We start from the raw sequence: 43,267 nt of genomic DNA, 5'->3' as shown, positions 1-43,267 counted from the left end.
CGGCTGCGCCCGAGGAGCCGGCCGCGCCCGGGGCGGCGGCCGCGCCGCCCCCCGGGGCATCGCCCCGCAGTCGCCCTGCGGCAGGAGGACCACCGTCACCCCCGCCGCCGCCAGCTGGTCCGCGACCCGGCGGGCCACCTCGCCCGGCAGCCGCCCGAGCCCGCCGCACGGCCCGATCGTCACCCCCGGCCGCAGCCCGCCGGCCATGGCGGCCAGCCGGGCCAGCCGGGCCGGGTCGTCCCCGGCGGTGTGCAGGTCCACCGGCAGCCCGTGCTCGGCCGCGATGCCCAGCACCGCCTCCGTGTAGCCGATGGGGTCCGGGTCGAGGTCCGGACAGCCGCCGATCACCGAGGCGCCCATCTTGGCCGCGTCCCGCAGCACCGCGAGGCCGTCCGCCCCGGCGGCGCCCGTCAGCAGCCCGGGGACGGCCACCGCCGACAGCTCGGTGAGCCCCCGCAGCGCCCGGCGGGCCTGGAGCACCGCCTCCAGGGAGCGCAGCCCGTGCACATCGCCCACCCGCACATGGCCGCGGAGCGCGGTCGCGCCGTGCCCCAGCTGGAGCAGCGCGGCCTCGGTGGTGCGCCGCTGCACGTCCTCGGGGGCGTACGACACGGGGGCGCCGCGGCCGGCGGGCCCGTCGGCCGCCGCGGTCAGCGCGGTGTCGCAGTGCGCGTGCGGCTCGGCGGGGGCGGGCAGCAGCAGATAGCCGTCGAGGTCGAGGCGGGAGCCGAGCGCCCCCTCCGCGGTGAGGCTGCCGGCCGTGCCCACGGCCTCGATGCGGCCCCCGCTGAGCCGTACGTCCACGGCCCGGCCGTCGGCGAGCCGGGCGCCGCACAGCACCAGCGCGCCGGTGTCGGGGACCGGCCCGCCCTCGCTCCTCGGGGGCTGCGGCTGCTGCGGCTGGCTGTCGGGCATCGCGCTCCTGGCGTGCGAGTGCGGGTGGTCGGTTCCGCCACGGACGGATGACGGACCGCGCGGCCTGTGACGACCGACCCTAGGGCGCGCCGGCGCCGCCGCCCGGGAACCGCCCGGCGGGGGGCGAATAGTCGTACCGGTGTGGTCCCGCGAGGCCGCTGGGGCGCCGTCCGGATACGGATTTCACCTTCGGCGGCCAACCGTGTAATGTCTTCATCGCTCGCCCCAATAGCTCAGTCGGCAGAGCGTCTCCATGGTAAGGAGAAGGTCAACGGTTCGATTCCGTTTTGGGGCTCTGATGTGTGAGGCTCCCGCCCTCGGGCGGGGTCCGATCGCATCGCAGCGGTGTAGCTCAGTCGGTAGAGCAAGCGGCTCATAATCGCTGTGTCACCGGTTCAAGTCCGGTCACCGCTACTCGAAAGTAGCCGATTGTGGGGTCGGTCCTTCGATCGGCTACTCTTTCCTGCGTTAATCCGTCCACCCGTCCGTCAAGGAGCACTCACGTGGCTGCCACCGACGTCCGCCCGAAGATCACGCTGGCCTGCGTGGAGTGCAAGGAGCGGAACTACATCACCAAGAAGAACCGGCGCAACGACCCGGACCGTCTTGAGATGAAGAAGCACTGCCCGCGTTGCAACGCGCACACCGCGCACCGCGAGACGCGATAAGTACAGGCTCGTACCCGAGGCCGTCCCCTGCACTGGGGGCGGCCTCGTGTCGTTGGAGCAGGACGACTCACTTTTCCGATCACTTTTCCGAAAGGTGCCGAGCAGATGGCGCTCGACCAGTCCTTTGTGGGGCGGAGCTACCCGCCCACCGCGCCGTACGAGGTAGGCCGGGAGAAGATCCGTGAATTCGCCGAGGCCATCGGCGACGAGCACGCCGCTTACCGCGACCGGGACGCGGCCGAGGCGCTGGGCCACCCCGATGTGATCGCCCCGCCGACCTTCGCCTTCCTGATCACCTACCGGGCCGCCGGCGTGGTCGTCCGCGACCCGGAGCTGGGCCTGGACTACAGCCGGGTGGTCCATGGCGACCAGCGGTTCGTCTACACGCGCCCGGTGCGCGCCGGCGACCGGCTCTCCGTGACCTCCACCATCGAGTCGATCAAGTCGCTGGCCGGCAACGACGTGCTCTCCATCCGCGGCGATGTGCACGACGAGAACGGCGAGCACGTGGTGACGGCGTACACGAAGCTGGTGGCGCGCGCCGCCGAGGAGGGCTGAGACCGATGGCCGCGACGATTTCCTACGACGACGTCGAGGTCGGCACCGAGCTGCCGGCGCGGACCTTCCCCGTGACGCGCGCCACGCTCGTCGAGTACGCGGGCGCCTCCGGCGACTTCAACCCGATCCACTGGAACGAGAAGTTCGCCACCGAGGTCGGCCTGCCGGACGTGATCGCCCACGGCATGTTCACCATGGCCGAGGCGATCCGCGTGGTCACCGACTGGGCCGGCGACCCCGGGGCGATCGCCGAGTACGGGGTGCGCTTCACCAAGCCGGTCGTGGTCCCCAACGATGAGAAGGGGGCGACGATCGAGGTCAGCGGCAAGGTGGCCGCCAAGCTGGACGACCGCGTCGTCCGCGTCGACCTCACGGCCGTCAGCGACGGCCAGAAGGTGCTGGGCATGGCCCGCGCCCTGGTCCGCCTCGCCTGATCGGCCACCGACCACCGATCACCGGCTTCCCGGCCACGGGGGCCGCTCCGCGTCCGGCGCGGAGCGGCCCCCGTACCCTTGTGCGCGTGCAGGAACTTCACGATGCCCCGCTCGCCCCGCTGACCACCTTCCGGCTGGGCGGCCCCGCGCGCCGCCTTCTGACCGCGACCACCGACGCCGAGGTGATCGACGCGGTCCGGGAGGCCGACGCGGCCGGCACCCCGCTGCTGATCATCGGCGGCGGCAGCAACCTCGTCATCGGGGACCACGGCTTCGACGGCACCGCCCTGCGCATCGCCACCACCGGCTTCGAGCTGACCCCGGCGGCCGGCGGCCGCGGCGCCCGGCTGGAGCTGGCCGCCGGCGAGAACTGGTCCGACGCCGTGGCCCGCACCGTCGAGGCCGGCCTGGCCGGCATCGAGTGCCTCGCCGGCATCCCCGGCTCCGCCGGCGCCACCCCCATCCAGAACGTCGGCGCCTACGGCCAGGACGTCTCCGCCACGATCACCGAGGTCGTCGCCTACGACCGGCGGGCGGGGGAGACCGTGACGATCCCCGCCGCCGACTGCTCCTTCGCCTACCGGCACAGCCGCTTCAAGGACGACCCAACCCGCTACGTGGTGCTCCGCGTCCGCTTCGAGCTGGAGGACGCCGCCGGGCTCTCCGCGCCCGTGAAGTACGCGGAGGTCGCCCGTGCCCTCGGCGTCGAGCAGGGCGACCGGGTGCCCGTGGCCCGGGCCCGCGAGACCGTGCTCAAGCTGCGCGCCGGCAAGGGCATGGTCCTCGACCCCGAGGACCACGACACCTGGTCGGCCGGGTCCTTCTTCACCAACCCGATCCTCCCCGCGGCGGCGTACGAGGCGTTCCTCGCCCGCGTCGCCGAGCGGCTCGGGCCCGATGTGGCGCCGCCCGCCTACCCGGCGGGGGAGGGGCTCGTGAAGACCTCCGCCGCCTGGCTGATCGAGCGGGCCGGCTTCACCAAGGGGTACGGGGACGGGCCGGCCCGGATCTCCGGCAAGCACACCCTCGCCCTCACCAACCGCGGCGCGGCCACCACCGAGGACCTGCTGGCGCTGGCCCGCGAGGTGAGGGACGGCGTCCGGGCGGCCTTCGGGGTCACGCTGGTCAACGAGCCGGTGACGGTCGGCGTCAGCCTCTGAGGGCCCCACCGGGCCCCCGGAGGACGCTGCCGCGGCCCCGGGTCCCGCTACGCCGCCAGCCAGGCGTCGACGCCCGCCAGCAGCTTTCGCCGCACGTCCTCCGGCGCCGCCGACCCCCGTACGGACTGCCGCGCCAGCTCCGCGAGCTCCTCGTCCGTGAACCCGTGGTGCTCGCGCACCAGCGCGTACTGGTCCGCCAGCCGGGACCCGAACAGCAGCGGGTCGTCCGCGCCCAGCGCCATGGGCACCCCCGCGTCGTACAGCGTCCGCAGCGGCACGTCCGCCGGCTTGTCGTAGACGCCGAGCGCGACGTTGGACGCCGGGCACACCTCGCAGGTGATGCCCCGCTCGGCGAGCTTGCGCAGCAGCCGGGGGTCCTCCGCGGCCCGCACGCCGTGGCCCACGCGGCTCGCGTGCAGATCGTCCAGGCAGTCGCGGACGCTGCTCGGGCCCGCCAGCTCGCCGCCGTGCGGGGCGGCCAGCAGCCCGCCCTCCCGGGCGATCGCGAACGCCCGGTCGAAGTCGCGGGCCAGCCCGCGCCGCTCGTCGTTCGAGAGGCCGAAGCCCACCACGCCCCGGTCCGCGTAGCGCACCGCGAGCCGGGCCAGCGTCCGCGCGTCCAGCGGGTGCCGGGTGCGGTTGGCGGCCACCAGCACCCGTATGCCGATCCCGGTGTCCCGGGCCGCCGTCTCCACCGCGTCGAGGATGACCTCCATCGCGGGGATCAGCCCGCCCAGCCGGGGCGCGTACGAGGTGGGGTCGACCTGGATCTCCAGCCAGCCGGAGCCGTCGCGGGCGTCCTCCTCGGCCGCCTCGTGCACCAGCCGCCGGATGTCGTCGGCGGACCGCAGGCACGAGCGGGCGATGTCGTACAGCCGCTGGAAGCGGAACCAGCCGCGCTCGTCGGTCGCCCGCAGCTTGGGGGGCTCGCCGCCGCTGAGCGCCCCGCTCAGCGCCTCCGGGAGGTGCACGCCGTACTTGTCGGCGAGCTCCAGGAGCGTGCCGGGCCGCATCGACCCGGTGAAGTGCAGATGGAGATGGGCTTTGGGCAGGCTGCGAAGGTCCCGGGCGGGGGCGGCGGAGTGCAACATCCCCAGATCCTGCCGTACGGGCCCCCGGGACCGGTAGGGGATTCCCTGAACGGGGGGTTGCCCGAAAACGTGCCCGAGAGGATTTTTGAAAACGCGTGCGGGGCCCCGAAGGGCCCCGCACGTGAGGTGAGCGGCGAGCGCGGCGGCTAGCGCGCCTCGCCCAGCAGCTTCTGCAGCCGGGAGACGCCCTCGACCAGGTCCTCGTCGCCCAGCGCGTAGGACAGCCGCAGATAGCCCGGGGTGCCGAACGCCTCACCGGGGACGACGGCCACCTCGGCCTCCTCCAGGATCAGCTCGGCCAGCTCGACGCTGGTCGCCGGCCGCTTGCCGCGGATCTCCTTGCCGAGCAGGTCCTTGACCGACGGGTAGACGTAGAACGCGCCCTCCGGCTCGGGGCAGACGACGCCGTCGATCTCGTTGAGCATCCGCACGATCGTGCGGCGGCGGCGGTCGAAGGCGACCTTCATCTCCTCGACGGCCGTCAGATCGCCGGAGACGGCGGCCAGCGCGGCCATCTGCGCCACGTTGGAGACGTTCGAGGTGGCGTGCGACTGGAGGTTGGTCGCGGCCTTGACCACGTCCTTCGGGCCGATGACCCACCCCACGCGCCAGCCGGTCATGGCGTACGTCTTCGCCACGCCGTTGACCACGACGCACTTGTCGCGCAGCTCGGGGACGACCACGGGCAGCGAGGCGAACTCGGCGTCGCCGTAGACCAGGTGCTCGTAGATCTCGTCGGTCAGCACCCACAGGCCGTGCTCGGCGGCCCAGCGGCCGACGGCCTCGACCTGCTCGCGGGAGTACACCGCGCCCGTCGGGTTGGACGGCGACACGAACAGCAGCACCTTGGTGCGGGGCGTACGGGCGGCCTCCAGCTGCTCGACCGAGACGCGGTAGCCGGTCGTCTCGTCCGCGACGACCTCCACCGGGACACCGCCGGCGAGCCGGATCGACTCGGGGTAGGTGGTCCAGTACGGGGCCGGGACGATGACCTCGTCACCCGGGTCGAGGATGGCGGCGAACGCCTCGTAGATCGCCTGCTTGCCGCCGTTGGTCACCAGGACCTGGGACGCCTCGACCTCGTAGCCGGAGTCCCGCAGCGTCTTCGCGGCGATCGCGGCCTTGAGCTCGGGCAGCCCGCCGGCCGGGGTGTAGCGGTGGAACCTCGGCTCACGGCACGCCGCGACGGCGGCGTCCACGATGTAGCCGGGCGTCGGGAAGTCGGGCTCGCCCGCACCGAAGCCGATCACCGGGCGCCCGGCGGCCTTGAGGGCCTTCGCCTTGGCGTCGACGGCGAGCGTCGCGGACTCGGAGATCGAGCCGACACGGGCCGAGACCCGGCGGTCGGTCGGGGACGACTGGGGTGGGGTAGCAGCGGTCATACAGGCATCGTCCCAGACGGCCCGGCGCCCGGGCACGTGGCCCGCTCGAGCACCCGCGGCGGGGCCGGGGGGCGGCACCCGCGGCGGGGCCGGTCCGTTCCTGTTCGACGCCCGGCCTCCGACCACGTACACTCATGCGTCGTTGGTCCTCACCGGCCGCTTCCCGTTCCGGGCACTTAGTGCATCCGGCCGGATGCTGTACGTTGGGGTCACCGCAAAGGGTCGTAGCTCAATTGGTAGAGCACTGGTCTCCAAAACCAGCGGTTGGGGGTTCAAGTCCCTCCGGCCCTGCTACACGCATCTTCGCCAGGATGTGTGCGCACATGTACGTACTGCAACGCACCGCCGTGCGGCTCCACCCGGGCGCGGCACGGCCACGACCCGGATTCAGGTGAGGACGAGTGACGGAAGCCCTGGGCTCCACCGCGACGCCTGAAAGTGGTCGTCCTGAGGACGAGGTCGCGACGAAGAAGGGTCGCCGGGGCGGCAGACGCGGCAAGAAGGGCCCTCTGGGCCGGCTCGCGCTCTTCTACCGTCAGATCGTCGCGGAGCTCCGCAAGGTCGTCTGGCCGTCTCGCAGCCAGCTCTCGACGTACACCACCGTGGTGATTGTCTTCGTCGTCGTCATGATCGGTCTGGTGACCGTGATTGACTTGGGATTCTCCGAAGCCATCAAGTACGTCTTCGGCTGACGCCGCGGAGGGTAGACCCTTAAGTGGGGGAGCCCCCGTGGGAGGCGTCCTCATCACACGTTCCACCCCTTGAAGCCAGGAAGAAGCAGCCACCGTGTCTGACCCGAACCTGAACGACGCCATCGAGCCCGAAGAGGGCGAAGAGGCTGCGGCGACGGCCGACGCGGCCGAGGTTGCTGCGGAGCGCGAAGAGGACCTCGACGACGACGCGCTCGACATCCTCGAGGGTGCCGACGAGGTCGACCAGGCGGAGGCCGCCGACGAGAGCGCCGGCGAGCCCGCCGAGGTCGCCGCCGTCCACGTCGAGGACGAGGCCACCGCCGAGGCCGAGGTGGCCGAGGACACGGCCGCCGAGGGGATCGCCGAGCCCGCCAAGGACCCGATCGAGGCCCTCCGCGAGGAGCTGCGCTCCCTGCCCGGCGAGTGGTACGTGATCCACACCTACGCGGGCTACGAGAACCGCGTGAAGACCAACCTCGAGCAGCGCGCCGTCTCGCTCAACGTCGAGGACTACATCTTCCAGGCCGAGGTGCCGCAGGAGGAGGTCGTCCAGATCAAGAACGGCGACCGCCGCACCGTCCGCCAGAACAAGCTCCCCGGCTACGTCCTGGTGCGCATGGACCTCACCAACGAGTCCTGGGGCGTCGTCCGCAACACCCCCGGCGTCACCGGCTTCGTCGGCAACGCCTACGACCCGTACCCGCTGACCCTGGACGAGATCGTCAAGATGCTCGCCCCGGAGGCGGAGGAGAAGGCCGCGAAGGCCGCCGCCGAGGAGGCCGGCCTGCCGGCGCCCAGCCGCAAGGTCGAGGTCCAGGTGCTGGACTTCGAGGTCGGCGACTCGGTCACCGTCACCGACGGCCCGTTCGCCACGCTCCAGGCGACCATCAACGAGATCAACGCCGACTCCAAGAAGGTCAAGGGCCTGGTGGAGATCTTCGGCCGCGAGACCCCGGTCGAGCTCAGCTTCGACCAGATCCAGAAGAACTAGTCCCTCACCGGACCGGTCCTTCCTCGGACCACCAGCCACCGACCAGGTCAGACAGGCTTTGAGAAGCCCGTCTGACCTGCTCGGTTTTTAGCCGCACGGCCATACCCGTTATCGTTGTGCGGTATGCCTCCATCCGGATGAACCGGGTGGAAGCGAATCACCTCTCACTAGGACCCGGAGAGAGCATGCCTCCCAAGAAGAAGAAGGTCACGGGGCTGATCAAGCTCCAGATCCAGGCCGGCGCCGCGAACCCGGCCCCGCCGGTCGGCCCCGCGCTGGGTCAGCACGGCGTCAACATCATGGAGTTCTGCAAGGCCTACAACGCCGCGACCGAGTCGCAGCGTGGCATGGTCGTGCCGGTGGAGATCACGGTCTACGAGGACCGCTCCTTCACCTTCGTCACCAAGACTCCGCCGGCCGCCAAGCTGATCCTCAAGGCCGCGGGTGTGGAGAAGGGCTCCGGCGAGCCGCACAAGACCAAGGTCGCCAAGATCACCCGCGACCAGGTCCGCGACATCGCCAGCACCAAGATGCCCGACCTGAACGCCAACGACCTGGACGCCGCCGAGAAGATCATCGCCGGCACCGCCCGTTCCATGGGCATCACGGTCGAGGGCTGATCAGCCACCTCCCCCTGTGGTAGGGCCAGGCGCTGGCCCGCACCACAACTCCATACGCACCCTCAGGAGCAGTAGTGAAGCGCAGCAAGACTCTTCGCAACGCGGACGCGAAGGTCGACCGGGAGCGTCTGTACGCCCCGCTCGAGGCCATCCGTCTCGCCAAGGAGACCTCCTCCACCAAGTTCGACGCCACCGTCGAGGTCGCCATGCGTCTGGGCGTCGACCCGCGCAAGGCGGACCAGATGGTCCGTGGCACCGTGAACCTTCCGCACGGCACCGGTAAGACCGCCCGGGTCCTGGTCTTCGCGACCGGCGACCGTGCCGAGGCCGCGCGTGCCGCGGGCGCCGACATCGTCGGTGCCGACGAGCTCATCGACGAGGTGTCGAAGGGCCGCCTGGACTTCGACGCCGTCGTCGCCACCCCGGACCTCATGGGCAAGGTCGGCCGCCTGGGCCGCGTGCTCGGTCCCCGTGGTCTGATGCCGAACCCCAAGACCGGCACCGTGACCCCGGACGTGGCCAAGGCCGTCACGGACATCAAGGGCGGCAAGATCGAGTTCCGCGTCGACAAGCACTCGAACCTGCACTTCATCATCGGCAAGGTGTCGTTCGATGAGAAGGCGCTGGTCGAGAACTACGCCGCGGCGCTCGAGGAGATCAACCGTCTGAAGCCGTCCGCCGCCAAGGGCCGCTACATCAAGAAGGCCACCGTGACCACCACGATGGGCCCCGGCATCCCCCTGGACGCCAACCGCACCCGTAACCTCCTCGTCGAGGAGGACCCCGCCGCCGTCTGATCCTCCGGGACAGTCGCAGCGGGTCACGCGTGACGAGTCGGGCCCCGCGCTCCTTCGGGAGGGCGGGGCCCGACTCGCGTTCCGGGGGTCGTACGAGGGCCGGCGGCGGTCTCGTACAGGGGCCGGCGGCGGTCTCGTAAGGGGCCCGCGGTGGGCTCGTACGAGGGCCGGCGGGAGGGCGCGCGGGCCGCGCCACGGTCGGCGAGAGGCCCGATTTGCCGGACCGCGCGGCCGTCGCGTAAGGTGTGCGAGAAGCCAAAGACCGCTGGTCGTTGCCTGCCCCTGGATGGGGTCGGTGGCCGAAGGAATCCGCTAGCTGCGGATCGACCCGCGCAGGTGACTGTGGAAGAACTCCCGGGCGTTGTCACGTCCGGTCGAGTCCGCCCCGTGCGCCTGCGCCGGGGCGTTTCGTTTTGTTCAGTCTCCTTCTTCGTGCCGATGCGGTCAGAATCACCCGGAAGGAGGCCGAGGCTCATGGCGAGGCCCGACAAGGCTGACGCGGTTGCCGAGCTGACGGACAAGTTCCGCAGCTCGAACGCCGCCGTGCTGACCGAGTACCGCGGTCTCACCGTGGCTCAGCTCAAGCAGCTGCGCCGTTCGCTCGGTGAGAACGCCCAGTACGCCGTGGTGAAGAACACGCTGACCAAGATTGCGGCCAACGAGGCCGGGATCACTTCGCTCGACGACCAGTTCAACGGTCCGACGGCGGTCGCCTTCGTCACCGGTGACCCGGTGGAGTCGGCGAAGGGTCTTCGTGACTTCGCCAAGGAGAACCCGAACCTCATCATCAAGGGCGGTGTCCTTGATGGCAAGGCGCTGACCGCCGATGAGATCAAGAAGCTCGCGGACCTCGAGTCCCGCGAGGTTCTGCTCGCCAAGCTGGCGGGTGCCATGAAGGCGAAGCCGTCCCAGGCGGCCGCGCTCTTCCAGGCCCTGCCGTCGAAGCTCGTCCGCACCGTGGACGCGCTTCGCGACAAGGTCGAGCAGGGCGGTGCCGGTACGCCGGCTCCCGCCGAGGCCGACGCCGAGTAACTCACTCGCGCGGTCGCAGCGGGCCGTGTCTACGAAGTGCTGTCGCAAGGCAGACGCCCGCCCAAAACATGCTGTACATCCGGCACCAGCCGATTTAGTGGAAGGACCGCCATCATGGCGAAGCTCAGCCAGGAAGACCTGCTCGCGCAGTTCGAGGGCATGACCCTCATCGAGCTCTCCGAGTTCGTGAAGGCGTTCGAGGAGAAGTTCGACGTCACCGCCGCCGCCCCGGTCGCCGTTGCCGCCGCCGGTGCCCCGGGCGCCCCGGCCGCCGAGGCCGCCGAGGAGAAGGACGAGTTCGACGTCATCCTCACCGGTGCCGGCGACAAGAAGATCCAGGTCATCAAGGTCGTGCGTGAGCTGACCTCCCTGGGCCTGAAGGAGGCCAAGGACCTCGTCGACGGCACCCCGAAGCCGGTCCTCGAGAAGGTCAACAAGGAGCAGGCCGACAAGGCCGCCGAGTCCCTCAAGGCCGCCGGTGCGGCTGTCGAGGTCAAGTGACCTCAGGGAGTCGACCGACTCTTTCAGGTGACCCGAGGACCCCGGCGTGAGCCGGGTGCCTCGGTGCGCCGACCGAAGGGCGATCACCCGCACGGGTGGTCGCCCTTCGGCGTACGCTGACGGCTGCCTTGCCCCCCGGTCCGGGCCAGGTATGGTGATCTTCGTTGCCCGGCCCGCGGGACACCGGAAGCCGGTCCCGAGGGCGGGGGGCCTTGACGAACGGCACGCAGCGCGCAATTCTCAGGACGCGTCGTCACACCGATCCGGTATCCGAGGCATGGATCGAAGACGAAGAGGGAAGCATCGATATGCGCTTCCAGCGCGTGGCATGGGGCAGGCGTTGAAGAACAAAGGAGGGGGCGACCCCTCACCGGAGGGAGAGATCGCTCTGTCGGTCTCCGGGAATCCGCTCTGGACATCAGTGGGCCAAGTGGCTACACTGACCCTTTGCGCTGCCTGTTAGCTGCTCCCTGCCCGTCACCAGGGGCATGCCCACCCTCGAGCATCACCGAAAGAGTGTCCTGACCAGGGATTTCTCAGTGTGCTCGGGATTGGGACCGGTACGCGCGTAGTGAGTCCGAGCCCTCGGAAGGACCCCCTCTTGGCCGCCTCGCGCAACGCCTCGACTGCCAATACGAACAACGGCGCCAGCACCGCCCCGCTGCGCATCTCCTTTGCGAAGATCAAGGAGCCCCTCGAGGTTCCGAACCTCCTTGCGCTGCAAACCGAGAGCTTCGACTGGCTGCTCGGCAATGCCGCCTGGAAGGCTCGCGTCGAGTCGGCCCTGGAGCGGGGGCAGGACGTCCCCACCAAGTCCGGGCTGGAGGAGATCTTCGAAGAGATCTCCCCGATCGAGGACTTCTCCGGGTCGATGTCGCTGACCTTCCGCGACCACCGCTTCGAGCCGCCGAAGAACTCGATCGACGAGTGCAAGGAGCGGGACTTCACCTACGCGGCGCCGCTCTTCGTCACCGCCGAGTTCACCAACAACGAGACCGGTGAGATCAAGTCCCAGACGGTCTTCATGGGCGACTTCCCGCTCATGACGCCCAAGGGCACTTTCGTGATCAACGGCACCGAGCGTGTCGTGGTGTCCCAGCTGGTCCGCTCGCCGGGTGTCTACTTCGACTCCTCCATCGACAAGACGTCCGACAAGGACATCTTCACCGCCAAGATCATCCCGTCCCGGGGTGCCTGGCTGGAGATGGAGGTCGACAAGCGCGACATGGTCGGTGTCCGCATCGACCGCAAGCGCAAGCAGTCCGTCACCGTTCTGCTGAAGGCTCTGGGCTGGACCACGGACCAGATCCTCGAGGAGTTCGGCGAGTACGAGTCCATGCGCGCCACCCTGGAGAAGGACCACACCCAGGGCCAGGACGACGCGCTGCTCGACATCTACCGCAAGCTGCGTCCGGGCGAGCCGCCGACCCGTGAGGCCGCGCAGACGCTGCTCGAGAACCTCTACTTCAACCCGAAGCGCTACGACCTCGCGCAGGTCGGCCGCTACAAGGTGAACAAGAAGCTCGGTGGCGCCCAGCCGCTGGACGCCGGTGTGCTGACCGTCGAGGACATCATCGCGACGATCAAGTACCTGGTGCAGCTGCACGCCGGCGAGACCGAGACGGTCGCCGAGAACGGCCAGACGATCGTCGTCGAGACCGACGACATCGACCACTTCGGCAACCGCCGTCTGCGCAACGTGGGCGAGCTCATCCAGAACCAGGTCCGCACCGGCCTGGCCCGTATGGAGCGCGTCGTCCGCGAGCGGATGACCACCCAGGACGTCGAGGCGATCACGCCGCAGACCCTGATCAACATCCGGCCGGTCGTCGCCTCCATCAAGGAGTTCTTCGGCACCAGCCAGCTGTCCCAGTTCATGGACCAGACCAACCCGCTGTCGGGTCTGACCCACAAGCGCCGTCTGTCGGCGCTGGGCCCGGGTGGTCTGAGCCGTGAGCGGGCCGGCCTGGACGTCCGTGACGTGCACCCCTCGCACTACGGCCGCATGTGCCCGATCGAGACGCCGGAAGGCCCGAACATCGGCCTGATCGGCTCGCTCGCCTCGTACGGCCGGGTCAACGTCTTCGGCTTCATCGAGACGCCGTACCGCAAGGTCGACGAGAACGGCCGGGTCACGGAGGAGGTGCACTACCTCACCGCCGACGAGGAGGACCGCTACCTCATCGCGCAGGCCAACGCGCCGCTGACCGAGGAGCAGACCTTCGCCGAGTCCCGCGTGCTGGTGCGCCGCCGCGGTGGCGAGGTCGACCTCGTCGCCCCCGGCGAGGTGGACTACATGGACGTCTCGCCGCGCCAGATGGTGTCGGCCGCGACCGCCATGATCCCCTTCCTCGAGCACGACGACGCCAACCGCGCGCTCATGGGATCGAACATGATGCGCCAGGCCGTTCCGCTGATCAAGGCGGAGTCGCCGCTGGTCGGCACCGGCATGGAGTACCGCTGCGCGGTCGACGCCGGCGACGTCATCAAGGCCGAGAAGGCGGGTGTGGTCCAGGAGGTCTCCGCGGACTACATCACCGTCGCCAACGACGACGGCACCTACACCACCTACCGGGTGGCCAAGTTCAACCGCTCCAACCAGGGCACCTCCTTCAACCAGAAGGTCGTCGTGGACGAGGGCGCGCGCGTCGTCGTCGGCCAGGTGCTCGCCGACGGTCCCTCCACGGACCAGGGCGAGATGGCGCTCGGCAAGAACCTGCTGGTCGCGTTCATGCCGTGGGAGGGCCACAACTACGAGGACGCGATCATCCTGTCGCAGCGCCTCGTGCAGGACGACGTCCTCTCCTCGATCCACATCGAGGAGCACGAGGTCGACGCCCGTGACACCAAGCTGGGCCCCGAGGAGATCACCCGGGACATCCCGAACGTCTCCGAGGAGGTCCTCGCCGACCTCGACGAGCGCGGCATCATCCGGATCGGTGCCGAGGTCGTCGCCGGCGACATCCTGGTCGGCAAGGTCACGCCCAAGGGTGAGACCGAGCTGACCCCCGAGGAGCGCCTGCTCCGCGCGATCTTCGGTGAGAAGGCCCGTGAGGTCCGTGACACCTCGCTGAAGGTCCCGCACGGCGAGACCGGCAAGGTCATCGGCGTGCGCGTGTTCGACCGCGAGGAGGGCGACGAGCTTCCCCCGGGCGTGAACCAGCTGGTCCGCGTCTACGTCGCCCAGAAGCGCAAGATCACCGACGGTGACAAGCTCGCCGGCCGGCACGGCAACAAGGGCGTCATCTCGAAGATCCTGCCGGTCGAGGACATGCCGTTCCTGGAGGACGGCACCCCGGTCGACATCATCCTCAACCCGCTCGGTGTCCCGTCCCGAATGAACCCGGGACAGGTCCTCGAGATCCACCTCGGCTGGCTCGCCAGCCAGGGCTGGAAGGTCGAGGGCGACGAGGACTGGATGAAGCGCCTCAAGGTCATCGGCGCCGACGAGGTCGAGCCCGGCACCAACGTGGCCACCCCGGTCTTCGACGGTGCCCGCGAGGACGAGATCGCCGGTCTCTTCGAGGCCACGATCCCGAACCGCGACGGCGAGCGGATGGTCCTGCCCTCCGGCAAGGCCCGGCTGTTCGACGGCCGCTCCGGCGAGCCGTTCCCGGACCCGATCTCGGTCGGGTACATGTACATCCTCAAGCTGCACCACCTGGTGGACGACAAGCTGCACGCCCGGTCCACCGGTCCGTACTCGATGATCACCCAGCAGCCGCTGGGTGGTAAGGCCCAGTTCGGTGGCCAGCGCTTCGGCGAGATGGAGGTGTGGGCCCTGGAGGCCTACGGCGCCGCCTACGCCCTTCAGGAGCTGCTGACCATCAAGTCCGACGACGTCACCGGCCGCGTGAAGGTCTACGAGGCCATCGTCAAGGGCGAGAACATTCCGGAGCCCGGCATCCCCGAGTCCTTCAAGGTGCTCATCAAGGAGATGCAGTCCCTGTGCCTCAACGTGGAGGTGCTGTCCTCGGACGGCATGTCCATCGAGATGCGCGACACCGACGAGGACGTCTTCCGCGCTGCGGAGGAGCTCGGTATCGACCTGTCCCGGCGCGAGCCGAGCAGCGTCGAAGAGGTCTGACGGGTCTGACCGGGGCTCCTGTTCAAGGAGCCCCGGCCTCCCCCGGAGCCGCGGGCGCGGCATCGGGGGGACCCCCATCCGGACCCCCAGTCAGACCCCTGAAGACACGACCCCGAAAGAGGGATTGACGACAAGTGCTCGACGTCAACTTCTTCGACGAGCTGCGGATCGGCCTGGCCACCGCTGACGACATCCGTCAGTGGTCCCACGGCGAGGTCAAGAAGCCGGAGACCATCAACTACCGCACCCTCAAGCCCGAAAAGGACGGACTCTTCTGCGAGAAGATCTTCGGTCCTACCCGGGACTGGGAGTGCTACTGCGGCAAGTACAAGCGCGTCCGCTTCAAGGGCATCATCTGTGAGCGCTGTGGCGTCGAGGTCACCCGCGCCAAGGTGCGCCGTGAGCGGATGGGCCACATCGAGCTCGCCGCACCCGTCACCCACATCTGGTACTTCAAGGGTGTTCCGTCGCGGCTGGGCTACCTGCTCGACCTCGCCCCGAAGGACCTCGAGAAGGTCATCTACTTCGCCGCCTACATGATCACGTGGGTGGACGAGGAGCGCCGCACCCGCGATCTGCCGTCGCTGGAGGCCCACGTCTCCGTCGAGCGCCAGCAGATCGAGCAGCGCCGCGACGCCGACCTGGAGGCCCGCGCCAAGAAGCTCGAGGCCGACCTGGCCGAGCTCGAGGCCGAGGGCGCCAAGGCCGATGTGCGCCGCAAGGTGCGCGAGGGCGCCGAGCGCGAGATGAAGCAGCTCCGTGACCGCGCCCAGCGCGAGATCGACCGCCTGGACGAGGTCTGGAACCGCTTCAAGAACCTCAAGGTCCAGGACCTCGAGGGCGACGAGCTGCTCTACCGCGAGCTGCGCGACCGCTTCGGCACCTACTTCATGGGCGGCATGGGCGCCGCGGCGCTCCAGAAGCGCCTGGAGTCCTTCGACCTGGAGGAGGAGGCCGAGCGGCTCCGCGAGATCATCCGGACCGGCAAGGGCCAGAAGAAGACCCGTGCGCTCAAGCGCCTCAAGGTCGTCTCCGCCTTCCTGCAGACCCGCAACAGCCCCAACGGCATGGTGCTGGACTGCGTCCCGGTGATCCCGCCGGACCTGCGTCCGATGGTGCAGCTGGACGGTGGCCGCTTCGCGACCTCCGACCTGAACGACCTGTACCGCCGTGTGATCAACCGCAACAACCGACTGAAGCGTCTGCTCGACCTCGGTGCCCCCGAGATCATCGTGAACAACGAGAAGCGGATGCTCCAGGAGGCCGTCGACGCGCTGTTCGACAACGGCCGCCGCGGTCGCCCGGTCACGGGCCCCGGCAACCGCCCGCTGAAGTCCCTCAGCGACATGCTGAAGGGCAAGCAGGGTCGTTTCCGGCAGAACCTGCTCGGTAAGCGAGTCGACTACTCGGCGCGTTCCGTCATCGTCGTCGGCCCGCAGCTCAAGCTGCACCAGTGCGGTCTGCCCAAGGCCATGGCGCTGGAGCTCTTCAAGCCGTTCGTGATGAAGCGCCTGGTGGACCTGAACCACGCGCAGAACATCAAGAGCGCGAAGCGCATGGTCGAGCGCGGCCGCACGGTCGTGTACGACGTGCTGGAAGAGGTCATCGCCGAGCACCCGGTGCTGCTGAACCGTGCGCCGACGCTGCACCGTCTGGGCATCCAGGCCTTCGAGCCGCAGCTGGTCGAGGGCAAGGCCATTCAGATTCACCCGCTCGTCTGCACCGCGTTCAACGCGGACTTCGACGGTGACCAGATGGCCGTGCACCTGCCGCTGTCCGCGGAGGCCCAGGCCGAGGCCCGCATCCTGATGCTGTCCTCGAACAACATCCTCAAGCCGGCCGACGGCCGGCCGGTGACCATGCCCACCCAGGACATGGTGCTGGGTCTGTTCTTCCTCACCACCGACGAGGAGGAGCGGGAGGTCAAGGGCGAGGGCCGGGCGTTCGGCTCCGTCGCCGAGGCGATCATGGCGTTCGACGCCCGCGAGCTCTCGCTCCAGGCCAAGATCGACATCCGCTTCCCGATCGGCACCGTCCCGCCGCGTGGCTGGACCCCGCCGGTCGCCGAGGGGGACGGCGAGGGCACGGCCGAGCAGTGGCAGCAGGGTGACAGCTTCCGGCTGCGCACCACCCTGGGCCGCGCGCTCTTCAACGAGCTGCTGCCCGAGGACTACCCGTTCGTCGACTACTCGGTGGGCAAGAAGCAGCTCTCCGAGATCGTCAACGACCTCGCCGAGCGCTACCCCAAGGTCGTCGTGGCCGCCACGCTCGACAACCTGAAGGCGGCGGGCTTCTACTGGGCCACCCGCTCCGGCGTCACCGTCGCCATCTCCGATGTCGTGGTCCCCGAGGCCAAGAAGCACATCATCGAGGGCTACGAGGCGCAGGACGAGAAGGTCCAGAAGCAGTACGAGCGCGGCCTGATCACCAAGGACGAGCGCACCCAGGAACTGATCGCGATCTGGACCAAGGCGACCAACGAGGTCGCCGAGGCGATGAACGAGAACTTCCCGAAGACCAACCCGATCTTCATGATGGTCGACTCGGGTGCCCGTGGAAACATGATGCAGATGCGTCAGATCGCGGGTATGCGTGGTCTGGTGTCCAACGCGAAGAACGAGACCATCCCGCGGCCGATCAAGGCGTCGTTCCGCGAGGGTCTCTCCGTGCTGGAGTACTTCATCTCCACCCACGGTGCCCGTAAGGGTCTCGCGGACACCGCGCTCCGTACCGCGGACTCGGGTTACCTCACCCGTCGTCTGGTCGACGTCTCCCAGGACGTGATCATCCGCGAGGAGGACTGCGGCACCGAGCGCGGCCTCAAGCTGGCGATCGCCTCCCGCGGCGCCGACGGCGTGCTGCGCAAGGCGGACGACGCCGAGACCACCGTGTACGCGCGCTGCCTCGCCGAGGACATCGTCGTCGACGGCAAGGTGCTGGCCCCGGCCGGCACCGACCTGGGCGACGTCCTCATCGACGAGCTCGTGCGCCACGGCGTGGAGACGGTCAAGACCCGCTCGGTCCTCACCTGCGAGTCCGCCGTCGGCACCTGCGCCATGTGCTACGGCCGCTCGCTGGCGACCGGCAAGCTGGTGGACATCGGCGAGGCGGTCGGCATCATCGCCGCCCAGTCCATCGGTGAGCCCGGCACCCAGCTGACGATGCGTACCTTCCACACCGGTGGTGTGGCCGGTGACGACATCACCCAGGGTCTGCCGCGTGTCGTCGAGCTCTTCGAGGCCCGTACCCCCAAGGGTGTGGCGCCGATCTCGGAGGCGGCCGGCCGCGTCCGGATCGAGGAGACCGAGAAGACCAAGAAGGTCGTCGTCACCCCGGACGACGGCTCGGACGAGGTCGCCTACGGCGTCTCGAAGCGCGCCCGTCTGCTGGTGGGCGAGGGCGACCACGTCGAGGTCGGCCAGCCGCTGACCATCGGCGCGGTCAACCCGCACGACGTGCTCCGCATCCTGGGTCAGCGCGCCGTCCAGGTCCACCTGGTCGGCGAGGTCCAGAAGGTCTACAACTCGCAGGGTGTGTCGATCCACGACAAGCACATCGAGATCATCATCCGGCAGATGCTCCGCCGCGTGACGATCATCGAGTCCGGCGACGCCGAGCTGCTGCCGGGCGAGCTCGTGGAGCGCTCGCGCTTCGAGTCCGAGAACCGTCGTGTGGTCCAGGAAGGCGGCCACCCGGCCTCCGGCCGTCCGCAGCTGATGGGTATCACCAAGGCGTCGCTGGCCACCGAGTCGTGGCTGTCGGCGGCGTCCTTCCAGGAGACGACCAGGGTCCTGACCGACGCGGCGATCAACGCCAAGTCGGACTCCCTGATCGGCCTCAAGGAGAACGTGATCATCGGTAAGCTCATCCCGGCCGGTACGGGCCTGTCCCGCTACCGCAACATCCGGGTCGAGCCGACCGAGGAGGCGAAGGCCGCGATGTACTCGGCCGTCGGTTACGACGACATCGACTACTCGCCCTTCGGCACGGGCTCCGGCCAGGCGGTCCCGCTGGAGGACTACGACTACGGGCCGTACAACGGCTAGTAGCACCGGCGTCAGCGAAGCGGCCCCCCTTCTTCGGAAGGGGGGCCGCTTCGTCGTGTCGGGGGCTTTGTTCGGCCGGCGGGAAATGCGGGCATCCGGCCCCGGCCCGGACCCGGAATTCAGCGGAAAGTCATATGAGCGGAGTGGGTCCCGCGTCGGGACGCCGCCTCCGTACCGCCCATCGGCCCTGGTCGGGGCGGTGGGCGCGGAGAGGCAACCACCACCCGCCGCCCCGGCGTCTTTTCGTACAGAAGCCCCGAAAACCTGAAATCGGGGCCACGCGCAAACAATGGCCATGAATGTGCGGCCGGTGAATGCGCGGAGCCGCGCGGAGTCGCGCGGAGCGAAAGAAAGCTGTGTTTCTTTGATGCGCCCGCCCCCTTCGGGAGGTGGGTGACGGGGCGGAGAGACAGATGGCTCTGATCGACCGATCGACGGAACTCGACACCCTGCGGGCCGCCCTGGCCGACTGCGCCGCCGGCCGCCCGCGCACCGTCCTCATACGGGGTGCGACCGGCCTCGGCAAGACGGCACTGCTCGACGCGTTCGCCGAGCACGCCGCCGGCACCGGCGCCCTCGTCCTGCGGGCCCGCGCGGAGCCCGCCGGCAGCGGACTGCCGCTGGGCGTCGTCCGCCGGCTGACCGAGGGGCTGCCCCCCGCGGCCCGGGCCAGGGCGCTGCGCGGCCGGGCCGACCCGCCACCCGGCCACGGCCCGCCCGCCGTCCCCGTACAGGGCCCGCTGCTGGCCCAGAACCCGCGGGCGTTCACCGCGCTGCTGCGCCGGCTCGGCGCCACCGCCCCCGTGGTCTGCTGCGTCGACGACCTCCACCACGCCGACGAGGCGTCCCTGCGCCACCTCCAGCACCTGGTCCGGCACGTCGGCCCGGCCCGGGTCCTGCTCGTCTGCGCGCTCACCGGCCCCGGCGGGCCGGGCCGGCAGCCGCTGGGCGGCACCGAGCCGCCGCACCGGCCCCCCGGCCCTGCCGGCGCCCCTCTCCAGGTGCTGACGCTGCGACCGCTCACCGCCGCCGGCGTGGCCGCCCTGGTCCGAGCCCGGCCCGGCCTCGGCCGCCCCGAGTCCCTCGCCGCCGATCTGCTCGCCCTCGCGGGCGGCAGCCCGCTGCTCAGCCGGGCCCTGCTCGACGACTGGTGCGCCGCGGCCCGCGACCCGGCGCGGGCCCCGCGCGCCCACCCCGGCCCGGGGCCCGCCTTCGCCCGCGCGGTGAGCGCCTGTGCGCGAGGTGCCGGCCCGGCCGCGGCCGCGGTCGCCACGGCCCTCGCCGTCCTCGACGGCCTCGGCACGGCCGACCGGGTGGCCCGGCTGCTGGACACCGGCCGGGCGGAGGTCTCCCGGGGCCTGGCCGCGCTGCACGCGGCGGGCCTGCTCGACGACGAGCACGCGGAGCGGTTCCGGCACCCGGCGGTGCGGGGCGCCGTCCTGGCGGCGAGCGAGCCGGGGCTGCGGGCACGGCTGCGACTGCGCGCGGCCGAGCTGACGTACGCCGCCGGGCGGGCCGCCGCGGAGGTGGCCGGGCACCTGCTCGCCGCGGCCGAGGACACGGGCCCGGAAACCGTGGGCCCGTACGGCACGTGGCCGGGCACGGTGGGTCCGTACGGCACGCGGCCGGGCGCCGAGCGGCCCCCCTGGGCCGTGGACGTGCTGCGGGAGGCGGCCGAGCACCTGGCCGGGGACGGGGAGGCCGAGCGCGCCGTGGCCGCGCTGGAGCTGGCCCACGCGGCCTGCCAGGACCCCGGCCAGCGGGCCGAGATCGCCATCCGGCTCGCCGGCCTCTCCTGGCGGATCGACCCGGCGGCCTCCGAGCGGCATCTCGCCGAGCCGCGGCGGGCCGCGCGCGAGGGCCGGCTCCCCGGCCGCCTGACCGGCCCGCTGGCCCGGGTGCTGATGCTCCACGGTCGCGTGGGTGAGGCGATACGGACGCAGGCGCGGGCGACCGGCGGCGCGGGGGAGGCCGTACGAACCCCGGGAGGGAGCACCGACCGCGCGGCTGAGGTCGTACGGGCGCGGGCGCCGGACAGCGGGCGGGGCGCCGGCGGGCCGGGGGAGCTCGTACGGGGGCCGAGCACCGGGCGGGGCGCCGGCACCGATGACGGCGGACGCCCGGGGTGCGCCGGCTCCGCGGAGGCCGGGGCCACCGTGGGCCACGGCGCCACCGGCCGCCGGGCGGCCGTGCCCTGGCTCGTCGCGGACCCCGACGACGACGCGGCGGCCGCCGACGCGGACCGCTTCCTGGAGCGCGCCGAGCTCTGCGAGGACACGCTGGAGCCGATCGCGCGGGCCCTGTGGCGCCTCCTCCACGCGCGGCACCCCGAGCGGGCCGCGGCCCGCTGCGAGGAGCGGGTGGAGGAGGCCGCGTACCGCCGCGCCCCCGGCTGGCAGGCGCTGTTCACCGCGCTGCTGGCCATGGCCCTGCTGCGGTTCGGCGACCCGCGGGGCGCCGAGCGGCAGGCGCTCGCGGCCCTGGACCGCCTGCCCCCGGGCGGCGGGGGCGGGCTGGCGTGTCTCCCGGCCGCCGTCGTCGTCCGGGCCCGTACTGCGCTGGGGGACCACGCCGCGGCCGCCCGCCGGCTGACCGATCCCGCCCCCGAGGAGTACGCCGACAGCCTGTACGGGCTGCTCCTGCTGCGGGCCCGCGGGCTGCACCACCTGGCCGTGGGCCGGCCGCGCCCGGCGCTCGCCGACTTCCTGCGCGTCGGCCGGCTGACCGCCGGCTGGGACAGCCCGCTGCTGCTGCCCTGGCGCGGGGACGCCGCCGAGGCGCTGCTCCGATCGGGCGATCCGCGGCGCGCCGAGGAACTGCTGCTGCGGCAGCTGGCCCACCCGGACGCCCGCCATCCGTGGGTGCGCGGGGTGTCGCTGCGGCTGCTGGCGGCGACCGCCGCGGAGGGACAGCGGGTGCCGCTGCTGCACCGCGCGGTGCACGAGCTGCGCCGGGCCGGGGACCGGGAGGAGCTCGCGCGTGCCGTGGCCGACCTCGGCGCGGCGCGGGCCCCGGGGACCACGGCGGCCGCCGCGCTCGACCCGGCCGACCCGGCCGACGCGCTCGGCGCGGGGCCGGCGCCGGGCGATGTGCTGAGCGCGTCCGAGCGGCGGGTGGCCGCGCTGGCGGCGCAGGGCTGTCGCAACCGGGAGATCAGCCGGCGGCTGTTCATCACGGTGAGCACCGTGGAGCAGCATCTGACCAGGGTCTATCGCAAGCTCGACATCACCGGCCGGCGGGATCTCGCCGAGGCCCTGGGCGGTGGGGGAGGGCGAACGCTCGGGAGGGCGTCCGCGTCCGGGGCGCGGTGAGACGCGGTGAGACGGTGAGACGCGGTGAGACACGGCGGGGGCACTCGGACGGGGGTGCCGAGGGCGCGCGCCGGGGCAAGGTGCCAGGTCGTCGCGCGTCTGTTTGTTTTGACCGTAGCCGATGCGATAGGTACGCTCTCAACCTGTGCCTGGGGTGTGCCCGGGCTCCTGTGCGTGCACTCTCCGCGGCCAGTCGGTCCGGAGGTGCCCCCGGTACGGGAGTCCGTGGCAAGGACGCCGAGAACGTCGCACTCTCCCCGCCTGTCGGGCGTATGGATCGTGCGGATCTTTCAGCCGAGCCGACACACCCGACCGCGTGGGTCGGAGATGCCCCAGGTTAGCTTTACTAGACGGCACACAGAAACCGGAGAAACGGTGCCTACGATCCAGCAGCTGGTCCGGAAGGGCCGGCAGGACAAGGTCGAGAAGAACAAGACGCCCGCGCTCGAGGGTTCCCCCCAGCGCCGCGGCGTCTGCACGCGTGTGTTCACGACCACCCCGAAGAAGCCGAACTCGGCCCTGCGTAAGGTCGCGCGTGTGCGTCTGACCAGCGGGATCGAGGTCACCGCGTACATTCCGGGTGAGGGACACAACCTGCAGGAGCACTCCATCGTGCTCGTGCGTGGTGGCCGTGTGAAGGACCTGCCGGGTGTTCGTTACAAGATCATCCGCGGCTCGCTCGACACCCAGGGTGTCAAGAACCGCAAGCAGGCCCGCAGCCGCTACGGCGCCAAGAAGGAGAAGTAAGAATGCCTCGTAAGGGCCCCGCCCCGAAGCGCCCGGTCATCATCGACCCGGTTTACGGTTCTCCTCTGGTGACCTCGCTGATCAACAAGATCCTGCTCAACGGCAAGCGCTCCACCGCCGAGCGGATCGTCTACGGCGCCATGGAAGGCCTCCGCGAGAAGACCGGCAACGACCCGGTCATCACGCTGAAGCGCGCGCTCGAGAACGTCAAGCCGGCTCTCGAGGTCAAGTCCCGCCGTGTCGGTGGCGCCACCTACCAGGTTCCGGTCGAGGTCAAGCCCGGCCGCGCCTCCACCCTCGCGCTCCGCTGGCTCGTGGGCTACTCCCGCGCCCGTCGCGAGAAGACCATGACCGAGCGTCTGATGAACGAGCTGCTGGACGCCAGCAACGGTCTGGGCGCCTCCGTCAAGCGTCGCGAGGACACCCACAAGATGGCCGAGTCCAACAAGGCCTTCGCGCACTACCGCTGGTAGTCGCTACCCCCATCGAGAACCGAGAGAAGACTGAGCCATATGGCCACCACTTCGCTTGACCTGGCCAAGGTCCGCAACATCGGGATCATGGCCCACATCGACGCGGGCAAGACGACCACCACCGAGCGCATCCTCTTCTACACCGGTGTGAGCTACAAGATCGGTGAGGTCCACGACGGCGCTGCCACGATGGACTGGATGGAGCAGGAGCAGGAGCGCGGCATCACCATCACGTCCGCCGCGACGACCTGCCACTGGCCGCTCGAGGACGTCGACCACACCATCAACATCATCGACACCCCGGGCCACGTCGACTTCACCGTCGAGGTGGAGCGTTCGCTGCGCGTGCTCGACGGTGCCGTGACGGTGTTCGACGGTGTCGCCGGTGTCGAGCCGCAGTCCGAGACCGTGTGGCGGCAGGCGGACCGGTACGGCGTGCCGCGTATCTGCTTCGTCAACAAGCTGGACCGCACGGGTGCGGAGTTCCACCGCTGCGTCGACATGATCGTCGACCGCCTGGGTGCGACCCCGCTCGTCATGCAGCTCCCGATCGGTACCGAGGCCGACTTCAAGGGCGTCGTGGACCTGGTCCGCATGAAGGCGCTCGTCTGGTCCGCCGAGGCCACCAAGGGTGAGATGTACGACGTCGTCGACATCCCCGACACCCACATCGAGGCCGCCGACGAGTGGCGCGGCAAGCTGCTCGAGGCCGTGGCCGAGAACGACGAAGAGATGATGGAGCTGTACCTCGAGGGCCAGGAGCCCACCGAGGAGCAGCTGTACGCGGCCGTGCGCCGCATCACCATCAACTCCGGCAAGGGCGGCGGCACCACCGTCACCCCGGTGTTCTGTGGCACCGCGTTCAAGAACAAGGGCGTCCAGCCCCTGCTCGACGCGGTCGTGCGCTACCTGCCCTCCCCGGTCGACATCGAGGCCATCGAGGGCCAGGCCGTCAACAACCCGGACGAGGTCATCAAGCGCCGTCCGTCGGACGACGAGCCGTTCTCCGGCCTGGCGTTCAAGATCATGAGCGACCCGCACCTCGGCAAGCTCACCTTCGTCCGCGTGTACTCCGGCCGCATGGAGACCGGCACTCAGGTGCTGAACTCCGTGAAGGGCCGCAAGGAGCGCATCGGCAAGATCTACCGGATGCACGCCAACAAGCGTGAGGAGATCGACTCGGTGGGTGCCGGCGACATCGTCGCCGTCATGGGTCTGAAGCAGACCACCACCGGTGAGACCCTCTGCGACAACGGCAACCCGGTGATCCTCGAGTCGATGGAGTTCCCGGCCCCGGTCATCGAGGTCGCCATCGAGCCGAAGTCGAAGGGCGACCAGGAGAAGCTGGGCGTCGCGATTCAGCGGCTGGCCGAGGAGGACCCGTCCTTCCAGGTCAAGACCAACGAGGAGACCGGCCAGACCATCATCGCGGGTATGGGCGAGCTGCACCTCGACGTGCTGGTCGACCGTATGAAGCGCGAGTTCAAGGTCGAGGCCAACGTCGGTAAGCCGCAGGTGGCCTACCGTGAGACGCTGCGCAAGGCCGTCGAGAAGGTCGACTACACGCACAAGAAGCAGACTGGTGGTTCCGGCCAGTTCGCCAAGGTGCAGATCAACGTCGAGCCGCTCGAGGGCGACGGCTACGAGTTCGAGAACAAGGTCACCGGTGGCCGCATCCCGCGGGAGTACATCCCGTCCGTGGACGCGGGCTGCCAGGAGGCCATGGAGTTCGGTGTGCTGGCCGGCTACCCGCTGACCGGCGTCAAGGTGACGCTGCTCGACGGCGCCTACCACGAGGTCGACTCCTCCGAGCTCGCGTTCAAGATCGCCGGTTCGATGGCCTTCAAGGAGGCCGCCCGCAAGGCCAGCCCGGCCCTGCTCGAGCCGATGATGAAGGTCGAGGTCACGACGCCCGAGGACTACATGGGCGATGTGATCGGTGACATCAACTCCCGCCGTGGACAGATCCAGTCCATGGAGGACCGGCACGGTGCCAAGCTGGTCACCGGCCTGGTCCCGCTGTCGGAGATGTTCGGCTACGTCGGCGACCTGCGCAGCAAGACGTCCGGCCGCGCCAGCTACTCCATGCAGTTCGACTCCTACGCCGAGGTTCCGAAGAACGTCGCCGAGGAGATCATCGCGAAGGCCAAGGGCGAGTAACCGGGATTCACCCGTGTTGCTCAGCGTTTAGGCTTGAGCAGAGGCTTCGGGCATTCCGGTGGGGACCACCGCGGAACAGCGGCGGTCTCCACCGGGCCCCGGCAGCCGGCCCCCCAGCGAAACGGCCAAGGGCATCCCCTCGGGGTCCTGGCCGGATCGGTAAGACCACCTGAACCCATCCGCAAAGCGTGGGTGGAGTACAGCACCAGTCCACAGGAGGACCCCAGTGGCGAAGGCGAAGTTCGAGCGGACTAAGCCGCACGTCAACATCGGCACCATCGGTCACATCGACCACGGTAAGACGACGCTTACCGCGGCGATCACCAAGGTGCTGCACGACGCGTACCCGGACCTGAACGAGGCCTCGGCCTTCGACCAGATCGACAAGGCTCCTGAGGAGCGCCAGCGCGGTATCACCATCTCCATCGCGCACGTCGAGTACCAGACCGAGTCGCGTCACTACGCCCACGTTGACTGCCCGGGTCACGCGGACTACATCAAGAACATGATCACCGGTGCCGCTCAGATGGACGGCGCCATCCTCGTGGTCGCCGCCACCGACGGCCCGATGCCGCAGACCAAGGAGCACGTGCTCCTGGCCCGCCAGGTCGGCGTTCCGTACATCGTGGTCGCCCTGAACAAGGCCGACATGGTGGACGACGAGGAGATCCTGGAGCTCGTCGAGCTCGAGGTCCGCGAGCTGCTCTCCGAGTACGAGTTCCCGGGCGACGACGTTCCGGTCGTCCAGGTCTCGGCGCTCAAGGCGCTCGAGGGCGACAAGGAGTGGGGCGAGAAGCTCCTCGGCCTGATGAAGGCCGTGGACGAGTCCATCCCCACCCCGGACCGCGACGTCGACAAGCCGTTCCTGATGCCGGTCGAGGACGTCTTCACGATCACCGGTCGCGGTACGGTCGTCACCGGCCGTATCGAGCGTGGTGTCCTGAAGGTCAACGAGACCGTCGACATCATCGGCATCAAGCCGGAGAAGACCACCACCACGGTCACCGGCATCGAGATGTTCCGCAAGCTGCTCGACGAGGGCCAGGCCGGTGAGAACGTCGGTCTGCTGCTCCGCGGCATCAAGCGCGAGGACGTCGAGCGCGGCCAGGTCATCATCAAGCCGGGTTCGGTCACCCCGCACACCGAGTTCGAGGCGCAGGCCTACATCCTGTCCAAGGACGAGGGTGGCCGCCACACGCCGTTCTTCAACAACTACCGTCCGCAGTTCTACTTCCGTACCACGGACGTGACGGGCGTTGTGACCCTCCCCGAGGGCACCGAGATGGTCATGCCGGGCGACAACACCAAGATGTCGGTCCAGCTGATCCAGCCGGTCGCCATGGAGGAGGGCCTGAAGTTCGCCATCCGTGAGGGTGGCCGGACCGTCGGCGCCGGCCAGGTCACCAAGATCGTCAAGTGACCTGACGCTCCCTGGAGCACCCAGGAGGGCCCCGCTTCGGCGGGGCCCTCCGCCGTTTCCCCCGCCCCGCTCGCGGGCGCCCAGCCGGCCCCACGGGGGCGTGGCGGCGCGCGCACCGGGCGGACCCGCCCCGCCACGCCGGTCCCCGGACGTGATATTGGGCCCGATTGGCGTCAGCCTGTCGGGATGTGGCACACTGTCCAGGTTGCTCGGTTGAGTGCCGATGCCGCGCGCCTCCCGCCGGGAGGACTGGAAGCGAGTCCCGCAGTACTCGTCGCCTCATGCAATGTGCCGTAAGGCGCAGGGGCGGAAGTACGGGAATCTTCCGGGAAGCGTGGGCGGGGCCCCAGCCAGGCACCCGGTGGGTGTCCTTCTCCCCCCGGCCGCTCCTTTTCAGGGAGCACAACGCGGCTCGTGCGCCGCACCCCTCGAAAGGGAACCCGTTTTTCGGGCTTTTCTTTGTCGGGAGTGCGACACGCCCGACCGCGTGGGTCGGAGAGACAGGGCGGCGGTCCTCGAAAGAGGGCGCAGCGCACCGGGTCCCAGAGCGTTACGAGAGACAGGACTACGAAGTAGCCATGGCGGGACAGAAGATCCGCATCCGGCTCAAGGCCTACGACCACGAGGTCATCGACTCCTCGGCGAAGAAGATCGTCGAGACGGTGACGCGCACTGGTGCGTCGGTCGCGGGCCCGGTGCCGCTGCCCACTGAGAAGAACGTGTACTGCGTCATCAAGTCGCCGCACAAGTACAAGGACTCGCGCGAGCACTTCGAGATGCGCACGCACAAGCGCCTCATCGACATCCTCGACCCCACGCCCAAGACGGTTGACTCGCTGATGCGTCTCGACCTGCCGGCCGGCGTCGACATCGAGATCAAGCTCTGAGGTGACGCGCGAGATGGCTAAGCAGATCAAGGGCGTCCTGGGCGAGAAGCTCGGCATGACTCAGGTCTGGGACGAGAACAACCGTGTCGTCCCGGTGACCGTCGTCAAGGCCGGTCCCTGCGTCGTGACCCAGGTCCGTACCAACGACACCGACGGCTACGAGTCGGTCCAGATCGCCTTCGGCGAGATCGACCCGCGCAAGGTGAACAAGCCCCTCAAGGGCCACTTCGCCAAGGCCGACGTGACCCCGCGCCGCCACCTGGTGGAGCTCCGTACCTCCGACGCCAGCGAGTACACGCTCGGCCAGGAGATCACCGCCGAGGTGTTCGAGGCCGGCGTCAAGGTCGACGTCACGGGCACGAGCAAGGGCAAGGGCACCGCCGGTGTCATGAAGCGCCACGGCTTCGGTGGCCTCGGCGCCGGCCACGGCACGCAGCGCAAGCACCGCTCGCCCGGTTCCATCGGTGGCTGCGCCACCCCGGGCCGCGTGTTCAAGGGCCTGCGCATGGCCGGCCGCATGGGCAACGAGCGGGTCACCACCCAGAACCTGACCGTCCACGCCGTTGACGCGGAGAAGGGTCTGCTCCTCATCAAGGGAGCGGTTCCTGGTCCGAACGGCGGCCTCGTCCTGGTCCGTACCGCGGCCAAGGGGGCCTGAGGTAACCGATGAGCACCATTGACATCCTTTCGCCGGCTGGCGACAAGGCCGGGACCGTCGAGCTCCCCGCGGAGATCTTCGACGCGCAGGTCAGCATTCCGCTGATCCACCAGGTCGTCGTCGCGCAGCTGGCCGCTGCCCGCCAGGGCACGCACAAGACCAAGACTCGTGGCGAGGTCCGCGGCGGTGGCAAGAAGCCGTACCGCCAGAAGGGCACCGGTCGCGCCCGTCAGGGTTCGACCCGCGCGCCGCAGTTCGCCGGTGGTGGCGTCGTGCACGGTCCCGTGCCGCGTGACTACTCGCAGCGGACCCCGAAGAAGATGAAGGCCGCCGCCCTGCGCGGTGCCCTCTCCGACCGGGCGCGTCACTCCCGCATCCACGTCGTCTCCGGCGTGGTCGAGGGCGACATCTCCACCAAGGCCGCCAAGACCCTGTTCGGCAAGATCAGCGAGCGCAAGAACCTGCTCCTGGTCGCCGAGCGGTCCGACGAGGCCGCGTGGCTGTCCGCCCGCAACCTGCCCCAGGTCCACATCCTGGAGCCGGGCCAGCTGAACACGTACGACGTGCTCGTCTCCGACGACGTGGTCTTCACCCAGGCCGCCTTCGAGTCCTTCGTGTCTGGCCCCAAGGCCGTTGAGACCGAAGGGAGCGAGGCCTGATGTCCGAGGCCACGATCACCAGCAAGACCTTCACGGACCCGCGTGACGTTCTCGTCAAGCCCGTGGTCTCCGAGAAGAGCTACGCGCTGCTGGACGAGAACAAGTACACGTTCATCGTCGACCCGCGCGCGAACAAGACCCAGATCAAGCAGGCCGTCGAGGCGGTCTTCTCGGTCAAGGTCACCGGGGTGAACACGATCAACCGCCAGGGCAAGCGCAAGCGGACCCGCACCGGTTTCGGCAAGCGCAAGGACACCAAGCGCGCCATCGTGACCCTCGCCGAGGGCGACCGTATCGACATCTTCGGCGGCCCGGTCTCCTAACGGAGATCGGAGCGTCCAGAAGTCCGGAATCTTCCGAGGACTGAGAAATGGGTATCCGCAAGTACAAGCCGACGACCCCGGGCCGTCGTGGCTCCAGCGTCGCCGACTTCGTCGAGATCACGCGGTCCACGCCGGAGAAGTCGCTGGTCCGCCCCCTGCACAGCAAGGGCGGCCGTAACAACGCCGGTCGTGTGACCGTTCGCCACCAGGGCGGTGGCCACAAGCGCGCCTACCGAGTGATCGACTTCCGTCGTCACGACAAGGACGGCGTGCCGGCCAAGGTCGCGCACATCGAGTACGACCCCAACCGCACCGCGCGCATCGCGCTGCTCCACTACGCGGACGGCGAGAAGCGCTACATCCTCGCCCCCGCCAAGCTGGGCCAGGGCGACCGGATCGAGAACGGCCCCGGGGCCGACATCAAGCCGGGCAACAACCTGCCGCTGCGCAACATCCCGGTGGGTACGACCATCCACGCCATCGAGCTGCGGCCCGGCGGCGGCGCGAAGATCGCTCGCTCCGCGGGCTCTTCCGTCCAGCTGCTGGCGAAGGAGGGCGCCTACGCCCACCTGCGCATGCCGTCCGGTGAGGTCCGCCTGGTCGACGTCCGCTGCCGCGCCACCGTCGGCGAGGTCGGCAACGCCGAGCAGTCGAACATCAACTGGGGCAAGGCCGGCCGTATGCGCTGGAAGGGCGTTCGCCCGACCGTTCGCGGTGTGGCGATGAACCCGGTTGACCACCCGCACGGTGGTGGTGAGGGCAAGACCTCCGGTGGTCGCCACCCGGTCTCCCCGTGGGGTCAGAAGGAGGGTCGTACTCGTTCTCCCAAGAAGGCGAGCAACAAGTACATCGTCCGCCGCCGCAAGACGAACAAGAAGCGCTAGGAGCGGGTTTAGATGCCGCGTAGTCTCAAGAAGGGGCCCTTCGTCGACGACCACCTGATCAAGAAGGTGGATGTCCAGAACGAAGCCGGCACCAAGAACGTCATCAAGACCTGGTCCCGCCGCTCGATGATCGTCCCGGCCATGCTCGGCCACACGATCGCGGTGCACGACGGCCGCAAGCACGTCCCGGTGTTCGTCACCGAGTCGATGGTCGGCCACAAGCTCGGCGAGTTCGCGCCGACCCGCACCTTCCGCGGCCATGAGAAGGACGACCGCAAGTCGCGTCGTCGCTGATCTGCGGAATAGCGAAGACCATATGACTGACACCGAAGGGACAACCATGGAAGCCAGGGCCCAGGCGCGGTACATCCGCGTCACGCCCATGAAGGCCCGCCGCGTGGTGGACCTCATCCGTGGCATGAATGCCACGGAGGCTCAGGCGGTCCTGCGTTTCGCCCCGCAGGCCGCCAGCGTGCCCGTCGGCAAGGTGCTGGACAGCGCCATCGCCAACGCCGCGCACAACTACGACCACACCGATGTCGACAGCCTCTACATCTCCGAGGCCTACGTCGACGAGGGCCCGACCCTGAAGCGGTTCCGTCCGCGCGCCCAGGGCCGCGCCTACCGGATCCGCAAGCGGACCAGCCACATCACCGTGGTCGTCAGCAGCAAGGAAGGAACCCGGTAATGGGCCAGAAGGTTAACCCGCATGGGTTCCGGCTCGGCATCACCACGGACTTCAAGTCTCGCTGGTACGCCGACAAGCTGTACAAGGACTACGTCAAGGAAGACGTCGCCATCCGTCGGATGATGACGTCCGGCATGGAGCGCGCCGGCATCTCGAAGGTTGAGATCGAGCGCACCCGTGACCGTGTCCGCGTGGACATCCACACCGCTCGTCCGGGCATCGTCATCGGCCGCCGTGGCGCCGAGGCCGACCGCATCCGCGGTGACCTCGAGAAGCTCACCGGCAAGCAGGTCCAGCTGAACATCCTCGAGGTCAAGAACCCCGAGGTCGACGCTCAGCTCGTGGCCCAGGCCGTTGCCGAGCAGCTGTCCTCCCGCGTCTCCTTCCGTCGGGCCATGCGCAAGAGCATGCAGTCCGCCATGAAGGCCGGCGCCAAGGGCATCAAGATCCAGTGTGGTGGCCGTCTCGGCGGCGCCGAGATGTCCCGCTCGGAGTTCTACCGCGAGGGCCGTGTGCCGCTGCACACCCTCCGCGCGAACGTCGAGTACGGCTTCTTCGAGGCCAAGACCACCTTCGGCCGCATCGGCGTGAAGGTCTGGATCTACAAGGGCGACGTCAAGAACATCGCCGAGGTGCGCGCCGAGAACGCTGCCGCCCGCGCGGGCAACCGCCCGTCGCGCGGTGGCGCCGACCGCCCGGCCCGTGGTGGCCGTGGTGGCGAGCGTGGCGGCCGCGGCCGTAAGCCGCAGCAGCAGAACGCGGCTGCCGAGGCCCCCAAGGCCGAGGCGCCCGCCGCTGCCGCTCCGGCGGAGACCACCGGAACGGAGGCCTGACCGACATGCTGATCCCCCGTAGGGTCAAGCACCGCAAGCAGCACCACCCCAAGCGCAATGGCATGGCCAAGGGTGGTACCGAGGTTGCGTTCGGTGAGTACGGCATCCAGGCGGTCACCCCGGCGTACGTGACGAACCGTCAGATCGAGTCGGCTCGTATCGCCATGACCCGCCACATCAAGCGTGGTGGCAAGGTCTGGATCAACATTTACCCGGACCGCCCGCTCACGAAGAAGCCCGCCGAGACCCGCATGGGTTCCGGTAAGGGTTCTCCGGAGTGGTGGGTCGCGAACGTCAAGCCCGGTCGGGTGATGTTCGAGCTGTCCTACCCGAACGAGAAGATTGCTCGCGAGGCGCTGACCCGCGCCGCGCACAAGCTTCCGATGAAGTGCCGGATCGTTCGGCGCGAGGCAGGTGAGTCGTGATGGCGGCCGGTACCAAGGCGTCAGAGCTGCGCGAGCTGAACAACGAGGAACTCGTTGCCAAGCTCCGTGAGGCCAAGGAGGAGCTGTTCAACCTCCGCTTCCAGGCGGCGACCGGACAGCTCGAGAACCACGGCCGGCTGAAGGCCGTCCGCAAGGACATCGCCCGGATCTACACCCTGATGCGGGAGCGCGAGCTCGGCATCGAGACGGTGGAGAGCGCCTGATGAGCGAGAAGAATGTGACTGAGACGAACGAGCGCGGTTTCCGCAAGACCCGTGAGGGTCTGGTCGTCAGCGACAAGATGGACAAGACCGTCGTCGTCGCCGTCGAGGACCGCGTCAAGCACGCGCTGTACGGCAAGGTCATCCGCCGTACCAACAAGCTCAAGGCGCACGACGAGCAGAACGCCGCGGGTATCGGCGACCGTGTCCTCCTCATGGAGACCCGGCCGCTGTCCGCGACGAAGCGCTGGCGCGTCGTCGAGATCCTCGAGAAGGCCAAGTAGGTAATTCCCGCAAGGGGATTCCAAAGAACCAGCCTGAAGGCATTTGCCTTCTGGACAGTTCCGCCAGGCTCGGCAGGGGCTGCTGACGCAGCCCCTGCCGGGAACCGGCAGACGATCAGGAGATAGACGTGATCCAGCAGGAGTCGCGACTGCGCGTCGCCGACAACACTGGTGCGAAGGAGATCCTTTGCATCCGTGTTCTCGGTGGCTCGGGTCGTCGCTACGCGGGCATCGGTGACGTCATCGTCGCCACCGTCAAGGACGCGATCCCCGGTGGCAACGTGAAGAAGGGCGACGTCGTCAAGGCGGTCGTCGTGCGCACCGTCAAGGAGCGCCGCCGTCCGGACGGCTCGTACATCCGCTTCGACGAGAACGCGGCCGTCATCCTCAAGAACGATGGCGACCCCCGCGGCACCCGTATTTTCGGCCCCGTGGGCCGTGAGCTGCGCGAGAAGAAGTTCATGAAGATCATCTCGCTCGCGCCGGAGGTGCTGTAACCGATGAAGATCAAGAAGGGCGACCTGGTTCAGGTCATCACCGGCAAGGACAAGGGCAAGCAGGGCAAGGTCATTCAGGCCTTCCCCGCCGACAACCGCGTCCTGGTCGAGGGTGTCAACCGGGTCAAGAAGCACACCAAGGCCGGCCAGACCGCTCGTGGCTCGAAGACCGGCGGCATCGTGACGACCGAGGCCCCGATCCACGTGAGCAACGTTCAGCTCGTGGTGGAGAAGGACGGCAAGAAGGTCGTCACCCGCGTCGGATACCGCTTCGACGACGAGGGCAACAAGATCCGCGTTGCCAAGCGGACCGGTGAGGACATCTGATGACTGCCACCACCAACGCGCCGCGTCTGAAGCAGCGCTACCGCGACGAGATCCAGGGCAAGCTGCGTGAGGAGTTCTCGTACGAGAACGTCATGCAGATCCCGGGTCTGACCAAGATCGTTGTCAACATGGGTGTGGGCGACGCCGCCCGCGACTCCAAGCTGATCGAGGGCGCCATCCGCGACCTCGCCACGATCACCGGTCAGAAGCCGGCCGTCACCAAGGCCCGGAAGTCCATCGCGCAGTTCAAGCTGCGCGAGGGTCAGCCGATCGGTGCCCACGTCACCCTCCGCGGTGACCGGATGTGGGAGTTCCTGGACCGCCTGCTGTCGCTGGCGCTGCCGCGCATCCGCGACTTCCGCGGTCTGTCGCCGAAGCAGTTCGACGGCCGGGGCAACTACACCTTCGGTCTCACGGAGCAGGTCATGTTCCACGAGATCGACCAGGACAAGATCGACCGGGTCCGGGGCATGGACATCACCGTGGTCACCACGGCGACCAACGACGACGAGGGTCGTGCCCTCCTCCGTCACCTCGGCTTCCCGTTCAAGGAGAACTGACCGTGGCGAAGAAGGCTCTGATCGCTAAGGCCGAGCGCAAGCCGAAGTTCAAGGTGCGCGCTTACACCCGTTGCAACCGCTGCGGCCGGCCCCACTCCGTCTACCGCAAGTTCGGCCTGTGCCGCGTGTGCCTTCGTGAGATGGCTCACCGTGGCGAGCTGCCGGGCGTGACCAAGAGTTCCTGGTAATCAGCCCTTTTGGGTTGATGCCGGACTCTCGGTAAGCAAATGGATGGCGGGCTCCCGTAAAGCATTCCCTTTTCTCTCCCGTAGAGTGGAAGGGTTGGGCGCCCGCCGCCCATGACCGTCTTACTACGCCGTAGGTCCCCGCGCCGCACCCGCTCCGACTCAGCTCGGGGAGAGGGATGGCGCAGATAGGAAACCCCGGCGAGAGAGGCCGAAGGCCATCATGACCATGACCGACCCGATCGCAGACATGCTGACTCGTCTGCGAAACGCGAACTCGGCATACCACGACACCGTGTCGATGCCGCACAGCAAGATCAAGTCGCACATCGCGGAGATCCTCCAGCAGGAGGGCTTCATCACCGGCTGGAAGGTCGAGGACGCCGAGGTTGGCAAGAACCTCGTCCTCGAGCTGAAGTTCGGCCCGAACCGCGAGCGCTCGATCGCAGGCATCAAGCGGATTTCCAAGCCGGGTCTGCGGGTCTACGCAAAGTCCACCAACCTGCCGAAGGTGCTCGGCGGCCTGGGCGTGGCGATCATCTCCACGTCGCACGGTCTCCTCACCGACAAGCAGGCGCAGAAGAAGGGCGTGGGTGGGGAAGTCCTCGCCTACGTCTGGTAGTCGGGAACGGAGGAATAGAGCATGTCGCGTATTGGCAAGCTGCCCATCCAGGTTCCCGCCGGTGTGGACGTCACCATCGATGGCCGGACGGTCTCGGTGAAGGGCCCCAAGGGTTCCCTCTCCCACACCGTCGCCGCGCCGATCGAGATCGCTAAGGGCGAGGACGGCACCCTCCAGGTGACCCGCCCCAACGACGAGCGTCAGAACAAGGCCCTCCACGGCCTGTCCCGCACGCTGGTGGCGAACATGATCACCGGTGTGACCCAGGGTTACAGCAAGGCGCTCGAGATCAGCGGTGTTGGTTACCGCGTCCAGGCGAAGGGCTCCAACCTGGAGTTCGCGCTGGGCTACAGCCACCCGATCCTCATCGAGGCGCCGGAAGGCATCACCTTCAAGGTCGAGTCCCCCACCAAGTTCTCGGTCGAGGGCATCGACAAGCAGAAGGTCGGCGAGGTCGCCGCGAACATCCGCAAGCTGCGCAAGCCCGATCCGTACAAGGCCAAGGGCGTGAAGTACGCGGGCGAGGTCATCCGCCGCAAGGTCGGAAAGGCTGGTAAGTAAGCCATGACATACGGTGTGAAGATCGCTAAGGGTGACGCGTACAAGCGCGCCGCCGCCAAGCGTCGCCACATCCGCGTCCGCAAGCGGATCTCCGGTACGCCGGAGCGCCCCCGCCTGGTCGTGACGCGGTCCAACCGCCACATGGTCGCTCAGGTCATCGACGACGTCGCGGGCCACACGCTCGCCTCCGCGTCGACCCTGGACACCTCCATCCGTGGTGGCGAGGGCGACAAGAGCGCCCAGGCCAAGCAGGTTGGTGCCCTGGTCGCCGAGCGCGCCAAGGCCGCGGGTGTCGAGGCCGTCGTGTTCGACCGCGGTGGTAACCAGTACGCCGGGCGCATCGCGGCTCTGGCGGACGCCGCCCGCGAAGCCGGACTCAAGTTCTGAGCCGGTTCCGTAGCTAGCGGACGTAAACGAGAGAGGTAATTCCAATGGCTGGACCCCAGCGCCGCGGGAGCGGTGCCGGTGGCGGCGAGCGGCGGGACCGGAAGGACCGGCGGGACGGCGGCGCAGCTGCCGAGAAGACCGCTTACGTCGAGCGCGTTGTCGCCATCAACCGCGTCGCCAAGGTTGTGAAGGGTGGTCGTCGCTTCAGCTTCACCGCGCTGGTCGTGGTGGGCGACGGTGACGGCACCGTGGGTGTCGGATACGGCAAGGCCAAGGAGGTGCCGGCCGCCATCGCCAAGGGTGTGGAGGAGGCCAAGAAGCACTTCTTCAAGGTCCCCCGGATTCAGGGCACCATCCCCCACCCCATTCAGGGTGAGAAGGCCGCGGGCGTCGTCCTGCTCAAGCCGGCGTCCCCCGGTACCGGTGTTATCGCCGGTGGCCCGGTGCGTGCCGTGCTCGAGTGCGCCGGCGTTCACGACATCCTGTCGAAGTCGCTCGGCTCCGACAACGCGATCAACATCGTGCACGCGACCGTGGCGGCCCTCAAGGGCCTGCAGCGTCCCGAGGAGATCGCGGCTCGCCGCGGTCTGCCCCTCGAGGACGTCGCCCCCGCGGCTCTGCTCCGTGCGCGTGCTGGGGCGGGTGCGTAATGGCTCGCCTCAAGGTCACGCAGACGAAGTCGTACATCGGTAGCAAGCAGAACCACCGCGACACCCTGCGTTCGCTCGGGCTCAAGCGCCTGAACGACGTGGTTGTCAAGGAGGACCGCCCCGAGATCCGCGGCATGGTGCACACCGTCCGCCACCTCGTGACGGTCGAGGAGGTCGACTGACATGGCGGAGCAGAACCCGCTGAAGGTCCACAACCTCCGGCCCGCCCCGGGCGCCAAGACCGCCAAGACCCGTGTGGGTCGTGGTGAGGCGTCGAAGGGTAAGACCGCAGGTCGTGGCACCAAGGGCACCAAGGCCCGGTACCAGGTTCCGGAGCGCTTCGAGGGTGGGCAGATGCCCCTCCACATGCGTCTCCCGAAGCTCAAGGGCTTCAAGAACCCGTTCCGCACCGAGTACCAGGTCGTGAACCTGGACAAGCTGGCCGCGCTCTACCCGCAGGGTGGCGAGGTCACGGTGGCCGATCTGGTCGCCAAGGGTGCGGTTCGCAAGAACCAGCTCGTCAAGGTGCTCGGCACCGGCGAGATCTCCGTGGCGCTGCAGGTGACGGTCGACGCCGTCTCCGGCTCCGCCAAGGAGAAGATCACCGCCGCTGGCGGCACCGTCACCGAGCTCGTCTGAGCCCGATGAGACATCGACCGGGGATGCCCCTCAAAAGGGGCATCCCCGGTTGGTCGTTCCAAGCGGGGCACACTCGCCGGTAAGGTGGCGTGCACTGTTGCTGTATTTCCCCGGGGGCTGTGGCATCAGCGGCCTGAGGCCGTGGACCCCGGACCCCAAGCCGCGCGGCCCGGTCCGCGCGGCTTTGACTGACTCGTATTCGTCGATCCTCAAGACCGTCACCTCTCGCGCAGATACGCGGGGGTCGCAGGAGGCACCGTGCTGACCGCGTTCGCCCGGGCGTTCAAGACGCCCGACCTGCGCAAGAAGCTGCTGTTCACGTTGGGCATCATCGTGCTCTTCCGGCTCGGGGCGCACATCCCGGTGCCGGGCGTCAGCTTCAAGAACGTCAACCAGTGCATGAACGAGGCCAAGGGCGGCGGCGACCTCTTCGGCCTCGTGAACATGTTCAGCGGTGGCGCGCTGCTTCAGTTGACGATCTTCGCGCTCGGGATCATGCCGTACATCACGGCGAGCATCATCCTGCAACTGCTCACCGTGGTGATCCCGCGGCTGGAGGCCCTCAAGAAGGAGGGCCAGGTCGGTCAGGCAAAGATCACGCAGTACACCCGGTATCTGACCGTGGCGCTCTCGGTGCTCCAGGGCACCGGCGTGGTGGCGGCGGCCCGGCAGGGCTCGCTCTTCCCGCAGTGCGCGGTCCGCGACCAGATCATCCCGGACCGGTCGATCTTCGTGACCGTGACCATGGTCATCACCATGTGCGCCGGCACGGCCCTGATCATGTGGCTCGGCGAGCTCGTGACCGACCGGGGCATCGGCAACGGCATGTCCATCCTGATGTTCGTCTCCATCGCGGCCGGCTTCCCGGGCGCACTGTGGCAGATCAAGCTCCAGGGCAAGATCGCGGACGGCTGGGTGGACTTCGGCGCGGTGGTCCTCATGGGCCTGGCGATGGTCGGCCTGGTGGTCTTCGTCGAGCAGGCGCAGCGCCGCATCCCGGTGCAGTACGCGAAGCGCATGATCGGCCGGCGGTCGTACGGCGGCACCTCCACCTACATCCCGCTGAAGGTGAACCAGGCGGGTGTGATTCCCGTCATCTTCGCCTCGTCGCTGCTCTACATTCCGGCCCTGATCGTTCAGTTCAGCGGCTCGCAGGCGGGCTGGGCGCAGTGGATCTCCGCGAACTTCATCCGCGGTGACCACCCGGTTTACATCACCACGTACTTCCTGCTGATCGTTTTCTTCGCCTTCTTCTATGTCGCGATCTCGTTCAACCCCGAGGAAGTCGCCGACAACATGAAGAAGTATGGTGGCTTCATCCCGGGTATCCGGGCTGGTCGACCTACTGCTGAGTACCTGAGCTACGTGCTCAACCGGATCACCTGGCCGGGGTCGCTGTACCTGGGTCTGATCGCGCTGGTGCCGACGATGGCGTTGGTCGCCTTCAACGCCGACCAGAACTTCCCGTTCGGTGGGACGAGCATCCTGATCATCGTGGGTGTGGGTCTGGAGACGGTGAAGCAGATCGAGAGCCAGCTCCAGCAGCGCAACTACGAAGGGTTCCTCCGCTGATGCGAATCGTCCTCGTCGGGCCGCCTGGTGCGGGCAAGGGCACTCAGGCCGCCTACCTGGCCAAGAACCTCGGCATTCCGCACATCTCCACGGGCGACCTGTTCCGGGCCAACATCAGCCAGGGGACCCCGCTGGGTCGCCAGGCGCAGGAGTACATGCGGGCGGGTCAGCTCGTGCCGGACGAGGTCACCATCGGCATGGCCGCGGACCGGATGCACGCGGCCGACGCCGCGGACGGCTTCCTGCTGGACGGCTTCCCCCGCAACCTGGCGCAGGCGGAGGCGCTGGACGGCATCCTGCAGGCGGACGGCGTGCGGCTGGACGCCGTGCTGGACCTGGAGGTCCCGGAGGACGAGGTGGTCAAGCGGATCGCCGGCCGCCGGATGTGCCGCAAGGACAGCAGCCACATCTTCCACGTGATCTACAACCCGCCGCGCGCCGAGGGCGTCTGCGACGCCTGCGGCGGCGAGCTGTACCAGCGCGAGGACGACAGTGAGGACACCGTCCGCAAGCGCCTCGAGGTCTACCACCGCGAGACCGAGCCGATCATCGACTACTACAAGGCCCAGGACCTGGTGGTCACGATCTCCGCGCTCGGCAAGGTCGCCGAGGTGACCGAGCGGGCGATGGACGCGCTCAAGAACCCGGCGGCCTGACGGCCGGGCGCACGGCGCGGCCCGACGGCCGGGCCGGGCCCGGCAGACGGCTCACTGACGGCCGCGGTGCCCCCCCAGGGGGACCGCGGCCGTACTGTTGTCTGGAGCAGACAGCGGAACCCATGACGGAAAGCAGAAGGCGGCAGGCCCATGGTGGAGATCAAGACCCCCGAGCAGATCGCGAAGATGCGTGAGGCGGGGCTGGTCGTGGCGGCGATCCACGCCGCGTGCCGGGAGGCGGCGGTGCCGGGCGCCACGACCAAGGACCTGGACGACGTCGCCCGCAAGGTGATCGCGGAGCACGGCGCCACGTCGAACTTCCTGGGCTACGGCGGGTTCCCCGCCACCATCTGCACCTCGGTGAACGAGGTCGTCGTCCACGGCATCCCGGACACGAGGACCGTCCTGAAGGACGGCGACATCATCTCCATCGACGCCGGCGCCATCATCGACGGCTGGCACGCCGACGCGGCCTTCACGGCCTTCGTCGGCACCGGTCACGCCCCGGAGCTGACCGAGCTCAGCCGGGTGACCGAGGAGTCGATGTGGGCCGGCATCGCCGCGGTGAAGCAGGGCAACCGGCTGGTCGACATCTCCAAGGCGATCGAGGGGTACATCCGCCGCCAGCCCCGCCCCGCCACCGGCAAGTACGGGATCATCGAGGACTACGGCGGCCACGGCATCGGCTCCCAGATGCACATGGACCCGCACCTGCTGAACTACGTCGACCGCCGCCGCGGCCGCGGCCCCCGGCTGGTGCCCGGCTTCTGCATCGCGATCGAGCCGATGGTCAGCCTGGGCACCCCGAAGACGCACGTCCTCGAGGACGACTGGACGGTCAAGACCGACGACGGCACCTGGTCCTCGCACTGGGAGCACTCGGTGGCGCTGACCGAGGAGGGCCCGCTGGTCCTCACCGCCGTCGACGGCGGCAAGGCCAAGCTCGCGCAGTACGGCGTCACCGCGGCGCCCGACCCGCTGGCCTGAGCCGCGCCGAGGGCCGGCCGGACACACCCCCCGGCCGGGCCCCGTCGTACACGCCGGCCGGACACCCCCGCCGGACGCCCCCGGGCGCCCCGGCCGGGACACGCCGAAGGGGCCCCGCGTAAGGATCTTCTCGGGTGGGCAGCCTGACCCGATTAGTGTTTTGCGTGGCCCTGGCGTAGACTAACGCGTCGGCTCTCGTGCATCCGTATGTCCGTATACGGGCATGGAAGTCGATCAAGGTAGCCGATTCGAAGGGCGAAGCGTGGCCAAGAAGCAAGGTGCCATCGAGATTGAGGGCACCGTGATTGAGTCCCTGCCGAACGCCATGTTCAAGGTGGAGCTCCAGAACGGTCACAAGGTCCTCGCGCACATCAGCGGGAAGATGCGGATGCACTACATCCGTATTCTGCCCGACGACCGGGTCGTGGTGGAGCTGTCCCCGTACGACCTCACGCGCGGCCGGATCGTCTACCGCTACAAGTAGATCTTGCCCGCACCCCGCTCCCGTGGGGGAAGGCACTGACCCGGAGAACCTCACATCCCATGAAGGTCAAGCCGAGCGTCAAGAAGATCTGCGACAAGTGCAAGGTGATCCGCCGCCACGGCCGGGTCATGGTCATCTGCGACAACCTGCGCCACAAGCAGCGCCAGGGCTGACGCACACACCACCCGCACCTCGCAGTTTCTTCGCGCGACGCAAGCGATAAACGTACATACGCAGTCACCCGGCCCCCCTGGGGCCGACACCCCCGGCGGAGGCCGGGGACCCGGCCGGTACCTGACACGGCCGCCGGGAGCGGTGCTGCGGAAGACCTCCGATACACATCAGGAGCCACTCAATGGCACGCCTCTCCGGCGTTGACCTCCCGCGTGAGAAGCGCGTCGAGGTCGCCCTCACCTACGTCTTCGGCATCGGTCGCACCCGTGCCCAGGAGACGCTGAAGAACACCGGTGTGAACCCCGACACCCGCGTTCGCGACCTGGTCGAGGAGGACCTGGTCAAGATCCGCGAGTACGTGGACGCCAACTACAAGACCGAGGGTGACCTCCGTCGCGAGATCCAGGCCGACATCCGCCGCAAGGTCGAGATCGGTTGCTACCAGGGTCTGCGTCACCGTCGTGGCCTGCCGGTCCACGGTCAGCGCACTCACACCAACGCCCGCACCCGCAAGGGCCCGCGTCGCGCCATCGCCGGTAAGAAGAAGCCGGGCAAGAAGTAGTCCTCAGCAGGACGCTGCGGACGCCGGGGGTCGACCCCCGGGCCGCACCACCAGCGGTCTTCGCTGTAGGACCGACCACCTCCACGGGAGAGTAATACATGCCTCCGAAGGGCCGTCAGGGCGCTGCCAAGAAGGTGCGCCGCAAGGAAAAGAAGAACGTCGCTCACGGCCACGCGCACATCAAGAGCACGTTCAACAACACCATCGTTTCGATCACCGACCCCACCGGCAACGTGATCTCCTGGGCCTCCGCCGGCCACGTCGGCTTCAAGGGCTCGCGCAAGTCCACCCCCTTCGCCGCGCAGATGGCCGCCGAGTCGGCCGCCCGCCGCGCGCAGGAGCACGGCATGCGCAAGGTGGACGTGTTCGTCAAGGGTCCCGGCTCCGGCCGTGAGACCGCGATCCGCTCCCTCCAGGCCACCGGCCTCGAGGTGGGTTCGATCCAGGACGTCACCCCCACCCCGCACAACGGCTGCCGCCCGCCGAAGCGCCGCCGCGTCTGACGCTCTCCGCGTCCCACGCGTCGCTCGCACAGAGTGGCTTCAACGGGCGGTACGGCCTTTCCGGCCGTGCCGCCCGTACCCTGTAAGGACTCGGCATCAAATAGCGGGTGCCGAAGACTGGAGGCAATTCCTCATGCTGATCGCTCAGCGCCCCTCTCTGACCGAAGAGGTCGTCGACGAGTACCGCTCCCGGTTCGTGATCGAGCCGCTGGAGCCGGGCTTCGGCTACACCCTCGGCAACTCCCTGCGCCGTACGCTCCTCTCCTCGATCCCCGGTGCCGCCGTCACCAGCATCCGGATCGACGGTGTCCTGCACGAGTTCACCACCGTGCCGGGCGTCAAGGAGGACGTCACCGACCTCATCCTCAACATCAAGCAGCTCGTCGTCTCCTCGGAGCACGACGAGCCGGTCGTGATGTACCTGCGCAAGCAGGGCCCCGGGCTGGTCACCGCCGCGGACATCGCCCCGCCGGCCGGTGTCGAGGTGCACAACCCCGACCTGGTCCTCGCCACCCTCAACGGCAAGGGCAAGCTGGAGATGGAGCTGACCGTCGAGCGCGGTCGCGGCTACGTCTCCGCCGTCCAGAACAAGCAGCTGGGCCAGGAGATCGGCCGCATTCCGGTCGACTCCATCTACAGCCCGGTGCTCAAGGTCACCTACAAGGTCGAGGCGACCCGTGTCGAGCAGCGCACCGACTTCGACAAGCTGATCGTCGACGTCGAGACCAAGCAGGCCATGCGCCCGCGCGACGCCATGGCGTCCGCCGGCAAGACCCTGGTCGAGCTGTTCGGCCTGGCCCGCGAGCTCAACATCGACGCCGAGGGCATCGACATGGGCCCGTCCCCCACGGACGCCGCCCTGGCCGCCGACCTCGCGCTGCCGATCGAGGAGCTGGAGCTCACGGTCCGCTCGTACAACTGCCTCAAGCGTGAGGGCATCCACTCCGTGGGTGA

General features: G+C 68.9%; 49 protein-coding genes and 3 tRNA genes. 49 read left to right on the top strand and 3 right to left on the bottom strand.

Going from position 1 to position 43,267, the window contains the following annotated elements; genetic code table 11:
* The coding region (locus ACSNOD_RS04215; RefSeq protein ID WP_436765345.1) for a hydrolase at positions 1-915 on the bottom strand (915 nt) is incomplete at its 3' end.
* Between the two features lie 222 nt (positions 916-1,137).
* Here ACSNOD_RS04215 and ACSNOD_RS04210 point away from each other — a divergent pair.
* The 6 genes from ACSNOD_RS04210 (at position 1,138) to ACSNOD_RS04185 (ending at position 3,735) form a co-directional block, all read left to right on the top strand.
* Positions 1,138-1,210 (top strand) — tRNA-Thr (locus tag ACSNOD_RS04210).
* 46 nt (positions 1,211-1,256) lie between these two features.
* Positions 1,257-1,329, top strand: a tRNA-Met gene (locus tag ACSNOD_RS04205).
* A gap of 89 nt (positions 1,330-1,418) precedes the next feature.
* Positions 1,419-1,583, top strand: a complete 165-nt coding sequence (rpmG, locus tag ACSNOD_RS04200) for a 50S ribosomal protein L33 (protein WP_004571794.1) — start codon at positions 1,419-1,421, stop codon at positions 1,581-1,583.
* Positions 1,584-1,688: 105 nt separating this feature from the next.
* Positions 1,689-2,141, top strand: coding sequence for an FAS1-like dehydratase domain-containing protein (locus ACSNOD_RS04195; RefSeq protein ID WP_436765344.1), 453 nt, complete (start codon positions 1,689-1,691; stop codon positions 2,139-2,141).
* 5 nt (positions 2,142-2,146) lie between these two features.
* On the top strand, positions 2,147-2,575 hold the full coding sequence (locus tag ACSNOD_RS04190) for a MaoC family dehydratase (protein WP_436765343.1): 429 nt from the start codon (positions 2,147-2,149) through the stop codon (positions 2,573-2,575).
* Between the two features lie 86 nt (positions 2,576-2,661).
* Positions 2,662-3,735 (top strand): UDP-N-acetylmuramate dehydrogenase, encoded by a 1,074-nt coding sequence (locus tag ACSNOD_RS04185; protein WP_436765342.1) that lies wholly within the window; start codon positions 2,662-2,664, stop codon positions 3,733-3,735.
* A 47-nt stretch (positions 3,736-3,782) separates the two neighbouring features.
* Here ACSNOD_RS04185 and ACSNOD_RS04180 read toward each other — a convergent pair whose 3' ends face one another.
* Positions 3,783-4,826, bottom strand: coding sequence for an adenosine deaminase (locus ACSNOD_RS04180; protein ID WP_436765341.1), 1,044 nt, complete (start codon positions 4,824-4,826; stop codon positions 3,783-3,785).
* 146 nt (positions 4,827-4,972) lie between these two features.
* The gene (locus ACSNOD_RS04175; RefSeq protein WP_436765340.1) at positions 4,973-6,208 is read right to left on the bottom strand and encodes a pyridoxal phosphate-dependent aminotransferase; all 1,236 of its coding nucleotides are present in this window, start codon (positions 6,206-6,208) and stop codon (positions 4,973-4,975) included.
* Between the two features lie 218 nt (positions 6,209-6,426).
* Here ACSNOD_RS04175 and ACSNOD_RS04170 point away from each other — a divergent pair.
* The 43 genes from ACSNOD_RS04170 to ACSNOD_RS03960 all read left to right on the top strand — a co-directional run.
* Positions 6,427-6,499 (top strand) — tRNA-Trp (locus ACSNOD_RS04170).
* Between the two features lie 110 nt (positions 6,500-6,609).
* The gene (secE, locus tag ACSNOD_RS04165; RefSeq protein WP_436765339.1) at positions 6,610-6,900 is read left to right on the top strand and encodes a preprotein translocase subunit SecE; all 291 of its coding nucleotides are present in this window, start codon (positions 6,610-6,612) and stop codon (positions 6,898-6,900) included.
* A gap of 94 nt (positions 6,901-6,994) precedes the next feature.
* Entirely contained in the window at positions 6,995-7,891 is an 897-nt protein-coding gene (nusG, locus tag ACSNOD_RS04160) for a transcription termination/antitermination protein NusG (RefSeq protein ID WP_436765338.1), read from the top strand.
* A gap of 185 nt (positions 7,892-8,076) precedes the next feature.
* On the top strand, positions 8,077-8,511 hold the full coding sequence (gene rplK, locus ACSNOD_RS04155; protein WP_436765337.1) for a 50S ribosomal protein L11: 435 nt from the start codon (positions 8,077-8,079) through the stop codon (positions 8,509-8,511).
* Positions 8,512-8,585: 74 nt separating this feature from the next.
* On the top strand, positions 8,586-9,308 hold the full coding sequence (rplA, locus tag ACSNOD_RS04150; RefSeq protein ID WP_436765336.1) for a 50S ribosomal protein L1: 723 nt from the start codon (positions 8,586-8,588) through the stop codon (positions 9,306-9,308).
* Positions 9,309-9,782: 474 nt separating this feature from the next.
* Positions 9,783-10,340 carry a 50S ribosomal protein L10 gene (gene rplJ, locus ACSNOD_RS04145; RefSeq protein ID WP_436765335.1) on the top strand — a complete coding sequence of 186 codons (558 nt, stop codon included), beginning with the start codon at positions 9,783-9,785 and terminating at the stop codon, positions 10,338-10,340.
* Positions 10,341-10,454: 114 nt separating this feature from the next.
* Positions 10,455-10,841, top strand: coding sequence for a 50S ribosomal protein L7/L12 (gene rplL / locus ACSNOD_RS04140; RefSeq protein WP_436765334.1), 387 nt, complete (start codon positions 10,455-10,457; stop codon positions 10,839-10,841).
* A 601-nt stretch (positions 10,842-11,442) separates the two neighbouring features.
* Positions 11,443-14,928, top strand: a complete 3,486-nt coding sequence (rpoB, locus tag ACSNOD_RS04135) for a DNA-directed RNA polymerase subunit beta (RefSeq protein WP_436765333.1) — start codon at positions 11,443-11,445, stop codon at positions 14,926-14,928.
* A 134-nt stretch (positions 14,929-15,062) separates the two neighbouring features.
* Positions 15,063-18,974, top strand: coding sequence for a DNA-directed RNA polymerase subunit beta' (locus tag ACSNOD_RS04130; protein ID WP_436765332.1), 3,912 nt, complete (start codon positions 15,063-15,065; stop codon positions 18,972-18,974).
* 413 nt (positions 18,975-19,387) lie between these two features.
* The gene (locus ACSNOD_RS04125; protein ID WP_436765331.1) at positions 19,388-22,285 is read left to right on the top strand and encodes an AAA family ATPase; all 2,898 of its coding nucleotides are present in this window, start codon (positions 19,388-19,390) and stop codon (positions 22,283-22,285) included.
* Between the two features lie 375 nt (positions 22,286-22,660).
* A complete protein-coding gene (gene rpsL / locus ACSNOD_RS04120) occupies positions 22,661-23,032 on the top strand; it encodes a 30S ribosomal protein S12 (RefSeq protein ID WP_003948652.1) in 372 nt (123 codons plus the stop codon).
* A 2-nt stretch (positions 23,033-23,034) separates the two neighbouring features.
* Positions 23,035-23,505, top strand: a complete 471-nt coding sequence (gene rpsG / locus ACSNOD_RS04115; protein WP_436765330.1) for a 30S ribosomal protein S7 — start codon at positions 23,035-23,037, stop codon at positions 23,503-23,505.
* A 39-nt stretch (positions 23,506-23,544) separates the two neighbouring features.
* On the top strand, positions 23,545-25,665 hold the full coding sequence (fusA, locus tag ACSNOD_RS04110) for an elongation factor G (RefSeq protein WP_436765329.1): 2,121 nt from the start codon (positions 23,545-23,547) through the stop codon (positions 25,663-25,665).
* A 226-nt stretch (positions 25,666-25,891) separates the two neighbouring features.
* Positions 25,892-27,085: an elongation factor Tu gene (tuf, locus tag ACSNOD_RS04105; protein ID WP_436765328.1), complete on the top strand. Its 1,194-nt coding sequence runs from the start codon at positions 25,892-25,894 to the stop codon at positions 27,083-27,085.
* Positions 27,086-27,663: 578 nt separating this feature from the next.
* Positions 27,664-27,972: a 30S ribosomal protein S10 gene (gene rpsJ, locus ACSNOD_RS04100; RefSeq protein WP_003948644.1), complete on the top strand. Its 309-nt coding sequence runs from the start codon at positions 27,664-27,666 to the stop codon at positions 27,970-27,972.
* A gap of 13 nt (positions 27,973-27,985) precedes the next feature.
* Complete coding sequence (gene rplC / locus ACSNOD_RS04095) at positions 27,986-28,630, top strand: 50S ribosomal protein L3 (protein ID WP_436765327.1); 645 nt, start codon at positions 27,986-27,988, stop codon at positions 28,628-28,630.
* A gap of 8 nt (positions 28,631-28,638) precedes the next feature.
* A complete protein-coding gene (gene rplD, locus ACSNOD_RS04090; RefSeq protein WP_436765326.1) occupies positions 28,639-29,289 on the top strand; it encodes a 50S ribosomal protein L4 in 651 nt (216 codons plus the stop codon).
* Positions 29,289-29,612 (top strand): 50S ribosomal protein L23, encoded by a 324-nt coding sequence (rplW, locus tag ACSNOD_RS04085; RefSeq protein ID WP_436765325.1) that lies wholly within the window; start codon positions 29,289-29,291, stop codon positions 29,610-29,612. The genes rplD and rplW overlap by 1 nt, the downstream gene beginning before the upstream one ends.
* 47 nt (positions 29,613-29,659) lie before the next feature.
* Positions 29,660-30,496 (top strand): 50S ribosomal protein L2, encoded by an 837-nt coding sequence (rplB, locus tag ACSNOD_RS04080; RefSeq protein ID WP_436765324.1) that lies wholly within the window; start codon positions 29,660-29,662, stop codon positions 30,494-30,496.
* Positions 30,497-30,508: 12 nt separating this feature from the next.
* Entirely contained in the window at positions 30,509-30,790 is a 282-nt protein-coding gene (rpsS, locus tag ACSNOD_RS04075; RefSeq protein ID WP_014178772.1) for a 30S ribosomal protein S19, read from the top strand.
* A 46-nt stretch (positions 30,791-30,836) separates the two neighbouring features.
* Positions 30,837-31,184, top strand: coding sequence for a 50S ribosomal protein L22 (rplV, locus tag ACSNOD_RS04070; protein ID WP_184818458.1), 348 nt, complete (start codon positions 30,837-30,839; stop codon positions 31,182-31,184).
* Entirely contained in the window at positions 31,184-32,017 is an 834-nt protein-coding gene (rpsC, locus tag ACSNOD_RS04065; RefSeq protein ID WP_436765323.1) for a 30S ribosomal protein S3, read from the top strand. Before rplV ends, rpsC begins: the two co-directional genes overlap by 1 nt.
* Before the next feature lie 5 nt (positions 32,018-32,022).
* Complete coding sequence (rplP, locus tag ACSNOD_RS04060; protein WP_436765322.1) at positions 32,023-32,442, top strand: 50S ribosomal protein L16; 420 nt, start codon at positions 32,023-32,025, stop codon at positions 32,440-32,442.
* On the top strand, positions 32,442-32,666 hold the full coding sequence (gene rpmC, locus ACSNOD_RS04055) for a 50S ribosomal protein L29 (protein ID WP_436765321.1): 225 nt from the start codon (positions 32,442-32,444) through the stop codon (positions 32,664-32,666). Before rplP ends, rpmC begins: the two co-directional genes overlap by 1 nt.
* On the top strand, positions 32,666-32,947 hold the full coding sequence (rpsQ, locus tag ACSNOD_RS04050; RefSeq protein ID WP_242583624.1) for a 30S ribosomal protein S17: 282 nt from the start codon (positions 32,666-32,668) through the stop codon (positions 32,945-32,947). The genes rpmC and rpsQ overlap by 1 nt, the downstream gene beginning before the upstream one ends.
* 128 nt (positions 32,948-33,075) lie before the next feature.
* Positions 33,076-33,444 (top strand): 50S ribosomal protein L14, encoded by a 369-nt coding sequence (gene rplN, locus ACSNOD_RS04045; RefSeq protein WP_055718836.1) that lies wholly within the window; start codon positions 33,076-33,078, stop codon positions 33,442-33,444.
* A gap of 3 nt (positions 33,445-33,447) precedes the next feature.
* Positions 33,448-33,771, top strand: coding sequence for a 50S ribosomal protein L24 (rplX, locus tag ACSNOD_RS04040; protein ID WP_436765320.1), 324 nt, complete (start codon positions 33,448-33,450; stop codon positions 33,769-33,771).
* Positions 33,771-34,331 carry a 50S ribosomal protein L5 gene (gene rplE / locus ACSNOD_RS04035; RefSeq protein WP_436765319.1) on the top strand — a complete coding sequence of 187 codons (561 nt, stop codon included), beginning with the start codon at positions 33,771-33,773 and terminating at the stop codon, positions 34,329-34,331. The genes rplX and rplE overlap by 1 nt, the downstream gene beginning before the upstream one ends.
* A gap of 2 nt (positions 34,332-34,333) precedes the next feature.
* Entirely contained in the window at positions 34,334-34,519 is a 186-nt protein-coding gene (locus ACSNOD_RS04030; RefSeq protein ID WP_436765318.1) for a type Z 30S ribosomal protein S14, read from the top strand.
* A 220-nt stretch (positions 34,520-34,739) separates the two neighbouring features.
* Positions 34,740-35,138: a 30S ribosomal protein S8 gene (rpsH, locus tag ACSNOD_RS04025; RefSeq protein WP_436765317.1), complete on the top strand. Its 399-nt coding sequence runs from the start codon at positions 34,740-34,742 to the stop codon at positions 35,136-35,138.
* 21 nt (positions 35,139-35,159) lie between these two features.
* Positions 35,160-35,699: a 50S ribosomal protein L6 gene (rplF, locus tag ACSNOD_RS04020; RefSeq protein ID WP_436765316.1), complete on the top strand. Its 540-nt coding sequence runs from the start codon at positions 35,160-35,162 to the stop codon at positions 35,697-35,699.
* A 3-nt stretch (positions 35,700-35,702) separates the two neighbouring features.
* Complete coding sequence (gene rplR, locus ACSNOD_RS04015) at positions 35,703-36,086, top strand: 50S ribosomal protein L18 (RefSeq protein WP_436765315.1); 384 nt, start codon at positions 35,703-35,705, stop codon at positions 36,084-36,086.
* 44 nt (positions 36,087-36,130) lie between these two features.
* The gene (gene rpsE / locus ACSNOD_RS04010; RefSeq protein ID WP_436765314.1) at positions 36,131-36,736 is read left to right on the top strand and encodes a 30S ribosomal protein S5; all 606 of its coding nucleotides are present in this window, start codon (positions 36,131-36,133) and stop codon (positions 36,734-36,736) included.
* Complete coding sequence (rpmD, locus tag ACSNOD_RS04005; RefSeq protein WP_037912396.1) at positions 36,736-36,918, top strand: 50S ribosomal protein L30; 183 nt, start codon at positions 36,736-36,738, stop codon at positions 36,916-36,918. Before rpsE ends, rpmD begins: the two co-directional genes overlap by 1 nt.
* 1 nt (position 36,919) lies before the next feature.
* Positions 36,920-37,375, top strand: a complete 456-nt coding sequence (gene rplO / locus ACSNOD_RS04000; RefSeq protein ID WP_436765313.1) for a 50S ribosomal protein L15 — start codon at positions 36,920-36,922, stop codon at positions 37,373-37,375.
* Positions 37,376-37,633: 258 nt separating this feature from the next.
* Complete coding sequence (gene secY / locus ACSNOD_RS03995; protein ID WP_436765312.1) at positions 37,634-38,947, top strand: preprotein translocase subunit SecY; 1,314 nt, start codon at positions 37,634-37,636, stop codon at positions 38,945-38,947.
* Positions 38,947-39,603 (top strand): adenylate kinase, encoded by a 657-nt coding sequence (locus tag ACSNOD_RS03990; RefSeq protein ID WP_436765311.1) that lies wholly within the window; start codon positions 38,947-38,949, stop codon positions 39,601-39,603. Before secY ends, ACSNOD_RS03990 begins: the two co-directional genes overlap by 1 nt.
* A 150-nt stretch (positions 39,604-39,753) precedes the next feature.
* A complete protein-coding gene (gene map / locus ACSNOD_RS03985) occupies positions 39,754-40,590 on the top strand; it encodes a type I methionyl aminopeptidase (protein WP_436765310.1) in 837 nt (278 codons plus the stop codon).
* 262 nt (positions 40,591-40,852) lie between these two features.
* Positions 40,853-41,074, top strand: a complete 222-nt coding sequence (gene infA / locus ACSNOD_RS03980) for a translation initiation factor IF-1 (RefSeq protein WP_003956442.1) — start codon at positions 40,853-40,855, stop codon at positions 41,072-41,074.
* Between the two features lie 59 nt (positions 41,075-41,133).
* The gene (rpmJ, locus tag ACSNOD_RS03975) at positions 41,134-41,247 is read left to right on the top strand and encodes a 50S ribosomal protein L36 (protein ID WP_003956441.1); all 114 of its coding nucleotides are present in this window, start codon (positions 41,134-41,136) and stop codon (positions 41,245-41,247) included.
* 182 nt (positions 41,248-41,429) lie between these two features.
* Positions 41,430-41,810: a 30S ribosomal protein S13 gene (gene rpsM / locus ACSNOD_RS03970; RefSeq protein WP_436765309.1), complete on the top strand. Its 381-nt coding sequence runs from the start codon at positions 41,430-41,432 to the stop codon at positions 41,808-41,810.
* Between the two features lie 98 nt (positions 41,811-41,908).
* Positions 41,909-42,313 (top strand): 30S ribosomal protein S11, encoded by a 405-nt coding sequence (gene rpsK / locus ACSNOD_RS03965; RefSeq protein WP_003948617.1) that lies wholly within the window; start codon positions 41,909-41,911, stop codon positions 42,311-42,313.
* A 133-nt stretch (positions 42,314-42,446) separates the two neighbouring features.
* On the top strand, positions 42,447-43,267 hold an 821-nt coding region (locus ACSNOD_RS03960), incomplete at its 3' end, for a DNA-directed RNA polymerase subunit alpha (protein WP_436765308.1).

This window comes from Streptomyces sp. URMC 123, assembly GCF_051386515.1.
Taxonomy (GTDB): Bacteria; Actinomycetota; Actinomycetes; order Streptomycetales; family Streptomycetaceae; genus Streptomyces.
Note: the sequence above shows the minus strand (reverse complement) of the source record. Positions and strands in the feature narration are given on the sequence as shown.

What these genes read in the sequence shown, in the direction of transcription:
- ACSNOD_RS04195 (WP_436765344.1), top strand. Translation starts at nt 1,689, where the DNA reads ATGGCGCTCGACCAGTCCTTTGTGGGGCGGAGCTACCCGCCCACCGCG.
- ACSNOD_RS04190 (WP_436765343.1), top strand. Translation starts at nt 2,147, where the DNA reads ATGGCCGCGACGATTTCCTACGACGACGTCGAGGTCGGCACCGAGCTG.
- ACSNOD_RS04180 (WP_436765341.1), bottom strand. Translation starts at nt 4,826, where the DNA reads ATGTTGCACTCCGCCGCCCCCGCCCGGGACCTTCGCAGCCTGCCCAAA.
- ACSNOD_RS04175 (WP_436765340.1), bottom strand. Translation starts at nt 6,208, where the DNA reads ATGACCGCTGCTACCCCACCCCAGTCGTCCCCGACCGACCGCCGGGTC.
- rplK (WP_436765337.1), top strand. Translation starts at nt 8,077, where the DNA reads ATGCCTCCCAAGAAGAAGAAGGTCACGGGGCTGATCAAGCTCCAGATC.
- rplJ (WP_436765335.1), top strand. Translation starts at nt 9,783, where the DNA reads ATGGCGAGGCCCGACAAGGCTGACGCGGTTGCCGAGCTGACGGACAAG.
- rplL (WP_436765334.1), top strand. Translation starts at nt 10,455, where the DNA reads ATGGCGAAGCTCAGCCAGGAAGACCTGCTCGCGCAGTTCGAGGGCATG.
- ACSNOD_RS04125 (WP_436765331.1), top strand. Translation starts at nt 19,388, where the DNA reads ATGGCTCTGATCGACCGATCGACGGAACTCGACACCCTGCGGGCCGCC.
- rpsG (WP_436765330.1), top strand. Translation starts at nt 23,035, where the DNA reads ATGCCTCGTAAGGGCCCCGCCCCGAAGCGCCCGGTCATCATCGACCCG.
- fusA (WP_436765329.1), top strand. Translation starts at nt 23,545, where the DNA reads ATGGCCACCACTTCGCTTGACCTGGCCAAGGTCCGCAACATCGGGATC.
- rpsJ (WP_003948644.1), top strand. Translation starts at nt 27,664, where the DNA reads ATGGCGGGACAGAAGATCCGCATCCGGCTCAAGGCCTACGACCACGAG.
- rplC (WP_436765327.1), top strand. Translation starts at nt 27,986, where the DNA reads ATGGCTAAGCAGATCAAGGGCGTCCTGGGCGAGAAGCTCGGCATGACT.
- rplD (WP_436765326.1), top strand. Translation starts at nt 28,639, where the DNA reads ATGAGCACCATTGACATCCTTTCGCCGGCTGGCGACAAGGCCGGGACC.
- rplW (WP_436765325.1), top strand. Translation starts at nt 29,289, where the DNA reads ATGTCCGAGGCCACGATCACCAGCAAGACCTTCACGGACCCGCGTGAC.
- rplB (WP_436765324.1), top strand. Translation starts at nt 29,660, where the DNA reads ATGGGTATCCGCAAGTACAAGCCGACGACCCCGGGCCGTCGTGGCTCC.
- rpsS (WP_014178772.1), top strand. Translation starts at nt 30,509, where the DNA reads ATGCCGCGTAGTCTCAAGAAGGGGCCCTTCGTCGACGACCACCTGATC.
- rplV (WP_184818458.1), top strand. Translation starts at nt 30,837, where the DNA reads ATGGAAGCCAGGGCCCAGGCGCGGTACATCCGCGTCACGCCCATGAAG.
- rpsC (WP_436765323.1), top strand. Translation starts at nt 31,184, where the DNA reads ATGGGCCAGAAGGTTAACCCGCATGGGTTCCGGCTCGGCATCACCACG.
- rplP (WP_436765322.1), top strand. Translation starts at nt 32,023, where the DNA reads ATGCTGATCCCCCGTAGGGTCAAGCACCGCAAGCAGCACCACCCCAAG.
- rpmC (WP_436765321.1), top strand. Translation starts at nt 32,442, where the DNA reads ATGGCGGCCGGTACCAAGGCGTCAGAGCTGCGCGAGCTGAACAACGAG.
- rpsQ (WP_242583624.1), top strand. Translation starts at nt 32,666, where the DNA reads ATGAGCGAGAAGAATGTGACTGAGACGAACGAGCGCGGTTTCCGCAAG.
- rplX (WP_436765320.1), top strand. Translation starts at nt 33,448, where the DNA reads ATGAAGATCAAGAAGGGCGACCTGGTTCAGGTCATCACCGGCAAGGAC.
- rplE (WP_436765319.1), top strand. Translation starts at nt 33,771, where the DNA reads ATGACTGCCACCACCAACGCGCCGCGTCTGAAGCAGCGCTACCGCGAC.
- rpsH (WP_436765317.1), top strand. Translation starts at nt 34,740, where the DNA reads ATGACCATGACCGACCCGATCGCAGACATGCTGACTCGTCTGCGAAAC.
- rplF (WP_436765316.1), top strand. Translation starts at nt 35,160, where the DNA reads ATGTCGCGTATTGGCAAGCTGCCCATCCAGGTTCCCGCCGGTGTGGAC.
- rplR (WP_436765315.1), top strand. Translation starts at nt 35,703, where the DNA reads ATGACATACGGTGTGAAGATCGCTAAGGGTGACGCGTACAAGCGCGCC.
- rpsE (WP_436765314.1), top strand. Translation starts at nt 36,131, where the DNA reads ATGGCTGGACCCCAGCGCCGCGGGAGCGGTGCCGGTGGCGGCGAGCGG.
- rpmD (WP_037912396.1), top strand. Translation starts at nt 36,736, where the DNA reads ATGGCTCGCCTCAAGGTCACGCAGACGAAGTCGTACATCGGTAGCAAG.
- rplO (WP_436765313.1), top strand. Translation starts at nt 36,920, where the DNA reads ATGGCGGAGCAGAACCCGCTGAAGGTCCACAACCTCCGGCCCGCCCCG.
- ACSNOD_RS03990 (WP_436765311.1), top strand. Translation starts at nt 38,947, where the DNA reads ATGCGAATCGTCCTCGTCGGGCCGCCTGGTGCGGGCAAGGGCACTCAG.
- map (WP_436765310.1), top strand. Translation starts at nt 39,754, where the DNA reads ATGGTGGAGATCAAGACCCCCGAGCAGATCGCGAAGATGCGTGAGGCG.
- rpmJ (WP_003956441.1), top strand. Translation starts at nt 41,134, where the DNA reads ATGAAGGTCAAGCCGAGCGTCAAGAAGATCTGCGACAAGTGCAAGGTG.
- rpsM (WP_436765309.1), top strand. Translation starts at nt 41,430, where the DNA reads ATGGCACGCCTCTCCGGCGTTGACCTCCCGCGTGAGAAGCGCGTCGAG.
- rpsK (WP_003948617.1), top strand. Translation starts at nt 41,909, where the DNA reads ATGCCTCCGAAGGGCCGTCAGGGCGCTGCCAAGAAGGTGCGCCGCAAG.